Annotated in this window: 33 protein-coding genes and 1 tRNA gene; 11 read left to right on the top strand and 23 right to left on the bottom strand. The window is 74.1% G+C overall.

All coding sequences use genetic code 11. From position 1 onward, the window contains the following. The 5 genes from ABWU78_RS15260 to clpB form a co-directional block, all read right to left on the bottom strand. The coding region (locus tag ABWU78_RS15260) for a YqjF family protein (protein WP_439158874.1) at window positions 1-812 on the bottom strand (812 nt) is incomplete at its 3' end. Beyond that, window positions 809-1,537 (bottom strand): UdgX family uracil-DNA binding protein, encoded by a 729-nt coding sequence (locus ABWU78_RS15255; RefSeq protein WP_439158873.1) that lies wholly within the window; start codon window positions 1,535-1,537, stop codon window positions 809-811. The genes ABWU78_RS15260 and ABWU78_RS15255, both read right to left, overlap by 4 nt. Window positions 1,538-1,626: 89 nt before the next feature. Then, on the bottom strand, window positions 1,627-2,025 hold the full coding sequence (locus tag ABWU78_RS15250; RefSeq protein WP_439158872.1) for a hypothetical protein: 399 nt from the start codon (window positions 2,023-2,025) through the stop codon (window positions 1,627-1,629). A gap of 70 nt (window positions 2,026-2,095) precedes the next feature. Beyond that, window positions 2,096-3,076, bottom strand: coding sequence for a diacylglycerol/lipid kinase family protein (locus tag ABWU78_RS15245; RefSeq protein WP_439158871.1), 981 nt, complete (start codon window positions 3,074-3,076; stop codon window positions 2,096-2,098). 124 nt (window positions 3,077-3,200) lie between these two features. Next, window positions 3,201-5,822 carry an ATP-dependent chaperone ClpB gene (gene clpB, locus ABWU78_RS15240; RefSeq protein ID WP_439158870.1) on the bottom strand — a complete coding sequence of 874 codons (2,622 nt, stop codon included), beginning with the start codon at window positions 5,820-5,822 and terminating at the stop codon, window positions 3,201-3,203. A 205-nt stretch (window positions 5,823-6,027) separates the two neighbouring features. Between clpB and ABWU78_RS15235 the strand changes: the two genes are divergently transcribed. Both ABWU78_RS15235 and ABWU78_RS15230 read left to right on the top strand, forming a co-directional pair. After that, window positions 6,028-7,374 carry an LppM family (lipo)protein gene (locus tag ABWU78_RS15235; protein ID WP_439158869.1) on the top strand — a complete coding sequence of 449 codons (1,347 nt, stop codon included), beginning with the start codon at window positions 6,028-6,030 and terminating at the stop codon, window positions 7,372-7,374. A 291-nt stretch (window positions 7,375-7,665) separates the two neighbouring features. Beyond that, window positions 7,666-8,751, top strand: a complete 1,086-nt coding sequence (locus tag ABWU78_RS15230) for a ThuA domain-containing protein (RefSeq protein WP_253052410.1) — start codon at window positions 7,666-7,668, stop codon at window positions 8,749-8,751. 89 nt (window positions 8,752-8,840) lie between these two features. Here ABWU78_RS15230 and ABWU78_RS15225 read toward each other — a convergent pair whose 3' ends face one another. Further along, window positions 8,841-10,172, bottom strand: a complete 1,332-nt coding sequence (locus ABWU78_RS15225; protein ID WP_439158868.1) for an enoyl-CoA hydratase/isomerase family protein — start codon at window positions 10,170-10,172, stop codon at window positions 8,841-8,843. Window positions 10,173-10,341: 169 nt separating this feature from the next. Here ABWU78_RS15225 and ABWU78_RS15220 point away from each other — a divergent pair, with 169 nt between their 5' ends. From ABWU78_RS15220 to ABWU78_RS15210, 3 genes are all read left to right on the top strand, one after another. After that, window positions 10,342-11,373: an alpha/beta hydrolase gene (locus tag ABWU78_RS15220; protein ID WP_439158875.1), complete on the top strand. Its 1,032-nt coding sequence runs from the start codon at window positions 10,342-10,344 to the stop codon at window positions 11,371-11,373. Window positions 11,374-11,527: 154 nt separating this feature from the next. Beyond that, entirely contained in the window at window positions 11,528-13,138 is a 1,611-nt protein-coding gene (locus ABWU78_RS15215; RefSeq protein ID WP_439158867.1) for an AlkA N-terminal domain-containing protein, read from the top strand. Further along, complete coding sequence (locus ABWU78_RS15210) at window positions 13,135-13,701, top strand: methylated-DNA--[protein]-cysteine S-methyltransferase (RefSeq protein ID WP_439158866.1); 567 nt, start codon at window positions 13,135-13,137, stop codon at window positions 13,699-13,701. Before ABWU78_RS15215 ends, ABWU78_RS15210 begins: the two co-directional genes overlap by 4 nt. A gap of 81 nt (window positions 13,702-13,782) precedes the next feature. Here ABWU78_RS15210 and ABWU78_RS15205 read toward each other — a convergent pair whose 3' ends face one another. The 10 genes from ABWU78_RS15205 to ABWU78_RS15160 form a co-directional block, all read right to left on the bottom strand. After that, a complete protein-coding gene (locus ABWU78_RS15205; RefSeq protein WP_439158865.1) occupies window positions 13,783-14,775 on the bottom strand; it encodes a cation diffusion facilitator family transporter in 993 nt (330 codons plus the stop codon). 95 nt (window positions 14,776-14,870) lie between these two features. Then, window positions 14,871-15,299 carry a monovalent cation/H(+) antiporter subunit G gene (gene mnhG, locus ABWU78_RS15200; protein ID WP_253052402.1) on the bottom strand — a complete coding sequence of 143 codons (429 nt, stop codon included), beginning with the start codon at window positions 15,297-15,299 and terminating at the stop codon, window positions 14,871-14,873. Further along, on the bottom strand, window positions 15,299-15,706 hold the full coding sequence (locus ABWU78_RS15195) for a monovalent cation/H+ antiporter complex subunit F (RefSeq protein WP_087470905.1): 408 nt from the start codon (window positions 15,704-15,706) through the stop codon (window positions 15,299-15,301). The genes mnhG and ABWU78_RS15195 overlap by 1 nt, the downstream gene beginning before the upstream one ends. Beyond that, on the bottom strand, window positions 15,703-16,302 hold the full coding sequence (locus ABWU78_RS15190) for a Na+/H+ antiporter subunit E (protein WP_439158864.1): 600 nt from the start codon (window positions 16,300-16,302) through the stop codon (window positions 15,703-15,705). The genes ABWU78_RS15195 and ABWU78_RS15190 overlap by 4 nt, the downstream gene beginning before the upstream one ends. Next, window positions 16,299-17,897: a Na+/H+ antiporter subunit D gene (locus tag ABWU78_RS15185; protein WP_253052398.1), complete on the bottom strand. Its 1,599-nt coding sequence runs from the start codon at window positions 17,895-17,897 to the stop codon at window positions 16,299-16,301. The genes ABWU78_RS15190 and ABWU78_RS15185 overlap by 4 nt, the downstream gene beginning before the upstream one ends. After that, the gene (locus ABWU78_RS15180) at window positions 17,894-18,493 is read right to left on the bottom strand and encodes a Na(+)/H(+) antiporter subunit C (RefSeq protein ID WP_353707425.1); all 600 of its coding nucleotides are present in this window, start codon (window positions 18,491-18,493) and stop codon (window positions 17,894-17,896) included. The genes ABWU78_RS15185 and ABWU78_RS15180 overlap by 4 nt, the downstream gene beginning before the upstream one ends. Next, a complete protein-coding gene (locus tag ABWU78_RS15175) occupies window positions 18,490-21,519 on the bottom strand; it encodes a Na+/H+ antiporter subunit A (protein ID WP_439158863.1) in 3,030 nt (1,009 codons plus the stop codon). The genes ABWU78_RS15180 and ABWU78_RS15175 overlap by 4 nt, the downstream gene beginning before the upstream one ends. Before the next feature lie 234 nt (window positions 21,520-21,753). Continuing rightward, on the bottom strand, window positions 21,754-22,827 hold the full coding sequence (locus ABWU78_RS15170) for a hypothetical protein (protein ID WP_439158862.1): 1,074 nt from the start codon (window positions 22,825-22,827) through the stop codon (window positions 21,754-21,756). A 65-nt stretch (window positions 22,828-22,892) separates the two neighbouring features. Beyond that, window positions 22,893-23,468 (bottom strand): dCTP deaminase, encoded by a 576-nt coding sequence (gene dcd / locus ABWU78_RS15165; protein WP_141390646.1) that lies wholly within the window; start codon window positions 23,466-23,468, stop codon window positions 22,893-22,895. A 107-nt stretch (window positions 23,469-23,575) separates the two neighbouring features. After that, on the bottom strand, window positions 23,576-24,157 hold the full coding sequence (locus ABWU78_RS15160; protein ID WP_439158861.1) for an NINE protein: 582 nt from the start codon (window positions 24,155-24,157) through the stop codon (window positions 23,576-23,578). An 87-nt stretch (window positions 24,158-24,244) separates the two neighbouring features. On the opposite strand from ABWU78_RS15160, the gene ABWU78_RS15155 reads away from it, so the two are divergent. Continuing rightward, window positions 24,245-24,315: transfer RNA gene (locus tag ABWU78_RS15155), tRNA-Gly, on the top strand. 144 nt (window positions 24,316-24,459) lie between these two features. Here the strand turns inward: ABWU78_RS15155 and ABWU78_RS15150 are convergent. From ABWU78_RS15150 to ABWU78_RS15120, 7 genes are all read right to left on the bottom strand, one after another. Beyond that, on the bottom strand, window positions 24,460-25,755 hold the full coding sequence (locus tag ABWU78_RS15150; RefSeq protein ID WP_253052388.1) for an AGE family epimerase/isomerase: 1,296 nt from the start codon (window positions 25,753-25,755) through the stop codon (window positions 24,460-24,462). A 151-nt stretch (window positions 25,756-25,906) separates the two neighbouring features. Further along, window positions 25,907-31,324 (bottom strand): GH92 family glycosyl hydrolase, encoded by a 5,418-nt coding sequence (locus ABWU78_RS15145; protein ID WP_439158860.1) that lies wholly within the window; start codon window positions 31,322-31,324, stop codon window positions 25,907-25,909. A 205-nt stretch (window positions 31,325-31,529) separates the two neighbouring features. Further along, window positions 31,530-32,669, bottom strand: coding sequence for a LacI family DNA-binding transcriptional regulator (locus ABWU78_RS15140; protein WP_353707414.1), 1,140 nt, complete (start codon window positions 32,667-32,669; stop codon window positions 31,530-31,532). Next, window positions 32,669-33,883 carry a sugar ABC transporter permease gene (locus ABWU78_RS15135; RefSeq protein ID WP_253052382.1) on the bottom strand — a complete coding sequence of 405 codons (1,215 nt, stop codon included), beginning with the start codon at window positions 33,881-33,883 and terminating at the stop codon, window positions 32,669-32,671. Before ABWU78_RS15135 ends, ABWU78_RS15140 begins: the two co-directional genes overlap by 1 nt. Then, window positions 33,880-34,701 (bottom strand): ATP-binding cassette domain-containing protein, encoded by an 822-nt coding sequence (locus ABWU78_RS15130; RefSeq protein ID WP_353707412.1) that lies wholly within the window; start codon window positions 34,699-34,701, stop codon window positions 33,880-33,882. Before ABWU78_RS15130 ends, ABWU78_RS15135 begins: the two co-directional genes overlap by 4 nt. Beyond that, entirely contained in the window at window positions 34,698-35,831 is a 1,134-nt protein-coding gene (locus tag ABWU78_RS15125; RefSeq protein ID WP_253052378.1) for a substrate-binding domain-containing protein, read from the bottom strand. Before ABWU78_RS15125 ends, ABWU78_RS15130 begins: the two co-directional genes overlap by 4 nt. Next, window positions 35,828-36,946, bottom strand: a complete 1,119-nt coding sequence (locus tag ABWU78_RS15120; protein ID WP_253052376.1) for an ROK family transcriptional regulator — start codon at window positions 36,944-36,946, stop codon at window positions 35,828-35,830. Before ABWU78_RS15120 ends, ABWU78_RS15125 begins: the two co-directional genes overlap by 4 nt. 372 nt (window positions 36,947-37,318) lie before the next feature. Between ABWU78_RS15120 and ABWU78_RS15115 the strand changes: the two genes are divergently transcribed. The 5 genes from ABWU78_RS15115 to ABWU78_RS15095 all read left to right on the top strand — a co-directional run bounded on the left by ABWU78_RS15115 (window position 37,319) and on the right by ABWU78_RS15095 (window position 48,782). Beyond that, on the top strand, window positions 37,319-38,617 hold the full coding sequence (locus tag ABWU78_RS15115; RefSeq protein ID WP_253052374.1) for an ABC transporter substrate-binding protein: 1,299 nt from the start codon (window positions 37,319-37,321) through the stop codon (window positions 38,615-38,617). Window positions 38,618-38,757: 140 nt separating this feature from the next. Next, window positions 38,758-39,660 (top strand): carbohydrate ABC transporter permease, encoded by a 903-nt coding sequence (locus ABWU78_RS15110; RefSeq protein WP_237841486.1) that lies wholly within the window; start codon window positions 38,758-38,760, stop codon window positions 39,658-39,660. Further along, complete coding sequence (locus ABWU78_RS15105; protein WP_253052372.1) at window positions 39,657-40,559, top strand: carbohydrate ABC transporter permease; 903 nt, start codon at window positions 39,657-39,659, stop codon at window positions 40,557-40,559. The genes ABWU78_RS15110 and ABWU78_RS15105 overlap by 4 nt, the downstream gene beginning before the upstream one ends. 190 nt (window positions 40,560-40,749) lie before the next feature. Beyond that, window positions 40,750-44,472, top strand: coding sequence for a glycoside hydrolase family 97 catalytic domain-containing protein (locus ABWU78_RS15100; RefSeq protein ID WP_439158859.1), 3,723 nt, complete (start codon window positions 40,750-40,752; stop codon window positions 44,470-44,472). Between the two features lie 332 nt (window positions 44,473-44,804). Then, complete coding sequence (locus ABWU78_RS15095; RefSeq protein ID WP_439158858.1) at window positions 44,805-48,782, top strand: discoidin domain-containing protein; 3,978 nt, start codon at window positions 44,805-44,807, stop codon at window positions 48,780-48,782. The last annotated feature ends 51 nt before the right edge of the window (window positions 48,783-48,833 follow it).

Below are 48,833 nucleotides of genomic sequence, written 5' to 3'. Positions count from 1 at the left end.
CCGACGGGCCGCGGGAGCGCGAACCGGGCGTGCACGGGCGCGGCCACGTGCACGAGCCCCGGGTCGGCGGACGGCAGCCCGAGGCGGGCGAGCACGTCCGTGTCGAGCGCGTCGAGCGTGCCGTGCCGCAGGGACCACGGCTCGTGCACGACCGGGAACCGCCACAGCCGTCCGGCCCGCACGCCGTACGCGTTCCAGCGCGCCGTGAGCCACCGCACGAGGCCCGACGACGCGTCGACCTCCTCGTGCGCGCGCACCTCGGCGCGGAACGTGGCGTCGCGCAGCAGCCCCGGGTGCTCGTGCGGGACGCGCAGGGGACCTCGGCCGGTCGAGCGGAACCGGTAGCGCACCGCGGAGGGCGGCCCGTTGCGGTCGCCGCCCGCGTGCACCGCCGCGTTCACCGCGGCGCGCGCCGGGTGGTACGGGACGCCGGCCACGCGCGTCGCGGCGACGAACGCGGGCGACGTGGCCCACAGGCCGAGGAACCACACGCCCTCGGTGCCCGCGCGGTCGCGCACGTACACGCGGACGTTGAGCTCGGGGAACGTCGACCACGCGCCGAGAGCGGGCAGGGGCGGGACCCGGACGCCCGCCATGACGAACGGGACCACGCCGAGCCACGTCGTCCCGTCGACCTCCTGCACGGAGAGGCCGGGTGGGAGCCAGCCCTGCACGACGGCCGGGTCGACGCGCCAGTGGAGGAACGTGAGCGCGTCCCAGCGCTGCACGTTCACGACGACCCGCGAGGCACTGGGCCGCGGGACTCCCGGCGCCGCGGGGTCGGGTGCGGTCGGGAGCGGACGGTCGGTCACCGGGCGCCCGCCGTGTCGGACGCGAGGCGGAGGTCGTCGACGAACGCGGCGAACGCCGCCTCCCGCTCGGCCCGCTCACGCACGCGCAGCAGCGCGGACGGGTGCGTGGTGAGCACGACGCGCGGCGGGCGCTGCCGGGGCGGGCGGTCGCCGTCGGGCACACCCTGCGAGAGGGGCGACGCGGACTCGGCGCCCTCGACGTCGAGGTCGAGCACCCGGCCGCGCTCGGCGGTGACGCGCACCGGGCGCCCGAGCACGGCACGCCCCGCGGTCGCGCCCATCGCGACGACGACACGGGGCGCGACCGCGGCGACCTCGGCCGTGAGCCACGGGAGGCACGCCCGGACGTGCGCGACGTCCGGGCTCTTGTGCAGCCGGCGCTTCCCCCGCTCCTCGAACCGGAAGTGCTTCACGGCGTTCGTCAGGTAGACGGCGTCGGCGGACAGCCCGGCGGCGTCGAGCGCCTCGTCGAGGAGGCGCCCCGCCGGCCCGACGAACGGCTCGCCCTCGCGGTCCTCCCGGTCGCCCGGCTGCTCACCGACGAGCACCAGCCGGGCGCGCTCGGGTCCGCGCGAGAACACGACCTGCGTGGCGTCCGCCCACAGCTCGCACCCGTGGCAGTCCCGCGCTGCCCGGGCCAGGGCGTCGACGTCCCTCGCGGCACGCCCGCGCGGGAGCCACTCCTGCGCGCCCGGGCGCTCCGGAGCCGGTCGTCGGGGGCTCATGGGCCCACCGTGCAGCACCGCACGCCGACTCGCACCCGGCGCCCGCGGGACGCACGAGCCCGGCCCGGGACCAGGCCGGGCGGAGGTGGTCAGAGGACCTGGTAGAGCGCACCTTGGACGAGGCCGAGGACGACGCCCAGGAGCGCCGCCGCGCCGAGCGCCGTGCCGGCGGACGCGAGCGCCGTGCCGGGCAGCCGCCGCACGAGCGCGACCGCGCCGGTGACCGTCGCGGCCAGCGCGAGGACGCCCGTGCAGATGCCGTTGACGAGCTGGAGCACGCCGACCGACGACGGCGAGTAGCCCGACGACGAGAGCACGAACGGGAAGGCCAGCGTGACGACCGCACCCACCAGGACGGTCGCGACCCCCAGGACGAAGGCCACGACGGCGAGGGGCGAGCGTCGCGCGCCGGTGGCCGGTGCGGGCGAGCCGTAGGCGGACGGGGCGGGGGCGGACCAGGACTCGGGGCCGGGCCGGGGAGCGCTCATGCGCCCATCCTGCCGAACCTCGCGGTCCGGCGACGGGGACGTCCGCGGTCCGTGACCGCGGGCACCGGGATCACCGACGACCGGGGGCGCCCTGCGCGAGGTCCTCCGACTCCTCGGGCCGGTACACGCACACGTGCAGCGCCTGCGGTCGCACGCTGACGTCGAGCCGCTCCGCCGGCTCGATCACGTCGCCGTCGAGCTGGCGCGGCTGCGGCCGGTCGGAGACCACGGAGACCTCCCGGCCCCGCACGACCTCCCGGCTCGGCACCCGGCTCTTGCCCCGCACGACGCCCCACAGCAGCTGGACCCAGTGCTGGAGGTTGCGCGGCGCGATGATCGCGACCTCGAGCTGCCCGTTGTCCGGCTCCGCGTCCGGGAGCAGGTTGGTGCCGGCCTGGAGACGGCCCACGTTGCCGACGACGACCGTGCGCGCACGACGGCGCCGCGTCCGCCCGTCGACCGTCACCTCGACGTGCATCTCGTCGTCGGCGAGGTGCTTGAGCGCCGAGAAGACGTACGCGACCGACCCCGCCCGGGCCTTGAGCGCCGTCGGGGCGTCGCGCATCATCGCCGCGTCGAGCCCCATCCCCGCCATGATCGCGAACGTCTGCCCGTCCGCGACGCCGACGTCGATGGTCCGCCGGCCGCCCCGGAGGACGAGGCGCAGACCCTCCTCGGCGTCGGTGGGGACGCCGAGGTTCACCGCGAGGAGGTTCCCCGTGCCGCCCGGGAGGATCGCGAGCGCGGCGTCGGTCCCCGCCAGCCCCTCGACGACGGCCCGCACGGTCCCGTCCCCGCCGCTGACGAACACCACCTCCGCGCCGTCCTCGACGGCCTGGCGCGCCTGCCCCGTGCCCGGGTCCTCGGCCGTCGTCTCGAGCCACGCGGGCTCCGGCCACCCCGCCTCGGTGAGCCGCGCGACGATGAGGTCGCGCAGCGCGTCCAGGCCCTCCACACGGTTCGGGTTGACGATCACGGCCGAACGGCGCGGGGCGTCGTCGGGCTGCCGCGGGGAGGAGGGTGCGGGGCTGGTCGTCTCGTCGGTCGGCACGGACCGAGTATGTCCCGGCACCGCACCACCCGCCCGGCGTCGGACAGCGAAGCACCGGCCCCGGCACCGCGAGGGAGAACCCTGGTCGGGCTCTCCCTCGGCGGACCGCGGTTCTGCGTGATGCTCAGGCCGTGAGGATCTCCGTGCCGAGGGTCAGGCCCTCGGCCTCGGGGTCGCGGTCGACGCGCACCACGTCGCCGTCGCCGACGTCGCCCGAGAGCAGCAGCCGCGCGAGGCGGTCGCCGATCTCGCGCTGCACGAGGCGGCGCAGCGGGCGCGCCCCGTACGCGGGGTCGAAGCCCTCGAGCGCGAGCCACTCGCGCGCCGCCGTCGTGACGTCGAGCGTGATGCGCCGGTCGGCGAGGCGCTTCGCGAGGTGCGCGACGCTGATGTCGACGATCCGGCCGAGCTCGTCGAGCGTGAGCGGCTCGAACACGATCACGTCGTCGAGGCGGTTGAGGAACTCCGGCTTGAAGCTCGCCCGCACCGTGCTCATCACGGCCTCGCGCTTCGCGGCGTCGTCGAGCATCGGGTCGACGAGGAACTGCGAGCCGAGGTTCGACGTGAGCACGAGGATGACGTTGCGGAAGTCGACGGTGCGGCCCTGGCCGTCGGTGAGGCGGCCGTCGTCGAGCACCTGCAGCAGGATGTCGAAGACCTCCGGGTGCGCCTTCTCGACCTCGTCGAGCAGCACGACCGAGTAGGGGCGGCGCCGCACGGCCTCGGTGAGCTGGCCGCCCTCCTCGTACCCCACGTACCCCGGGGGCGCGCCGACGAGCCGGGCGACCGAGTGCTTCTCGGAGTACTCGGACATGTCGATGCGCACCATGGCGCGCTCGTCGTCGAAGAGGAAGTCGGCGAGCGACTTCGCGAGCTCCGTCTTGCCGACCCCCGTCGGGCCGAGGAAGAGGAACGAGCCCGTGGGGCGGTCCGGGTCGGCGACGCCCGCACGCGAGCGCCGGACGGCGTCGGACACCGAGCGGACGGCGGCCTGCTGGCCGATGAGGCGCTCCCCGATGACCTCCTCCATGTGCAGGAGCTTCTCGCTCTCGCCCTGGAGCATGCGGCCCGCGGGGATGCCCGTCCACGCGGACACGACCTCCGCGATCTCGTCCGCGCCGACCTTGTCGGCGATCATCGGGGCGGCCTCGGGCCCGGACGCCGCGAACGCGTCGTCCGCCTGCTCCTCGGCCTCGGCCGCGTCGAGCTCGCGCTGGAGCTGCGGGATCTCGCCGTACTGGAGCCGGCCCGCGGTCTCGAGGTCGCCCTCGCGGATCGCGCGCTCGACCTGGACGCGCAGCTCGTCGAGCTTGGCGCGCAGGTCGCCCACGCGGTTGTGGCCCGCCTTCTCGGCCTCCCAGCGCGCGGTGAGCGCGGCGAGCTCCTCGCGCCGGTCGGCGAGGTCGGCGCGCAGCTTCTCGAGCCGCTCGAGCGACGCGGGGTCGGTCGACTCGGACAGCACGACCTCCTCCATCTCCAGGCGCGTGACCGCGCGCTGCAGCTCGTCGATCTCGATCGGCGAGGAGTCGAGCTCCATGCGCAGGCGCGACGCCGCCTCGTCGACGAGGTCGATCGCCTTGTCCGGGAGCTGGCGCCCGGTGATGTACCGGTCGGAGAGCGACGCCGCGGCGACGAGCGCCGAGTCGGCGATCGTCACCTTGTGGTGCGCCTCGTACCGCTCCTTGAGGCCGCGCAGGATCGCGACGGTGTCCTCGACCGAGGGCTCGCCGACGAACACCTGCTGGAACCGGCGCTCCAGGGCCGGGTCCTTCTCGATGTACTCGCGGTACTCGTCGAGCGTGGTCGCGCCCACGAGGCGCAGCTCGCCGCGCGCGAGCATGGGCTTGAGCATGTTGCCCGCGTCCATGGCGCCCTCGCCGCCCGCGCCCGCCCCGACGACCGTGTGCAGCTCGTCGATGAACGTGACGACCTCGCCGTCGGAGGACCGGATCTCCTCCAGGACGGCCTTGAGCCGCTCCTCGAACTCGCCGCGGTACTTCGCGCCCGCGACCATGCTCGCGAGGTCGAGGGACACGAGGCGCTTGCCCTGGAGCGACGTCGGGACGTCACCCGCGACGATGCGCTGGGCGAGGCCCTCGACGACGGCGGTCTTGCCGACGCCGGGCTCGCCGATGAGCACCGGGTTGTTCTTGGTGCGGCGGCTGAGCACCTGCACGACGCGCCGGATCTCGGAGTCGCGCCCGATGACGGGGTCGAGCTTGCCCTCGGCGGCGGCGGCGGTGAGGTCGGTGCCGTACTGCTCCAGCGCCTTGTAGGTGCCCTCGGGGTTGGGGCTCGTCACGCGCGCGCTCCCGCGCACCGCGGGCAGCGCCGACCGCAGCGCGTCGGCGGTCGCGCCGGCCTGCTGCAGGATCGTCGCGGCCTGCGAGGATCCCGCGGCGATGCCGAGCAGCAGGTGCTCGGTGGAGACGTACTCGTCGCCGAGCGCCTGCGCCTCCTTCGCGGCGTTGTCGAGCGCGGTCGACGTGGCGCGCGACGGCGTCGGCTGCGCGACGGCGGACCCGCTCGCCGTGGGCAGCGCGACGAGCGCGGCCCGGACCTTCTGCCCGACGGCCTGCTTGTCCGCGCCGACGGCGTCCAGGAGCCCGACGGCGACCCCGCCCTCCTGCGCGAGCAGCGCGGCGAGGAGGTGCGTGGGCTCGAGCTGCGGGTTGCCGGCGGCCGACGCGGTCTGGATCGCCTCGCCGATCGCCTGCTGCGACATCGTGGTGAACTTCGTTTCCATAGGTGCTCCGGTGTGGTGCTCGAAAAGATGGTCTGACCAGTGGAACGACTCCAAAGTTGAGTGTATTCCGCTCAACTTCGATCGTCAGCCTCGCGCCCGACCTCCCGGTGGTCCGTCGTCCGACGTGGATGAACTCTCGGCCGCATTCCGTCTCAAATCGGCATCGTCCCTCGCCTCGGGCGACGATCCGCGACATGCTGGGCCGGTGAACTCCTCACCCTTGCGCAGACGACTCGGCCTCGGCGCCCTCTTCGCCACCCTCGCACTGTTCCTCGCGGGGTGCATGAGGATGGACATGGCCATCACCCTCAACGAGGACGACACGTTCGACGGCAGCGTCGTGATGGCGTTCTCCGACGAGATGGCCCAGTCCCTGGACATGGACCCGCAGGAGATGTGGGACCAGATGGGCTCCGAGATGGAGTCCGACCTGCCCGAGGGCGCGACGCAGGAGCCGTACGCGCAGGACGGCTACACCGGCACCAGGATCACGTACGCCGACCAGCCCATCTCCCAGCTCGACACCGGCGCCACCGACTCCATCTCCGTGACGCGCGAGGGCGACGAGTACGTCGTGAGCGGCTCGATGGACATGACGGGCGAGGAGTTCAACCCCGAGACCGGCGACGAGATGACGCGGCAGATGATGGACAGCCTCGACATCAAGGTCGCCATCACGTTCCCCGGCGAGGTCTCCGAGTCCAACGGCACCGTCGACGGCAACACCGTGACCTGGACGCCGGTCGTCGGCGAGGTCAACGAGATGACGGCGCGCGGCTCGGCCGTCGCGGGCGGCGCGGCCGGCACGGGCGACGAGGGCTCCGAGGAGGCCACCGACGACTCCGACGGCGCCACTGCGCCCGACGGCGGGGAGAGCGCGGGCGACTCCTCGGACTCGGGCTCCCTGGCCTGGCTGTGGTTCGTGATCGGCGGCGTCGTGCTGCTCGGCATCATCGGCCTGGTGCTCTGGCTGGTGCTCCGCTCCAAGCCGGGCACGCAGGACGGCCAGGCGGCCGGCTTCCAGCAGGGCGGCTACCCGGGTCAGCCGGGCGCGTACCCCGCGGCCGGTCAGCCCGGTCAGTACCCCGGCCAGCCCCAGGGCCAGTACCCGGGCCAGCAGGGCTACCCCGGCCAGCAGGGTCAGTACCCGGGACAGCAGCCGGGTGCCTACCCGGGCCAGGCGGGTCAGCAGCCGGGCGCCTACCCCGGGCAGCCGGGGGCACCGCAGGGCTACGGGGCGCAGCCCCCGGCCCCGGGCCCGTACGGCGCCCAGCCGCCGGCCCCGCCGCAGCCGCAGGGGGGCTACCCGGGCGCGGCTCCGTACGCCCCTCCCGGCGCGCCGCACCCGCAGTCGTCGCCGACGACGCCGCTCCCCGCCCAGCCGCCCGTCCCGCCGGGGGCGACGCAGCCGCTGCCGCCGTACCAGCAGCCCGCGCCGACCCAGCCCCTCCCGCCGCAGCCCGGTGCCCCGGGCCCGAACGGCCCGGCGAGCCCCGCCGGCCCGGACGACGAGATCGACGACGCGACGCGCCTGCGCCCGCCGCCCGAGTGACGGATGCGCGTCCGACGGCGCGTGGTCGGTGACCAGCCGTCGGTGACCAGCGGTTGCTGACCACCCGCTGGCCCCCGTCGCCGGTCCGCCCGCAGCACCACCCTTGACGGCCCGCCCCGAGACCGGGGCGGGCCGTCGTGCGTCCCCGAGCCTCGTCCCCACCACCCGACGGCATTTTGTTTATCGGTATTGCCTTTTAGGGACGGGGCGGGATACCGTCGCTCGAAGCCGCCGGGCACCTGGATGCCCGACGGTCGGGGGGCGTACCGGTTCACTCAACGAGGAGTCACCATGAAGCATCACGCCTGGCGTCTGGCCACCGGCCTCACCGCTGCAGCGAGCGCTCTCGCGGTCGGGGTCGCCGCGGTCCCGGCGAGCGCGGCCGACGACGAGTACAAGGTCCTCGTCGTCGGCGAGACTCTCGGCTTCCGTCACTCGCACATCGACGAGACGACCGAGGCGGTCATCGCCATCGGCGAGGAGCGCGGGTTCACGGTCGACGTGTGGGACTCGCGGCAGCCCGAGCTGACGCTCGACTCGACGCCGTTCACGAGCGCCGAGGACCTCTCGCAGTACGCGACGATCCTCTTCGCCTCGCCGGTCGACGGCACCAACAACCAGGACCCTGCTCGTCCCCGGCTGCTGAACGACTCGGAGCTCGCGGCCCTGCAGGGCTACATCCGCGACGGCGGCGGGTACGTCGGCCTGCACGCCGCGACCGACACCATGCACGCGGTGCCGTGGTACAGCGAGCTCAGCGGCGGGTCGGCGCGGTTCAAGAGCCACCCGGCCCAGCAGACGGCCACGATGCGGGTCGAGAGCCCCGGTCACCCGTCGACCGAGATGCTCCCCGCGGAGTGGACGAGGTTCGACGAGTGGTACAACTTCACCAGCAACCCGCGGGAGGACGTGCACGTCCTCATCACGCTGGACGAGTCGACCTACAACCCCGGCCGCGACGCCATGGGCGACGACCACCCCCTGGCCTGGTGCCAGAACTTCGAGGGCGGACGGTCCTGGTACGAGGGCGCCGGCCACGTCGACTCCTCCTACTCGGACCCGCTGTTCCTCGCGCACCTCGCCGGGGGCATCGAGTGGACTGCCGGCAAGGTGAGCGGCGGCGGTGACTGCGTCACCTTCAAGGAGGTCGACGGCATCGTGACGTCGCTCTCGACCGGCTCGAACCGCGCGGAGAAGCTCTCCGCCGGCGTGCGCGACTACCTCGACCGGGCCGAGGCGGCCGCCGACGCGGGCGCGCACGCGGACGCGATCCACATCCTCAAGCAGGCCCAGGGGAAGGCGCACGGTCTCCAGGACGAGACCCTCGTCGCGAAGATCGGCGACCTGATCGAGTGGCAGCAGACGCTCGTCTTCTGACCTCGGGAGCCCACCTCCGGCCGAAGCGGCCACGCCTTCCGGGCGTGGCCGCTTCGGCGTCTTCCGGCGAGCGCGTGCGTACCGGCGAGTCAGGACTCGACGGTGACCTCGACGACGTCGCCCACGGCGTCGAACCGCACCGCGGGCCAGTACCCGTCGAGGAAGTGCTCGCCGCACGAGTCCGCGAGGTGCACGACCGTGCCCCCGTCGTCGCGCCGCTGGACGAGATCGACCACGAGGTCGTCGGCTGCCTCCGCCAGCTCCTGGGCGGTCGGCTCGTCCTCGCTGAACCGGCGGACGACGGCCTCGACCGCGCGGCGTGCGAGGCGCGGGCTGAGCGCGTCGTCCCACAGGGGCTCGGCGGGGACGTAGGCGAGCGCCTCGGCGCCGACCCCGGGGTCGACCTCGGCGAGCGTCGCCGGGTTCCACGAGGGGTCGCGGTCCTTGTCGACGAGCTGCGCGCGGACGCCCTCGACGAGGTCGGGCTGCGTGTCGACGAACCAGGAGACGAGGCCGTACTCCTGCTCCAGCGCCGCGCGCAGGTCGGGGAGGTCGCGCGCGCTGCGCACGGCCGCGAGCGCCACGGTGACCGCGGTCGGGGAGAGCCGCTCGAGCTCGTCGGCCTCGGCGCCGGACTGCTCGTCCCCGTCCTGGGCTGCGGCGCGCAGGCGGGCCAGGATCTCGGGCACGGTGTCCGCCGAGTACGCGGCCTCGACCGCCGCCTGTCGGGTGACGAGTCGCGAGACCGGCGCCGGCAGGGCGTGGCGACGCACGACCTCCCGCACGTCCTCGACGTCGAGCGGGTCGACCCCCGCGCTCGCGAGCGCGGCGAGGTCGGCGGCGAGCACGGGCAGCCGCTCGCTCGGCACGTAGTGGTCGGCGAGCCCGACGAAGATCGCGTCGGCGGCGTCCATCGTCACGGCACCGAGCGCGAGCATCTCCCCCAGCCGCCCGGGCGCGCGCGCCAGGAGCCAGGACCCGCCGACGTCGGGCGTGAAGCCGATCCGCGTCTCCGGCATCGCGACGCGCGACCGCTCGGTGACGACGCGCACCGGGGCGTGCGCGCCGAGGCCGACCCCGCCGCCCATGGTGATGCCGTCCATGATCGTCACGACGGGCACGGGCAGCTCCGCGAGCGCCGCGTCCACCGCGTACTCGCGCCGGAAGTAGCGGCGTGCCTCGGCCTGCTTGCCGGCCACGATCGACGCGTGGAGCGCGCGGACGTCGCCGCCCGCGCACAGGCCGCGGTCGCCGGCGCCGTCGAGCAGCACGACGCGCACGGTCGGGTCGACACGCCACTCCTCGAGCACGTCGGCGATCTCGCCGAGCATCGCGTCGCCGAGCGCGTTGAGCGCGCGGGGCCGGTCCAGGGTGAGGTGCCCGACGCCGTCGTCGACGCGGGCGATGATCTCGCTCGTCACGCGCGCCACGCTACCTCGCACCGCGAGGCGTCGGCGCGCCGCGGGTCCCGGCGCCCCGGGGCCGCCGACGCGTCTCGCACCGTCCCGTGCCAGCGCTCGACGGGCCCGGGGAGCGGTGGGACGCTGACAGGTCGGACGAGCCGGTGACGAGGAGGAGACGGTGGACGAGATGGCCGGGACGGGGACGGGGTGGCGCACGGACGTGCTGGGCGAGGACTGGGTCGCGCGGGACCTCGACCTGCCGGACGGCGCGGTGGCGACGCTCGTCCGCAGGGCCGACGGCGCACGTCCGGCCGCCCCGTCCGCCGCGCCGGGCAGGGGGTCCGCCGCGGGCGAGGAGCCGCCGTCGGGCGCGGGTGAGCGTCCCGCGGTGCTGTACGTCCACGGGTTCATCGACTACTTCTTCCAGACGCACGTCGCCGAGGCGGTCGAGGCGCGCGGGTACCGGTTCTACGCGCTCGACCTGCGCGGCTACGGGCGCTCGATCGGGCGCGGCTCGGGCGCCCCGTCCCGGCCCGACGACGATCCCAACTTCGTCACGGACCTCGCCGTCTACGCCCGCGACCTGGACGCCGCCGCGCGCGCGATCCGCGCGGAGGGGCACGAGCGGCTCGTCGTGCTGGGCCACTCGACGGGCGGGCTCGTCGCGAGCCTGTGGGCCGACGCGCGCCCGGGCCGGCTCGCGGCGCTCGTGCTCAACAGCCCGTGGTTCGACCTCAACAAGCCGTGGGTGTTCCGGGGCCCGGTGACGTGGGTGGTCGACGCGGTCGGCCGGGTCGCGCCGCGGCTGGTGGTGGGCGGCCTGGACCCGCACTGGGCCGAGGCCCTGCACGCGAGCACGGGTGGCGAGTGGGACTTCGACCTGGCCTGGAAGCCGATCGAGGGCTTCCCGGTCCGTGCGGGGTTCCTGCGCGCGGTGCGGCGCGGGCACGCGCGCGTGGCGCGCGGTCTGCACGTCGACTGCCCCGTCCTCGTGCTGGCGTCCGCGCGCAGCGGCCCGGCGTCGGGCTGGCACGACGCCCTGCTCACGACCGACAGCGTGCTCGACGTCGGTCAGATCACGTCGCGCGCGGAGCGGCTGGGCGACGACGTCACGGTCGTCACGGTCGAGGGCGGCGCGCACGACCTCGCACTCTCCCCCGAGCCCGCGAGGTCGACCTACCTGCGCGAGGTGCTCGACTGGCTCGACGCCCGCGTCTGACGGGTCCCGCCGACGCCTCCGGCTGCCGAGCCCGGGCTGGCTCCCCACGACCCGACCCTCCTGAGGAGAGACCCCGGGTTCGCGCCGGAGGGGCGGCACCGTCGTGTCCGAATACCGCTAGCCAGGCGTGGGTTCGTCGGGTGAGGATCGAGGCATGACCACGACCCTCGCGACTCCCCGTGCGGCGGCGGACCCCGTGTTCGCGGAGCGCTACCGCGCCATCGCGTCGCGCGACCGCCGGTTCGACGGGCAGTTCATCACGGCGGTGAGCAGCACGGGCATCTACTGCCGGCCGTCGTGCCCGGCACGGACGCCCAAGCCGGAGAACGTCACGTTCTACCTCACGTCCGCGGCCGCGCACGAGGCCGGCTACCGCGCGTGCAAGCGGTGCCTGCCGGAGGCCGTCCCCGGCACGCCGAGCTGGGACCTCGGGCACGACCTCTCCGCCCGCGCGATGCGCCTCGTCGCCGACGGGGTCGTGGACCGCGAGGGGGTCGACGGCCTCGCCGCGCGGCTCGGGTACTCGGCCCGGCACGTGCACCGCGTGCTCGTCGCGGAGCTGGGCGCCGGTCCCGTCGCGCTCGCCCGCGCGCTGCGCGCCCAGACCGCGCGCGCCCTGCTCACGGGCACCGACCTCCGACTCGCCGACGTCGCGTTCGCCGCGGGCTTCGGCAGCGTCCGGCAGTTCAACGACACGATCACCGAGGTCTTCGACACCACGCCCAGCGAGCTGCGCCGTCGGGCCCGGCCCGGCCGCCCGACCCCTCCGCGCGGCGACGCGGGCGTGCGCGTCCCCGACGACGCTCGTGCCGTCCGGGACGACGGCGGCGCCACCGCGGTGCTCGACCTCACGCTCCCCCTGCGCGAGCCCTTCGACGCGCGCGGCGTGTTCGCGTTCCTGGCGGCGCGCGCCGTCGACGGCGTCGAGGTCGCGGACCTCACCGGACCCCTCCTGTCGTACGCGCGCACGCTCGCGCTGCCGCACGGGCCGGGCGCATTCCGCGCGACGTACGGCCCGCCGCCGGGGCGCACCCGCGGCGCGGCGCGGTTCCACGTCGAGCTCGAGCTCACGTCCGTGGCCGACCTGCCCGCGGCGATCGCCCGGGTCCGCCGCCTGTTCGACCTCGACGCCGACCCCGCGGCCGTGGACGCCGCCCTCGCCACCGACCCGGCGCTCGCCGCGTCGGTGCGCGCCGTGCCCGGCATCCGCGTCCCAGGCGCGGTGGACGCGACGGAGATCCTCGTCCGCGCGCTCGTGGGACAACAGATCTCCGTCGCCGCCGCGCGCACGCACCTGTCGCGGCTCGCCGTCGCGCTCGGCACGCCGTTCGCGTCCCGGTTCGGGCCGACCCGCCTCTTCCCGACGCCGGCGCAGCTCGCCGAAGGAGGAGCCGACCACGTGCGCGGGCCGGCGCGGCGCACGGCCGCGATCCTCGGCGTCGCCCGGGCCCTCGCGGACGGCGCGCTCGCGCTGTCCCCCGCCGACGACCCGGCGGCCCAGCGCGCGGCGCTCGAGGCGATGCCCGGCGTCGGCCCGTGGACGTCCGGGTACGTCGCGATGCGCGTCCTGCACGACCCCGACGTCCTGCTCGACGGCGACCTCGCCCTCCGCGCGGGCGCCGCGGCGCTCGGTCTGCCCGACGAGCGTCGCGCGCTCGCCGCGCACGCCGAGCGCTGGGCGCCGTGGCGCTCGTACGCCGCGATGCACCTGTGGCGCGCCGCGACCTCCCGACCCTCGTCCGACCCCACGAAGGAGACCCCGTGACCACCGCACCCACCGCCCCCGCGACCTCGGCGACCGCCGTGACGACGACCGTCGAGACGCCCGACGGCCCGTTCACCGTCGTCGTCGACCCCGACGGCACGGTCCTCGCCTCCGGCTGGACGGCCGAGCCCGCGGCGCTCGTCGCGCTCGTCCACCCCGACCTGCGCCCCGCGGACGTCTCGACCGTGCCCGACGACGCGCCCGCCGTCGTCCCGGCCGTCGCCGCGGTCCGCGCGTACTACGCGGGCGACGTGCACGCGATCGACGCCGTCCCCGTGCGCCAGGTCTCGGGCCCGTACCGTGCGCACGCGTGGGACGTGCTGCGCACGGTCGAGCCGGGCGACCCCGTCACCTACACCCGGTACGCGGAGCTGTCGGGGCGGCCCGCCGCCGTGCGCGCCGCCGCGGGCGCGTGCGCGATGAACGCCGCCGCGCTGTTCGTCCCGTGCCACCGCGTGCTCCGCACGGACGGCAGCCTCGGCGGGTTCCGCTACGGCCTCGAGGTCAAGCGCAGCCTGCTCGACCGCGAGGCCCGCGCGGCCGGGGCGCCGTCGCTCCTCTGAGCACCCCCTGAGCCGAACCCGGGGTCGCTCCCCAGCTCGGCGTCGAACTGGGGAGAAACCCCGGGTTCGGCACCGTCAGGGTCAGGTGATCGACGGCTCCTCGGGGGCCGAGACGGTGAAGACCGCGCCCGCGATGAGGGGCACGGACGTCACGCGGCGCTCGAGGTCGTCGAGGCGGCGCGCGACCGTCGTCTCGGTCTCGTCGCCACGGAGGTCGACGCTCGCCACGAGGTAGAGCGCGCGCGGGCCCACGTACTCGAGCCGCAGGTAGGTCACGCGCTCGACCTCCGGCAGGTCCCGGATGCCCTGCAGGACGGCGGCCCGCGTCGCGGGCAGCGCGGCCTCGCCGACGAGGAAGCGGCGGTTGCGGTCGATGAGCACGACCGACACCACCGCGAGCACGAGGCCGACGACGATCGACCCGATCGCGTCCGGGACGGGAGAGCCGGTGAGCTGGTGCGCGAGCACCCCGCCGAACGCGACGACGAGGCCGACCAGCGCGGCGGCGTCCTCCGCGTACACGGCCCGCAGCGTGGGGTCGGAGGTCACGAGCACGTGGTGCAACGTGTCCCGGTCGGCGGCCCGCGCCTCGTCGCGCGCCTGGCGCCGGGCGCGGAGGAACGACACGCCCTCCAGGACGAACGCGAGCGCCAGCACCGCGTAGGCGACGACGAAGTCGTCCGCGGGCTCGGGGTGCACGAGCTCCTGGATGCCGTGCGTGATCGAGACCCCCGCACCGACGGCGAACAGCCCGATCGCCGCGAACATCGACCACACGTACGCCTCGCGGCCGAACCCGAGCGGGTGCTCGGCGTCGGCGGGGCGCCGCGAGCGCTTGTCGGCGACGAGCAGGAAGACCTCGTTGCCGGTGTCCGCCCACGAGTGCACGGCCTCGGCGAGCATCGACGCCGACCCGGTGATCGTCGCGGCGACGGTCTTGGCGCCCGCGACGAGCGCGTTCGCGAGGAACGCGACGACGACGGTGACGGTGCTCTCTCCGCCGTCCTCCGGCCGGGCGACCCGCGGGTTGCGCGACTCCGGCTGCGGCGGGGCGGGCGTGGGGGCGTCGGCCATGCAGCCGGTCTACCAGCCGCGCCCGCGGCCCGCGCGCGGAGCAGCGGCCGACCGTCGAGCGCTCCGGCCGTCGGCCGCAGGTCCGGACGAGCGCGTCAGCGCTCCGAGGTGTCGGCCCCGGCAGCGGGCCCGACGTCCTCGTGCTCGCCCGAGTCCTCGCGCTCGGCCGCGTCCTGGTCGCGCGTGAGCTCGTCCACGACGAGCAGGTCCGTGCGCACCTTGCCGGTCCGGTACCCGGCGCGACCGACCATGTGCGCCGCGACCGGCGACGTGAGGAGCTGGAAGATCACGACGAGGAACAGCGTCGCGACGGCGCCCCACGAGCGCAGCCGCAGGCTCAGGCCCGCGAGCACGAGGATGAGCCCCAGGACCTGCGGCTTCGTCGCGGCGTGCATGCGCGCGAGCAGGTCGGGGAAGCGGACGACGCCGACCCCCGCGGCGAACGCGAGGAACGCGCCGCTCAGCAGGAAGACGGCCGAGACGACGTCGGCCAGGGTGTCCCAGAAGCTGGTCGCCGGGTCCATCAGCGCACCTCCCCCTCGGGCGCGCCGCCGTGGTGCTCGGGGTCCACGGCGGAGTCGCGGTCGGCCTCCTCGGCCTCGCGGCGCGCGGCGTCCTCCGCGGCGACCTCGTCGGCCGTGCGGATGCGGCCCTCGTCCTCGGGCTCGACGGACGCGAAGCGCGCGATCGTCACCGAGCCCACGAACCCGACGAGGGACAGCACGACGAGGATCGGGATGGTGTCCGTGCGCCGCGAGAACGCGGCCTCGAGCGCGATCGCGCCGACGAGAGTCGTCGTGAAGACGTCGAGCGCGATGGTGCGGTCGAGCATCGACGGGCCGCGCTCGGCGCGCACGATCGCGAGGCTCGCGCCGACCGCGAGGAGCGCGGCGGACGCGATCACGACGACGAGGTAGACGGTGTCGCTCATGCCTCGGCCACCTCTCGCTCCGACGGTTCGCTGTACAGGCCGGCGGCGCGCAGCTCGTCGTTGGACGCGAGCGCGTGCAGCACGCGGGCCTCCAGGGCGAGCGTGTCCTGGCGGACCTTCTCCACCCCGCCCGCCGTCTCGACGTCGAGCACGTGCAGGTAGAGCATCCCCGTGAGCCGGTGCGCCTCGACGACGATGGAGCCGGGCACGAGCGAGGAGAGCTCGGCCGTGATCGTCAGGTAGATGTCCGACGGGTTGCGCAGCCGCACGCCCACGACGGCGCCGCGGGGCGTGTGGCCGGGCGTGAGGGCGAGCAGGCTCACCTGGAACGAGGCGACGACGAGGTCGGCGACGAAGCGCCCGACGAGCACGGCGAACGGCCATGGCCGGAGCTTCCCGCGCGCCGCGATCGACGGCAGCGGGAAGAACGTGATGACGGCGAAGCCGAGGATCACGCCCGCGAGGACGTTGCCCCACGACAGGTCGCCCCAGAGCATGACCCAGACGAGCGTCAGCCACAGGATCGTGCGCCACTGCGTGGTGACGCGCGCGAACCAGCCGGAGGCGAGCGCGCGACGGCGGCGGTGCAGGCTCATCCGTCCCCACCCCCGGTCGTCGTGGCGGGCTCCGTGCCGTCCGACTCGCCCGTCGCGACCTCGTTCGACTCGCCCTGCCCGCGGTCGGAGTCGCCCGGGAACACCGCGTCGACGTACGTGTGGCCGTCGAGGAGCGTCGTGGCCGCGCGCTCGGTGTACGAGTAGAGCGGGCCGGCCACCACGGTGAGCGCGAGGCCGAACGCGACGAGCGCCGTCGCCGGCCCGACCATGCCGCGCGGGAGGCGCGCGTCCGCGGGGATCTCCACGGGCGCCGTCTGCCAGAACGCCTTGTTCCACGCCTTGACGATCGCGTACAGCGTGAGGAGCGACGTGACGACCGACCCGACGACGAGCGCCCACGTGAGCGGGGTGCCCTGCGCGACGCCCTCCTCCAGCAGGCCCACCTTGCCGAGGAAGCCGGACAGCGGCGGGATCCCGGCGAGGTTCATCGCGGGGATGAAGAACAGGATCGCGAGCCCCGGCGCGAGCTTGGCGAGGCCGCCGAGCCGGTCGAGCGAGGTCGACCCGCCGCGGCGTTCCACGAGGCCCACCACGAGGAACAGCGTCGTCTGGACGGTGATGTGGTGCACGACGTAGAAGATGGCGGCCGCCATGCCCGGCTCGGACGCGAGCGCGATGCCGAAGATCATGTAGCCGATGTGGCTCACGAGCGTGAACGACAGGAGTCGCTTGATGTCGTTCTGCGCGACGGCGCCGAGGATCCCGACGACCATCGTGAGCAGCGCGAGCCACATGAGCACGTCGTCGACCACGCTGTCCTCGGGGAACAGCAGCGTCTGCGTGCGGATGATCGCGTAGACGCCGACCTTGGTGAGCAGGCCGGCGAACACCGCCGTGACGGGCGCGGGCGCGGTCGGGTACGAGTCGGGCAGCCACGCGGACAGCGGGAAGATCGCCGCCTTGATGCCGAACGCGAGCAGCAGCAGGAGCTGGATCGTGAGCGCCATACCCGGGTCGATCTCCCCGTAGCGCTCGGAGAGCTGGGCGAGGTTCACGGTGCCCGTCGCCGCGTAGGTCAGCGCGATCGCGACGAGGAACACGATGGACGACAGCAGCGCCACGACGACGTAGATCGACCCGGCGCGGATGCGCTCGCCCGTGCCGCCGAGCGTCAGGAGCACGTAGCTCGCGGCGAGGAAGATCTCGAACCCGACGTAGAGGTTGAACAGGTCGCCCGAGAGGAACGCGTTGAACACCCCCGCGGCGAGCACCATGAACGTCGGGTGGTAGATCGCGACCGGCGCCTCCTCGTCGCCGTCCGCCACGCCCTGCGCGAGCGAGTACAGCAGGACGCACAGCATGACGAAGCTCGAGACCACGAGCATGAGCGACGAGAGCCGGTCCGCGACGAGGTCGATCCCGACCGGGGCGGCCCAGCCGCCGACGTCGACGACGATCGGTCCGGAGTCGGCCGCGACGAGCAGCCCCACCGACGCCGCGAGGACGAGCGCGAGCGCGGCGACCGTGATGAGCCGCTGGGCGCGCGGGTGGCGCCACAGCGCGAGCGCGGCGCCCGCCGCGACGAGCGGGAGGACGACGGGCAGCGGGACGAGCGCCGCGGCGGTGAGGCTCATCGCGGCTCCTTCCCGTCGTCGCTGCGGTCGTCAGGTCGTGGGTCGTCCGGGCGGTCGGGCCGGGCGGCGTCGTCGTCCGGCGCCACCGGGGACGACGGCGGTTCCTGCCCGTCGGTGATCCCGTCACCGTCGCCGTCGGTCTCGTCGCGGACCTCGGCGGCCTCGTCGTCCAGGCTCGCGCCGCTCTCCTCCGTGTCCGCGTCCTCGAACGCGGGGGCGTTGCGCGCGGCGTGCCGCGCGACGCGGCGGTCCTCGAGGTCGTCCTGCACCTCGTCGTGGCCGTGGAGCTGCCACGACCGGTACGCCATCGCGAGGACGAACGCCGTGATGCCGAGCGTGATGACGATCGCGGTGAGCACCATCGCCTGGACGAGCGGGTCGCTCATCTCGTCCTCGGGCGTCGTGCCGATGAGGGGCGCGCCCCCGGCGCGCCCGCCCGCGACGAGGAACAGCAGGTTCGCGCCGTTGCCCATGAGGATGAAGCCGAGCAGGACGCGCGTGAGGCTGCGCTCCAGCAGCAGGTAGACGCCCGCCGCGAAGAGCACGCCGATCGCGAGCACGAGGACGACGCTCGGGGTCATGTCGATGACGTTCATCGGCGGCCGCCCCCGATCGAGTCGGGCTCCATGGCCTCGAACGGCCCGGTGTCCTCGCCCGGCTCGCGCCCGGCGGCGGCGCGCTCGGCGTGCCGGTCGATCTCCGCCCCCAGGGTGCGCAGGATGTCGAGGACGAGGCCCACGACGACGAGGAACACGCCGACGTCGAAGAACAGCGACGTGACGAGGTGGATCTCCCCCACCAGCGGCAGCGCGATGTCGTACGCGTCGCTGCCGAGCACGTTGCCGGTGAGCAGGAACGCGACGAGCCCCACGCCCGCGGACAGGAACAGGCCCGTGCCGAGCAGCAGGCCCGGGTGGACCGGCGCCGCCTCGCCGAGCTCGTAGCGACCGCCCGCGAGGTAGCGCACGATGAGCGCGATCCCGACGACCAGCCCGGCCGCGAACCCGCCACCGGGCGCGTTGTGGCCGGAGAACAGCAGGAAGAGCGCGAAGACGATCATCGCGTGGAACAGCACGCGCGTGACGACCTCGAAGATCACCGAGCGTCTCTGGGGCGCGAGCGTGCGCCCCGCGCTGAGCCACACGAGCATGCGCGGCTGGTCCTTCTCGGTGACGCCGCGGCGGCGCAGCGCCGCGCCCGGGTCCGCGCTGCCCTCGCTCCAGACGCCCGAGCCGGACGCCGTCGTCGCGGGCTTCGCGCCCGAGGCGCGCAGGATCTCCCCGCTGCGCGTGCGCAGGAACACCAGCGACGCGACACCCGTGGCCGCGGCCAGCAGGACGGAGATCTCGCCCATCGTGTCCCACGCGCGGATGTCGACGAGCGTCACGTTGACGATGTTCTTGCCGTGCCCGAACTCGTACGCCTCGGCCGGGAAGTCGACGGAGATCGGCGTCGCGACCCGCGCGAGCGGCGCCACGACCGCGAAGCCCATCATGACGACGGCGACGGCCAGGCCGATGCCCAGGCGCACCCAGCGGCTCGCGGCGAGCGGCCGGTTGGAGAAGTACGCGGGCAGGCGGCGCAGCACGAGCACCATGACGACGAGCGTGATCGTCTCGACGAGGACCTGCGTGAGCGCGAGGTCGGGCGCGCCGTGCAGGAGGAAGAGGACGGCGTTGCCGTACCCCGCGATGCCGACGAGGATCACGGCCTTGAGGCGGCGGCGCGAGCGCGCCGCGAGCACCGACGCGACGCAGATCGCGGCGACCGCGACGAGCTGCGCGGGGCGGTCCCACGCCTTGAGCTGCTCGGGCCACGCCGTCTGCGCGACCATGACGACCCCCGGCCCCAGCACGAGGACCACGAGGATCGCGCCGAGGTAGAACGGCAGCGAGCCACGCTGGGTGACCGCGGTGACGTCCGCCGCGAGGTCGTCGAGCTTGCGCATGACCTTGCGGTACGTGACGTCGGCCTCCGGGCCGGTCCACAGCGACGCCTGGAAGCGCTCGACGCGCGCCCGCTGCCAGAACAGCACGACGCCGACCGCGAGGACGAGGACGGTGAGCGCGAGCGCGGGGGTGAAGCCCGCCCACAGGACGAGGTGCCCGGGCTCGCCCACGGGATACGTGTCCGCGTAGGGCGCGAGGAGGTCCTCACCGAAGTGGGGAACGAGCGCCGTCGCGAGGCCCAGGACGGCGAGCACGACGGCCGGGCTCACGAGCAGGAACGGCTGGCGATGGATCCGCGCGGGGTCGATCGGCGGCTCGTCCGCCGCGACGGCGGGGCCGCGCGCGGCGAGCGCGCGCAGGTTCACGTGCTCGTTGGCCCGCGCCGGGGGCGTGCCGAGGTGCGGCTTGGACGCGAACGCGCCCCACCAGAACCGGATCCCGTAGGCGACCGTGAACATCGACCCGACGACGACGGCCCACAGGACCACCGTGTCGACCCAGACGGGCCCCGAGCCGTGCAGGAGCGACTCGAGCGCCGCCTCCTTCGCGACGTAGCCCGCGAACGGCGGGAGCCCGATCATCGAGGCGGTCGCGAGCCCGCCCGCGACCGCCGTCCACGGGAGAGCCTTGCCCACGCCCGTGAGGCGACGCAGGTCGCGCGTCCCGGTCGCGGCGTCGACGACGCCGACCACGAGGAACAACGACGCCTTGAACATCGCGTGCGCACCGATCATCGCGAGACCGGCGAGCGCTGCCCCGCGCGTCCCGAGGCCGACGAGCAGGATGATGAGGCCGAGCTGGCTCACCGTGCCGAACGCGAGCACGAGCTTGAGGTCGTACTGGCGCAGCGCGCGGTAGCCGCCCACGAGCAGGGTGCCCGCGCCGAGCGCGATGACCATCGACCGCCACACGGTCGTGTCGGAGTAGGCGGGCGCGAACCGCGCGACGAGGTAGACGCCGGCCTTGACCATCGCGGCCGCGTGCAGGTAGGCGCTCACCGGGGTCGGCGCGGCCATCGCCGCGGGCAGCCAGAAGTGCAGGGGGATCAGCGCGGACTTGCTCGCCGCGCCCACCAGGAGGCACACGATCGCGGCCGTCACCGCGCCGCCCGTGGGCGGGTCGGCGATGATCTCCGACATCCGGAAGGTCCCGCCCTGGACCCCGAGGATCACGACGCCCACGAGCATCGCCAGACCGCCGGCCGTCGTCACGACGATCGCCTGCATCGCGGCGCGCCGGCTCGCCTTGCGATCGGCGTAGTGCCCGATGAGGAGGTAGGAGAAGACGGTCGTGAGCTCCCAGAAGACGAACAGGAGCAGCATGTCGTCCGCGGTGACGAGCCCGACCATGGCCCCGGCGAACGCCGTGAGGACGCCGCCGAACCGCCGCAGGCCCTGCGCGGTGGGCGAGAAGTAGGCCGAGCAGTAGACGAGGACGAGAGCGCCGACGCCGCCGACGAGCAGCAGCATGAGCCACGACAGCGTGTCCATGCGGAACGCGAGCTCGAGACCCAGGCCCGGCACCCACTCGACGACCTGGGTGGGGTGCTCCCCCGCCATCACGCGCTCGGTCCAGGCGAGCGCGTAGACGGCCGCCGACGCCGGCGCGAGCGCCATGACGAGGAACGCCCGACGGCCGAGGAACGAGACGAGTGCGGGCGCGCCCAGTGCCATCACGAGATGAGCAACGAGCACGTAGAGCACGGGCCGCTCCGTCCGGGTCGGGGGCGGGGTGGGCAGGCAGAACCGGGGGACTTGCTGGACTTGTCATCGTCGCACCCGCGGAAGGGAGTCGCAGGGCACGACAGTTCACGGCGACGGCGATGCCGTGCCGCGAATCATTTTACCGACTCCTCAGCCCTCCACCGGCCCCGCAGCCCGGACCGTGACCGATTCCTCAGTCTCCCGTCACAGATCCTCGGGGTCCACGAGGAACTCCGCCTCGTCCGCGATCTCGCCCCCCACGGCGTCGTGCAGCGTCCGGGCGACCTGCGCGACGACCTCCGCCGCGCGCTTGCGCGCGACCTGGTGGTCGAGCGACGGCTGCTCCTGCTGGGACTCGACGAGGTCGCGCGGCTCCCACCGCACCCGGTAGCTCACGGCGCCGTCGGCCGTCCACGGCAGGCCGCGCAGCAGGAGCGGCAGGGCTTCCTCGCCGCCGACCTCCACCGCGACGAGCCCGTCCATGCCGAGGTCGACGATGAGGCCGTACCCGTCGAGGACCGCGCCGGTCGTCAGCGCCTTGATGTCGACGTCGTCGGCGGCCGCGTGGATCGCGCGCCGCAGCGCGGGGTCCATCTTCTCGCCCGGGTAGAGCGGCAGCTCCGCGATGCCCTTCGGCGGCCCCTCGTACGACTTCCCCTCGGTCGCGAGCCGCGTGCGGGGGTTGAGCCGTGCGACGAGCGCGAGCGCGGCGTTCGGGTCCAGCCAGACGTCCGAGTACAGCGTCATGTCGACCGCGACGCCCGGGTCCGGCGTGAGCACGACGCCCGGGGCGGCCGGGTTCCCGACGTCGGTCCGCACCGACCCGCCGAGGCGGCGCGCCGCCGCGACGAGGAACGCCACGACCCGCTCCTCCTCCCGCACCGGCAGCCCGCCGGGGAACGCGCGCCCGACGCCGTCGCGGTCCCCGCCCCCCGGGTAGGGGACGTCGCCGCGCTCGCGCGGGCACACGACGTCGAACACGAGCGTCGTGCCCGGCGGCAGGCCGGAGCCGGGGCCCGCGTACGGGCCCGTGACCGTCGTGTGGCGCGACGTGCGCAGCACGCCCGGCGCCCCGGGGGCGGCCGTGCGGGCGGGCGGCACGAGCGGCTCGGTGCCCTCCGGCGCGACGTCCCAGCGCGCGCCCGCGAACCGCGAGAGCGCGAGCGTCTCGACCTCGTCCACGACGACGTCGGCCGGGAGCCCGAGCAGGTGCCGCGCCTGGTACGACTGCGCGGCGCCGGGCCCGTCGGGGTGCGGCAGCGGCGGGAGCGGGCTCATGCGGTGCGGTCCTCCGGTCCTCGGGTCCTGCGGGGTCGAACGGCGTCCGACGCGGCGTGCCGCGCTCAGACGTCGGTGCGGTGGAAGCTCTGCCACGAGCGGGAGGCCGTCGGGCCGCGCTGGCCCTGGTAGCGGGAGCCGTAGACGCTCGAGCCGTACGGGTTCTCGGCGGGCGACGACAGGCGGAAGAAGCAGAGCTGCCCGATCTTCATGCCCGGCCACAGCGTGATCGGCAGCGTCGCGACGTTGCTCAGCTCGAGCGTCACGTGCCCGGAGAAGCCCGGGTCGATGAAGCCGGCCGTGGAGTGCGTGAGGAGGCCGAGCCGACCGAGGCTCGACTTGCCCTCGAGGCGCGCGGCGACGTCGTCGGGCAGGGTCACCGTCTCGAACGTCGACCCGAGGACGAACTCCCCCGGGTGCAGCACGAACGGCTCCGCCGGGTCGACCTCGACCAGGCGCGTGAGGTCCGGCTGGTCCTGCGACGGGTCGATGAACGGGTACTTGTGGTTGTCGAACAGCCGGAAGAACCGGTCGAGTCGCACGTCGATGCTCGACGGCTGGAGCATCGACGGGTCGTACGGCTCGAGCTGGACGCGCCCGGCGTCGAGCTCGGCCCGGATGTCGCGGTCGGAGAGCAGCACGGCCCCACGCTAGCCGACGCCGGCGCCCGCCAGGACCGGTCGCCGAACCCTGGATCGCTCCCCGGGAACGCGTCGCCGTGGGGAACGGTCCAGGGTTCGGCGCGGCGTCAGGCGCGCAGCGGGCGGCCCGTCGAGTCGACCGAGTAGTAGCCCGTCTTCGAGGTCAGGTAGAGGATGCCCTCGACGAGGCCCCAGATCGCGATGACCGGCGCGGCGAAGCCGAACGACAGCACCGACACGAGCAGCATCGTCAGGCCGATGCCCGTGTAGCCGAGGTAGAACCGGTGGATGCCGAGGCTCCCGACGAGGATCCCGAGCAGGCCCGCGGCGAGCCGGGACTTGGCCTGGGGGTCGTACGCCGGGTCGAAGCCGGGCTGCCCGTACGGGCCGGGCTGCCCGTACCCCGGCTGCTGGCCGTAGCCCTGCTGGGGGTAGCCCTGCTGGGGCGCCGCACCGTAGGCCGCGCCCTGCGGCTGGCCGTACGCGTCGCCGTAGCCGGGCTGCTGGTCGTGGCCCGGCGCTGCGCCCGACGGCGTCGCCCCGCCCCCGTAGACCGGGTCGCCCGGGGCCGGGGTCCCCTGCGCGGGGTCGGGCTGCTGCTGGTACGGGTTCTCGGACAAGGCTGCTCCTCGGGCGGCGCGCGGCACGTCGGCGCGGTACTGGGTCGTGGTGCGGTCGGGTTCTGGCATCACCGGCGACGTCCGCTATGATCGGGGCGCGCGCTGGTTCGCCGAGGATCCTCCCAGAGGGCCCGGGGCGGACGCCACCGGCGCCGCGCGGGTGTAGTTCAATGGTAGAACTTCAGCTTCCCAAGCTGACAGCGCGGGTTCGATTCCCGTCACCCGCTCAGCGCTCGAGAGCCCCGCACCGGTCCGGTGCGGGGCTCTTGTCGTCGTTGTCCGGCAGAGGACGGCGCCGAGCCCGGGGTTGCTCCCCACGGCGACGGTGACGTGGGGAACGACCCCGGGCTCGGCGGTCTGGGGGTGGGCGATCAGCCCAGGATGCTGCCGGCGGCCTTGGCCGATGCGGCGAGCGAGCCCGTCAGGGGCAGGTCCGGGAGGATCACGGCCTGGGCGGCGTGGTAGACGTCGGGCTTGCCGACCCACGTGACGCCGTCGGGGCGGTTGGACGTGTCGAGCTCGTGGTGCCACGAGCCGCGCTCGGGGTCGACGAGGAACCTGTCGATCCACGCCCACCACCCCGCGGCGGCCTCGGCGAAGCGCGACTCCCCCGTGACCCGGCCGAGCACGTCGGCCGCGGCGACGGCCTCGGCCGCGACCCAGTGGTAGCGGCGCGGCTCGACGGGTACCCCGGACCAGTCGACGGTGTACACGAACCCGCCGCCGTGCTCGCCGTCCCAGCCGTCGGCGACGGCGCGGTCGAACAGCGCGACCGCGGCCTCGGTGCGCGCACCGGGCGTGCCGGCCGCGACGTCGACCTGCAGGACGAGGCGCGACCACTCGAGCCCGTGCCCCGGCGTCGACCCGTACGGCTTGAACGGGTCGCGCGGGCGGTCGGCGTTGTAGTCCGGCAGCGGGTTCCAGTCCGCGTCGAAGTGCTCGGGGATGCGCCACTCGTTCTCGCTCGCCCAGCCGATCACGCGGTCCGCGATCGACGCGGCGCGGCCGAGCCACTCGGCGTCGCCCGTCGCGTCGTGGGCCGCGAGCAGCGCCTCGACCGCGTGCATGTTGGCGTTGACCCCGCGGTACGCGTCGAGCGTGGTCCAGTCGCGCGACCACTCGTCCGCGTGCATCCGGGGCCCGGGCTCCCAGAACCGCTCGTCGAGCACGGCGAGCGCCGCGTCGAGCAGCTCGCGCGCGCCCTCGCGGCCCGCGATCGTCCCCGACGCCGCGGCGAGCACCACGAACGCGTGCGCGTACGCGCTCTTGGTGCCGTCGACCGCCCCCTCCTCCGTCGCGGCGAAGTCGCCGGGACGGGGGCCCGGACCGCGCGAGGACACCCAGCCGCCGTACTCCGCGTCGACGAGCACGCCCCGCAGACCCCGCAGCGCCTTGTCCGCGAGCTCGCCGGCGCCGGGCACGCCCAGCAAGGACGAGAAGGCGTAGACGTGCGCCATGCGCGACGTGATCCACGTGTGCACCGGCCGCGCGAGGTCGGGGACGTCGTCGTCGTCGAGCCACTGCGCGGCGCCGTCCGACCGCAGCGAGGCCGCGCCGAAGTACAGGAGGTCGGCGAGCTGGTCGCGCCGCCATGCCGTGAGGTCGGCCGTGGGGTCGACCCGGGGGGCCGCTGCGGGCGAGGGCTGCTCGGACGGGTGCTCGGTCATGTCTCGGTCCTTCTCGTGCTGGGAACGTGGTGCCGCACCGGGCGCGGTGCCGGTACGGCGCGGTGCCCCGGGACGATCATCCCGGGGCACCGCCGGTGGTGCATGCTCACCGTGCGCCCCGGAGACCGGGGCGCACGGTGGGCTCAGGGGCTCAGCCGCAGGTCACGGCCGCGTAGTCCGCCGTGATCGACGCCGTCACCCCCTGGTCTCCTCGGGTCGCCTCGACGGTGACCGTGCCGGCCTCGACCGACGTCACCCGCGTCGCGAACGACTGGTAGGCGTTGGCCCCCGGCGCGACGGCCGCGAACTCCTTGGTGCCGAACGGCGTGACGAGGCGGATCGCGACGGGCGCGTCCTCGCCGTTCTCGGCGCGGACCGCGACGTACGCCTTGCCGGCGAGGCAGCGCGTGCTCACGGTGACGTCGATCGCGAGCTGCGGCTGGCCCTCGGTCACGGTCACGGGGACCTCGACCACCTGGCTGGTCCAGCCGTCGTCGACCACGACGTACGCGGTGTACGTCCCGGCCGCCGCGTAGGCGTGCGCCCCGGAGACGGAGCCGTCCGCCACGGTGCCGGCCGCGACGTCGGAGCCGTCGCCCCACGTGACCGCCGCGCGGAGCTCGGCGCCCTCGCGGCCGCCGGTCACCTGGGCGAGCACGGCGTCCGCGGACTGCCCGACGGCGAGGGTCACGCCGTCCGCGGCCGTCACCTCGAGCGCGGGGTGCTCGGCGAACGTGCCGTCGTGCGCGACCGCGACCACGTGGATCCGGCCGTCGCGCGCGAGCTCGCCCGGCTGGTCCGGGAGCGTGAGGCTCACGGCCCGCTTGCCCTCGGGGAGCGTGATCGGCGCCGTCGCGAAGAACGCGGCAGGGGTGCCGGTCTGCGGGCTGCCGCCGCGCAGGCGGTTGTCCGTGACCGCGACGGGGATGTTGCCGAACACCGGGTTGCGCGCCGCGCCCGACCAGTCGCCGAAGCTCAGGTCGATGGGCTGCGACGAGCCGTCGTCGAAGGTCAGCACGCCCTGGGCCTGCTGGTTCTTCTCCGTGCCGGTGCCGATCACCGAGAGCTGCTCGGCGTCCGCGGGGACCTCGAGCTCGATGGTCTGGCCGTCGCCCGTCGCGTTGTCCGGCTGGCCGGCGGGGACCGCCGGGACGTCGAACGCGAGGTCCGTGCCGGGCACCGTCGAGCGCTGGCCCTGGACGAAGCCCTTCGCCGCGAGCTGGGCCCGGTCGAAGAAGACGCCCTGGCCGTCGCACGACCCGACGGTCGTGCCGAGGTCGCCGATGCAGACGTTGTCGTACGCCGCGAGCAGCGAGCCCTCGCGCAGGAGGGAGACGGAGACGTACGAGGTGGTCGAGACGGGCTCGATCCCCTCGCCCGAGACCGTGACGGTCACGGGGTAGACGCCCGGGGCGGTCCACGAGTGCGCGGCGTTCACCGCGTACCCGCCGAACGCACCGGCCTGGAGCGAGCCCGCGACGGGCTCGGAGCCGTCGCCGAACGCGACCTGCACGTCGAGCGCCGACGCGTCGCCCTCGACCCCGGTGAGGGTCGCGAACGAGCCCGAGACCTCGCGCCCGGTGACCGTGTCGCGGTCGGGCGCGGCCGAGAGCGTCAGCTCCTCGGCCCCGGAGGCCTTCGGATCGGCGAGGAGCTCGACCTCGGCGAGCGACAGCGCGCCCGAGCCCGAGGCCGCGGTGACGGTCACGCGGTACTGCGCGAACGCCGTCGGCTCCGCGACCGTGAACGGCCGCGTCTGCAGCGCCCAGCGGAACTGCTCGCCGGAGCGCTCGTCGAGGGTCGTCCAGGTCTCGCCGTCGTCGGAGCCCTCGAGGGTCCACGCGGACGGCGCCGCCGTCCCGCTCGCCCCGGAGGTCAGCGTGTACGACTCGACCGTCGGCCGGATGCCGTTGCCCGCCCACGTGATCGACGGGGTGGTCGTGGCGAACGTCGTGCGCGTGCCGGACGTGTTGTCCGTCAGGGCCGCGGCGCTCGTCGCCGCGTCGCCGTCCGCGACGGTCGTCGTGCCGAGGCCCGACGTCGTCGCGTCCTGGACCGGCGCCGGGGGCTCGTCGCCCTCGGTGAGCGACGGCGGCGCGTCGTCCTCGCCCGTGCCCCAGTCGGACGGCTCCGGACCCATGACGAAGTCCAGCGTCGCGCCGCCCGAGAGGTCGGCCTGGGAGAGCGACGTCGAGGTGCGGGCCTCGCCGTCCACCGCGAGGGACTGCACGTAGACGTTGTCCACCGAGTTGTTCTCGGCGTTGACCACGAGGTCGCCGTCCGGCAGGTGCACGGTGGCCTTGTCGAAGAGCGGCGAGCCGACCGCGTACTCGTCGGAGCCGACCTGGAGCGGGTAGAAGCCGAGCGAGGCGAAGATCCACCACGACGACATCTCGCCGTTGTCCTCGTCGCCCGGGTAGCCCTGGCCGATCTCGCTGCCCACGAACAGGCGGCGGGTGACCTCACGGACCTTCTCCTGGGCCTTCGAGGGCGCGCCCGCGGCGTCGTACAGCCACGGGATGTGGTGCGACACCTGGTTGCTCATGCCCCACATGCCCATGCGCACGTCGCGCGCCTCGCGCTGCTCGTGGATGCCGCCGTTGCCGGCGCCCTTCTCCGGGGTGGAGAAGAACAGGTCGAGCTTGTCCTCCAGGCCCTGCTTGCCGCCGTAGAGGTTGGCGAGACCCTGCGGGTCCTGCGGCGCGTGGAACGCGAAGTTCCAGCCGCTCGTCTCGGTGTACCCGCCGCCCCAGGCCTCAGGGTTGTAGGTCTCCGGGTCGACGGCCCACGTGCCGTCCGCGTGCCGCGGCACGAAGAAGTCCACCTCGGGGTCGAACAGCTCGACGTAGTGCGTGGCGCGCTCGAGGAAGTACGAGGACTCCTCGCGCAGCGTCTCGCGACGCTCGTCCGGCGTGGCCGGGTCCTCCGCGAGGGCGGCGGCCATGTTGCCGATGCCGAAGTCGTTGATCAGGCCCTCCAGGCCCCACGACACGGACTCGTGCGTGGACTCCGGCGTGAACCCGAGGAACGGCGACGTCTGGAGGCCCTTGCGGCCCACGGCGTTGTTCGGCGGCGCGACGGACGCGTTGCGCAGCGCGGCGTCGTACGCCTCGAGCGCGGTGGCCGTCGGGAGCGAGCCCTTGAGGTACGCGTCCGCGAACGCGACGTCGGAGCTCGTGCCCGTCATGAGGTCGGCGTAGCCCGGCGAGGACCAGCGCGCGACCCAGCCGCCGTCGCGGTACTGCTGGACGAACCCGTCGACCAGCTCGCCCGCGAGCTCCGGGTAGAGGAGCGAGTACGCCGGCCAGGCCGTGCGGTACGTGTCCCAGAACCCGTTGTTCACGTAGATCTTGCCGTCGACGATCTTCGCGTTCGTCTGCGTGTCCGTCGCGGAGCCCGTGGTCGCGGAGACCGGGCTCGCGTACTTGTACACCGGCGCCTGCGCCGTGCCCGTGTTCTCGAACTGCGAGTTCGGGTACAGGTTGAGGCGGTAGAGGTTGGAGTACAGCGTGACGAGCTGGTCCTCGCTCGCGCCCTCGACCTCGATGACGCCCAGGCGGTCGTTCCACGCCTGCGCGGCGGCGGCCTTGACCTCCGTGAAGGTCTTGCCCGTCACCTCCAGGTCGAGGTTCTTGCGCGCCTGGTCGAGGCTGATGAAGGAGGTCGCGACGCGCAGCTCGACCGTCTTGTCGGACGACGTGTCGAACGTCGCGAAGCGCGCGTCCGCACGGTTGCCCGCCGCCGTCCCGACCGCCGTCGGACTACGGTCGAAGGTGCCGGCGACGAACATGCGCGTACGGCCCACGGACAGGCCCGAGCCGTTCTCGACCCACCCGGAGAGCGTCCCCGTGGCCTGGTCGTACGTGAGCTTGGACGAGCCGTCCACCTTGTCCACGAGCACGTGGCCCGTGGCGCCGGGGTAGCTGAACCGGAGCACCGCGCCGTGGTCGGTGGGCGTCGCCTCGATGGCGGACCCGTTGGTGAACGTGACCCCGTAGTAGTCCGGACGCGCCAGCTCGTCGGCGTGGTCGAACTCGAGACCGCGCGTCGAGAGCGTGGCGTCGGGCGTCCCGGACGCCGTCGACGGGAGGAACGTGAGCTGGTTGCGGTCGCCCATCCACGGGCTCGGCTCGTGCGAGACGCCGAATCCCTGGAGCACGGGCTTGTTGTTGGCGTTGTTGGCCTTGTGGTACTCGTACAGCCAGCTCTGCGAGGAGGCGTTGGTGTAGGGCACCCAGAAGTTGAAGCCGTTGGGCGTCGCCGTCGCCGGGATGTTGTTCCCGCGCGAGAAGCTGCCCGACGCGAGCGTGCCGCGACGGGTGTCGACGTAGTTGGCGAGGCTCGAGCCGTCGATGGTCGCCGGGTTCGCGGTGATCGCGACGTCGTCGAGCCAGCCCGCGAACTTGGTGCCCGCGTGGCCGCCCGGGTTGTCGTAGCCGAGCAGCACCTGGTCGACGGTCTTGCCCGCGGCGACGTCGCCGAGGTCGATCCGCACGGAGTTCCACTGGTCGGCGTAGAGGATCTTGCCCTCGCCCTGGGCCTGCGCCGTCGCGACCGTCTCGTGCGCGTCGCGCGCGCCGAGGTCGGACAGGTAGGTGCCGTCGGTGAACAGCACGTCCACCGCCGCGTACGTGGACGGGTACTGCAGGTCGTCGAGCAGCTCGGGGAAGATCGTGTAGCTCAGGCGCGTGTCCTCGCCCACGACGACGTCGACGTCGTCGTAGAGCACGTTGGTCGCGTAGGTCTCGCCGTCGGCGAGGTGCGAGCCGTCGTACCGCAGCGAGTGCAGGCCCGAGAACCCGACGCCCGCCTTGTTGGTGAAGCTCACGCGGGGCCCGGTGCCGACCTTGGTGTTCATGGGCGCGGCGGAGGGGCCCGCGCTCAGGTCGTCCGAGAGGTCCCACCCGGCGAGCTGGACGATGGAGTCGCCCGAGTTCGCGGTCACGTTGAGGCGCAGGTAGGTGTACGCCTCGGTGGGCTCGTCGAGCTCGAAGCTGCGCGTCTGCTGCCGGTTCGGGAAGTCCTCGTCGGTGCGCTGGTCGAGGGGGGTCCACGTGGAGCCGTCGTTCGAGCCCTCGATCGTCCAGGTCTTCGGGTCGCGGCCCGCGGCGTCGTCGCCCGAGGTCATCGAGTAGGCGACGAACGAGACCGGCTCCGTGAACTCGTACCGGACCCAGCCGGTCGAGGCGAACGCGAGCCACTTGGTGCCGGAGCTGCCGTCCGCGAGGTTCGCGGCGCCCTCGTTCGGCAGGTTCTGGGCGCTCGCCGTGACGGCCTTGAGCTTCCCGAGCACGCTGCCGGGGAGGCCGCTCGTGAACGACCCGACGTTCGCCTGCCAGGGCGCGCCGTCGCGCTCGGCCACCGCGGAGGCGAGCGCTGCGGGGTCTCCCGACTCGAAGGACGACGAGAAGTCCCCGGGCTCGGCGGCGGCGGGGGCCGCCGTGAGGACGCCGACGGGGACTGCGAGAGGGACGGTGAGGGCCGCGGCGAGCGCGAGGCCGAGGGGCCTCGCGCGGCCGCTCCTGGAGCGCGCGGCGTCCGCGCGTCCGGGCGGGAGGGGTCTGGTCATGCTCGCGATCTCCTTCGATCATCTGACAGCGCTGTCAGGCTGCAGGGGTGCCCCTGACAACGCGCAGGGGGGAAGCGTTGTCAGGGGCAGCCCGAACTTATGCGCGGGCGACGGTCTTTGTCAACGCGGCCGAGGCCGCCGGGACCGGACGGGACGCTGCCGTCGTGCCCGGCGCCGCGGGCCCGGGCTCCCGGGCGCCGCGGGCCTAGGCACCCGGGCCGGAGACCTCGCCCGTGCCCCGCACGACGAGGCGCGTGGGCACCACGACGAGGCGCGGGGCCAGCTCCGGGTTCTCGGCCCGTGACACCGCGAGCGACGCAGCCTGGCGCCCCATCTCGACGACGTCGTACCCCACGACCGTCACGTTCAGCAGGTCCGCGAGCTCGAAGTCGTCGAAGCCGACGAGCGCGACGTCCGCCGCGCCGCCCGCGGACACGCGGTCCCGCAGCGCGTGGAGCGCACCGACCGTGATCTTGTTGTTCGCCGTGACGAACGCCGTCGGGGGCTCCGGGAGGGCCAGGAGCTCCGCGACGAACGCGCGCGCGAGATCGGCGTCGTGGGCACCGTCCCGCACGTACCGCGACGGGTCCTCGACGCCCGCGCCGCGCAGCGTCGCGACGAACTCGTCGCGACGCTCCTGGAACGTCCACAGGCGGGAGACGTCTCCCACGAGGGCGATCCGCCGGTGCCCGTGCGCGAGCAGGTGCGTGACGGCGTCGCGCACCCCGCCGCGGTTGTCGATGACGACGGTGTCCGCGTCGACGCCCTGCGCGGGCCGGTCGATGAAGACGACGGGCAGGCCGTCGTCGAGCTCGCGGCGCAGCGACGAGTGGTCCGTCGACGTGGGCGTCACGACGAGCGCGCCGACGCGGCGCTCGACGAGCGCCTCCGTGAGCGAGCGCTCGCGCTCGGGCTCCTCGTCGGAGCTCGTCGTGATGAGCTGGAGCCCGTGGTGACGCAGCTCGCGCTCGATCCCGCTCGCGAGCGCGGAGTAGAACGGGTTCGCGAGGTCGCCGGTGACGAAGCCGACGAGCCGCGAGGAGCCACCGCGCGCCAGGTCGGCCGCCACCGCGTTGCGGCGGAAACCGAGCCGCTGCGCGGCCTCCTGCACCTTGGCCCGCGTCTGCGGCGCCACGTTGGGCTCGTCGTTGAGGACGCGCGACGCCGTCTTGAGGCTCACGCCGGCGACCTCCGCGACGGCCGCGAGGGTCGGCCGTCGGCCTCCGCGCCCTGCGTGCGGGCGTGCCGCCGTCTCCGTCGGGGTGCCCGTCACGGCACCCCGCGCCGTCGCCGCGCTCCCGCCCGGCGGGAGCGCGCCCGTGCTCTCCCCCTGCATCACCATCATCAGACCTCCCGTCGACCGCGGATGAGCATGTCGACGACGATAGCGAGCAGGAGCACCGCTCCGGTCACGATGTATCGCGTCGCCGTGTCGAGGTTGAGCAGCGTCAGACCGTTGGCGATCGACTGGATGACCAGCACGCCGAGCAGCGCGGACCATGCGCTCCCGCGTCCGCCGAACAGGCTCGTCCCGCCGATGACCGCCGCGGCGATCGCCGTGAGGTAGGTGTCGGCGGCGCCGGTGCCCTGGTTCGCGGCGGCGAGACGCCCGGCCGCGAGGATGCCGCCCAGTGCGGCGAACGTGGAGCAGGCGACGAAGCACGAGACGACGGTCCGCCGCACCGCGACGCCCGCGAGGAGCGCGGAGCGTCGGTTCCCACCGACGGCGCGCACCGACCGTCCCCAGCGCGTGCGGCGGAGCAGGACGTCCACCACCACGACGAGCGCGACGAACAGCACGACCGTGTAGCCGATCCCGCGCGCGGTCCCCAGGTACGCGACCGAGCCGACGAGGACCGCGGCGAGCACGGCGGTGCGGACCGCGATCCGGCCCAGGCCCGGGCTCGGCAGCTCCGCGCGCACGCGACGCAGGTGGTCGACGACGCGCAGCGCGGCGTATCCGACCACCACCACGACCACGAGGACCCAGGCGGCGGCCGGCGCGAGGAAGCCCTGCTGCACGGTGCGCACGAGCCAGGACTCGAACGGGATGTTGATCGAGCCCGAGGGACCGAGCACCCGCAGCTGCACGCCCGCGAGGACGAGCAGCCCGGCCAGGGTGAAGACGAACGACGCGAGCCCGAGGCGCGTGGACAGCATCCCGTACCCCAGGCCGACCACGACGCCCACGGCGAGCGCCGCGAGGATCGCGAGCCCGACGGGCCAGTCCAGGTTCACGGTCCCGACCGCCAGCACCGCCGCGGCGAGCCCGCTCACGGAGCCGACGGACAGGTCGATCTGACCGACCAGCAGCACGAGCACGACCCCGAGCGCGATGATCCCCGTGGGCGCGCTCTGGAGCGTGAGGTTGACGAGGTTCTCCGCCGAGAGGAACGCCGGGTTGATCGCGCCGAGCACGACCCAGATGAGCAGGAGCGCGCCGACGATCGGGAGCATGCCGAGGTGGGCGCCGCGCAGCTGCCGGACGACGCTCCCGGACAGCGCGCCGGTCGACGAGCGGTCGAGCGCCGCGCCCGAGGTGCGGCCGGGGACGCTCATCGGTGCACCGCCCCGGTGCCGCCGGAGCGCCGCTCGCGCGGCTCGCGCCCGGGGCCGGTCGGGGGCCGGGTGGCGCCCCCCGACCGCGCGGGCCGGACGGCGCCCGTCATCGCGGCGAGCAGGTCCTCGTAGGACGTGTCGCCCGCGAACTCGCCGTGCACGCGCCCGAGCCGCAGCACGACGATGCGGTCGGCGACGGCCTGCAGGTCGCCCGCCTGGTGGCTGATGAGCACGACGGCGTGGCCGCGCTCGCGCAGCTTCTCGATGAGGTTGAGCACCTCGGCCGTCTGCCGGACGCCGAGGGCCGCCGTCGGCTCGTCGAGGACGAGCACGCGCGGTGCGCCCAGCAGCGCCCGCGCGACGGCCACGACCTGCCGCTGCCCGCCGGACAGCGTGCGCACGGGCTGCCGCACGGACGGGACGGTCGCGGCGAGCTGGTCGAGCAGGCCCCAGGCCTCGCGCTCCATGGCGATCTCGTCGAGGAACGGGCCGCGCAGCGTCTCCTGCCCGAGGAACACGTTCTCGACGACGTCGAGGTCGTCGACGAGGGCGAGCTGCTGGAACACCGCCGCGATGCCGTGCGCGCGCGCCGCCGCGGGCGAGTCGAGGACGACGGGCGCGCCGTCGAGCAGGACCTCTCCCGCGTCGGGCCGGAACGCGCCCGCGACGACGCCCGCGAGGGTCGACTTGCCGGCGCCGTTGTCGCCCACGACGGCGAGCACCTCGTGCTCGTGCACGTCGACGTCCACGTCGACGAGCGCGCGGACGCCGCCGAAGTTCTTGGAGACGCCGCGCAGCGACAGGACGGGGGCGCTCACGGGGCGACCTCCAGGAGCCCCGCCTCGACGCACGCGTCGACGTAGTACGAGGTGCAGATCTCGTCGACGGTGTAGACCCCGCCGTCGACGATGACGCGCTGCACGTCGTCGATCCCGACCGCGCGCGGCGCGAGGAGGAGGCTCGGGACGCCGTCGATGACGGCGGTCGCGCGGGGGTCCTCGCCGCGGAGCACGCGCACGGCGAGCTCGGCCGCCGTGCGCGCCTGCTGGGCGGTCGCCTTGTACACGGTCATGTACTGGTCGCCGGACACGACGCGCTGGACCGCCGCGAGCTCGCCGTCCTGTCCCGTGGTCGGCGGGACGGGGTCGAGGCCGGCGGCCTTCATCGCCGCGATCGCGCCGCCCGCGATGCCGTCGCTCGCCGCGAACACGCCGTCGACGCGGCCGCTGTACTGCGTGAGCTGCCCCTCGACCCACTCGGTCGCCTTGTCGGGGCTCCAGTCGGGGGTGTCGTACTCGGCGAGCACGTCGATGTCCTCTCCCTCGAGCGCGCGGTGGGCGCCGGCGGCGAGCTCCGCGGCGTTCGGGTCGGTCGGCGAGCCCTGCACGAGCAGGACGCCCGGCCGCCGGCCCTGCGCCGGCGGGTCCTGCTCGGCGCGGTCGAGGACCGCGCCCACGAGCGCCTCCCCCATGAGGTACCCGATGAGCTCGTTGTCGAACGAGACGTAGTAGTTCGCACCCTCGACGAAGCGATCGTAGGCGATGACCGGCACCCCGAGCCGCTGTGCCTCCGCGACGATGCTCACCGCGGCGACCGCGTCGACCGCGTCGAGGACCAGCACGTCGGCACCGCGCGCGAGCATGGACTCGGCCTGCTGCTGCTGGTTCGCGGCGTCCTGGGCGGCGTTGGCGTACAGGACCTCGCACGTGGGGCAGCGGCGCTCGACGACGCCGACGAAGGTCGGGCGGTCGGTGGTCTCGTAGCGCGCGGTCTTCGCCTCGGGCAGCAGGAGCCCGATGGTCCCCTCCGACGGCCCGGTCGGCTCCTCGGGCGCGGCGCAGCCGGCGAGCGCGAGCAGTGCGACGACGACGGCCGCCAGGGCGCCGGTCACGGCGGTCCGGGCCCGACGGCGGGTCGGCCCCGTGCGCGCGGCGGTCGCCCCGGTCATGCGCTCACCCCCAGCGACCCGCTGACGCGTGCGAGGTCGAGCGCGACGGCGAGCGCCCCGCGCACCTCGGCGGCGGACCCGAGCTCGGACGCGACCACCTCGACGGGGCCGGCGGTGCTCGGCACGGTCCGCTGCTCGAGCGCCGTGCGCAGCGGCCCGAGCAGGGCCTCCCCCGCGTCGGCGAGCTGTCCCCCGACGACGACGATCTCGGGGTCGACCAGGTTGCACAGGTTGGCGGCCGCGACGCCGAGGTGCTGGCCGGCGTCGAACAGGACGCGGCGGCACCCGGGGTCGCCCTCCTGGGCGCGCGCGATGACGTCGCGCAGGGTGAGGGGGCCGCGGCTCTCGGAGAGCATGGACAGCAGCACCCCGGCACCGACGTACATCTCGAGACAGCCCCGGTTGCCGCACCGGCACACCGGGCCGTTCTCGTCGATGGTGACGTGGCCGATCTCGCCCGCGACGCCCGCGCGCCCGTGCACGACCCGCCCCCCGAGCACCAGCCCTCCGCCCACGCCGTGGGAGACCCGCAGGTACGCGACGGCGTCGTGCCCGACGGCGGCCCCGAACCGGGTCTCGGCGAGCGCGCCGAGGTTGGCGTCGTTGTCCACGGTCACGGGCGCGCCGAGCTCGGCCTCCAGCACCTCGGGCACCACGACGCCGTCCCAGCCGCGCATCATGCCGACCGTCGCGATGCGCCCCGCGCGCACGTCGACGGGCGCGGGCACGCCGACGCCGACGGCGAGGAGCTCGTCAGGTGCGGCGTCGACGGACGCGACCATCTCCTCGACGAGCAGGGCGGCGCGCTGCAGCCCGGTGTCCGCGCGGTGGTCGGGGGCCAGGGGCATGCGCTGGTCCGCGAGGACGCGCATGGACGCGTCGGCGAGCGCGACGCGCATGGACCGGGTGCCGAAGTGGACGCCGGCGACGAGCCCGAGGTTGCGCGCGAGCGTGACCTGGAGCGCGCGGCGGCCGCTGCGCGTGGACGGCGAGGTGTGCAGGACGCCCGCGCCGGTGAGCTCCTTGACGATGTTGGAGACGGTGGCCGGGGACAGGCCGGTGACGCCGGCCAGCTCGATCTGCGTGAGGGAGCCACGCTGCTGGACGGCGCTCACGATCCGAGCTCGGTTGGCCTCACGCAGTGAAGTCTGCGAGCCCGGGGTCACCCGGTCAGCGCGCACGCAGGTCAGAATACCGCCGGGGCACTCCCGTCCAGGTGGGACAGGCCGGGCGTGGACGCTGAGCCGATCTTCTGAACGAACTGGACAGCGCTGTCATCCTAGGCCAGACTCGACAGAACCGCTGGTTGCGTGCAGGACCTGACGCGAAGATCACGATTCGGCGACACTTGCGTTCATTTCTTGACATCAAGCCACACCGGGTCGTTGTATGGGCAGCGGGTTCGAGGGCGCGCCGGTGCGCCCGGCCGATGAGACGTGGTCGTCTCGCCGGTCCCCCACGACCGAAGAAGGCGTAGGGAAATCACGATGCGAATCGATCGCAGGACGAGCGCGACGGTGGCGACGGCCGCCCTCGTGGGTCTCGCACTCGCCGCGTGCAGCGGCGGTGGTTCCGGTGACGGGGGCACCGGGGACGGAGGCGCTTCGGGGGGCGGCGACGAGGTCGAGGTGTTCACCTGGTGGGCCGCGGGCTCCGAGAAGGCGGGTCTCGACGCGCTGGTCGGCGTGTTCAACGAGCAGCACCCCGACGTGGAGTTCATCAACGGCGCGGTCGCCGGCGGCGCCGGCTCGGCCGCGAAGGACCTCCTCCAGTCCCGCCTGCAGGCGCAGGACCCGCCGGACACGTTCCAGGCGCACGCCGGTGCCGAGCTGCAGGACTACATCGACGCCGCGCAGATCGAGGACGTCTCGTCGCTGTACGACGAGTTCGGCCTCAACGACGTCTTCCCGGCCGACCTCGTCGACCGCCTCAAGTCCGACGACGGCGCGATCTACTCGATCCCGTCGAACATCCACCGCGCGAACGTCGTGTGGGCCAACCCGACGGTCCTCGAGGCCAACGGCGTCGACCCGGCGGCGACCTACGCGGACCTGGACGCCTGGATGGCGGACCTCGACAAGCTCAAGGCCGCGGGCGTCACGCCGCTGTCGGTCGCGACGACCTGGACCCAGGTCAACCTGCTCGAGACCGTGCTCCTCGCGGACCTCGGCGCCGAGGGCTACAACGGCCTGTGGGACGGCTCGACCGACTGGGAGGGCGCCGAGGTCACGGCCGCCCTCGAGGACTTCGAGAAGCTCATGAGCTACACCAACACCGACCGCGACGGGCTCGACTGGCCCGAGGCGACCCAGATGGTGATCGACGGCAACGCCGCGTTCAACGTCATGGGCGACTGGGCCGTCGCGGCGTTCGAGGAGCAGGGCAAGACGCTCGGCACCGACTTCACCGCGTTCCCGGTCCCGGGCACGGACGGCGTGTTCGACTTCCTCGCCGACTCGTTCACCCTCCCGGTGGGTGCGCCGCACCCCGACGGCGCCAAGGCGTGGCTCGAGACCGTCGGCTCGCTCGAGGGCCAGGTCGCGTTCAACAAGGCCAAGGGCTCCATCCCGGCCCGCACCGACGCCGACCCGTCGGAGTTCTCGGAGTACCAGCAGACGGCGATCGAGTCGTTCGGCAACGACACGATCGTGTCCTCGCTGGCGCACGGCGCCGCCGCGCCGGTCGCGACGCTCAACGCGATCTCCGACGCGACGAGCAAGTTCACGTCCGGTGGGTCCGACCTCGCGACCTACCAGTCCGAGCTCGCTGCCGCCGCACAGGGCTGACACCGCTCCACCGGAGCCGCCGCGCGTCGTCGGGAACCTCCCGTCGGCGCGCGGCGGACCCGCGCGACCGGAACGCGTCCCCGGGACACCGGGCGCCCCCCCTGCGCCGCGTCCCACACCCACGACCGGGAAGACCCACCATGCTCAAGTCACTGCGACGAGCCGGCCCCGCGCTGCTGATGCTCGCCCCCTCGCTGATCCTCGTCGGCGTGTTCGTGTACGGACTCATCGGCGCGAACTTCCAGACCTCGATCACGGACAACCACACCGCTGCGCAGGCCACGGGACAGAAGCCGTCCGTGGTGGTCTGGTTCGAGAACTACGTCGACCTGCTCGGCAGCGAGGCGTTCCAGCACTCGCTGAAGAACCTCGTCCTCTACACGGTGGTGTTCCTCGCCGGCACGCTCGTCATGGGCTTCCTCTGGGCGTGGATGATGGACAAGCCCGTCAAGGGCGAGGGCCTGTTCCGCTCGGTCTACCTGTTCCCCTTCGCCGTGTCGTTCGTCGCCTCCGGCGTCGTGTGGCGCTGGCTCCTCAACTCGAACCAGGACGCGCAGGCGAGCGGGCTCAACCGGCTGTTCCAGATCATCGGGCTCGACTTCCTCCAGAACAACTGGTGGAACAACGTCACCTGGGGCATCACGGCCATCGCGATCCCGGCGATCTGGCAGCTCTCCGGCTACGTCATGGCGCTCTTCCTCGCCGGGTTCCGCGGCATCCCCGACGAGCTGCGCGAGGCCGCCCGCATGGACGGCGCCAGCGAGTGGAAGCTCTACCGCCACGTGCTCTTCCCGCAGCTCTCGCCGGTGGCGCTCTCCGCGCTCATCATCATCGGCCACATGTCGCTCAAGTCGTTCGACCTCATCATGTCGATCTCGAAGCCGGCGAACTACCAGACCAAGGTGCCGGCCGTCGACATGTACGTGTTCAAGTCGAGCTTCGACTACGCGAACGCCGCGGCGGTCGGCTCGATCCTGCTGATCATCGTGGCCGTCGTCATCGTGCCCTACCTGGTCCGCACCAACCGTCAGGAGAAGCGATGACCGACGTCGTAGCCACCTCGGTGCCGGCACCGGACACCGCCGGGCGCCCGATCGACCTGCACCGCACGGTGCCCAAGAACCGTTTCTCCGTGGGTCGCACCCTCAAGTACGCCGCGCTGATCTTCTTCGTGATCATCGTGCTCATCCCGGTCTACGTGCTCCTCGTGACGAGCTTCAAGGGCACCGGCGACGCGTCGCCCGCTCGCGCGTGGTCGCTGCCGCAGGTGTGGACCCTCGAGAACTGGCAGACGGCATGGACCGCGCTGTCCCCCGCGATCCTGCGCACGCTGCAGATGGTCGTGCCGTCGGCGATCATCGCGGCCTTCCTCGGCTCGCTCAACGGGTTCGTGCTCTCGCGCTGGTCCTTCAAGGGCTCGAACCTGGTCTTCACCCTGATCCTGTTCGGGATGTTCATCCCCTACCAGGCCGTGATGATCCCGCTCAACCAGCTCGTGCTGGACCTGGGCATCCCCAGCGGCGTGCCGTCGCTGATCCTGCTGCACGTCGTGTACGGCATCCCGATCACGACGCTCATCTTCCGCAACTACTACATGACCGTGCCGCACGAGCTCATCGAGGCCGCGCGCGTCGACGGCGCCGGGATGTTCCGGACGTACTGGTCGATCATCCTGCCGATCTCGATCCCCAGCTTCGTGGTCGTGCTCATCTGGCAGTTCACCTCGTCGTGGAACGACTTCCTCTTCGCGGTGTTCTTCTCCTCGAGCCAGAACGGCCCCGTCACGCTCGCGCTGAACAACCTCGCGAACGGCGCGCTGCTGCAGAACTACGGCGTGTCCATGGCCGGTGCGCTCTTCGCGTCCCTGCCGACACTGCTGGTCTACATCATCCTCGGCAAGTACTTCATCGGCGGACTCATGTCCGGCTCGGTGAAGGGCTGACCTCCGGTCGAGCCGAGCACGCGGGGGGCGGGCGGGACCTGGTCGTACCGGGTCCGGCCCGCCCCTCCGTCGTACCACCACCCACCGCACGACGACGGGCGCGCACCCCGCGACCGCCGCGCCGCGCGGCACCCGCGCACGACCGCAGGCTGCCGTCGGCCCCCAGGACGACGACGTCTCAAGGAGCCTCGTGTACCACCACATGCCGCACCATCCCACCCCGCCCCCGCCGACCGCACGACGCCGCCGCGCCCGTCTGCTCTCCGGCGCCGCCCTCACGCTCGCGCTCGTCGCGCCCGTCGGCGCCGCGGCTCCCGCGCTCGCCGCACCGGAGGCGTCCGCCTCCTCGTCGGCCGTCGAGCCGCTCGACGGGCACGAGGTCTCGTCGCCCGACGGCAGCCTCGACCTCACGGTCGGCGTCGTCGACGGGCGCCTCACCTACGACGTCGTGCGGGACGGCACGACGACGGTCGTCGGCTCCTCCGGTCTCGGCCTCGTGCTGCGCTCTCCCGACGTCGACCTCACCTCCGGGATGACCGTCGAGTCGGTCGAGCGCGACGAGATCGACGAGACGTGGACACCCGCGTGGGGCACGAGCTCGTCGGTGCGCAACCACGCGAACGAGCTCACCGTGCACGCGCGCCACTCCTCCGGCCTGGCGCTGGACGTCGTGGTCCGCGTGTTCGACGACGGCGTCGGGTTCCGCTACGTCCTGCCTCACCAGGACGCGCTCGCGAGCGGCCCGTTCGTCGTGACGGCCGAGCGGACCGAGTTCGCGCTCCCGGCGGACCTCACCGCGTACTTCATCCGCGCCGGCACGGACTGGAACGCGGACGAGAAGCACTACAGGACCGCGCCTGTCGGCGACGTGCCCGACGCGCAGACGCCGCTCACGCTCTCCCGCGGCGACGACCTGTTCCTCGCCGTCCACGAGGCCGACCTCACGGACTACGCGAGCATGACGCTCGTCCGCGGCGCGACCCCCGGGACCCTGGTGAGCGAGCTCGTCGCGCTCCCGGACGGCACCAAGGCGGTGCTCGACGCGCGCGAGAAGAACGTCGTGACGCCCTGGCGTACGGTGCAGGTGGGCCGCGCGGCGGGCGACCTCGCCGAGTCGCACCTGGTCCAGAACCTCAACCCGCCGTGCGCCGTGTGCGACGTCGACTCGGACGGCGACGGCACCGCCGACACGACCGACTGGATCGAGGCGGGGACGTACACCGGCGTGTGGTGGGAGCTCCAGCGCCGCGACACGACGTGGACCGCAGGTGCCAAGCACGGCGCCACGACCGCGCGGATCAAGGACTACATCGACCTCGCGGCCGACGCGGGGGCCCGGTACGTGCTCGCCGAGGGCTGGAACACCAACGCCGGGGGCTCCTGGACCAACCAGGACTTCACGACGCCGATGCCCGACGTCGACCTCGACGAGGTGCTGCGCTACGGCGCCGAGAAGGGCGTCGGGTTCGTCGCGCACAACGAGACGCGCGGCTACGTCGACTACTACGACCAGAACCTCGAGCGCATCTTCTCCCAGTACGAGGAGTGGGGGATCCACGCGATCAAGACCGGCTACGCGACCCGCTTCCAGCTCGGCGGCGTCAACCGCAGCCACTACGACCAGGAGGCCGTGAAGCACTACCAGCGCGTCGTCGAGGCGGCGGCGCGGCACGGCATCTCCGTCAACGCGCACGAGGCGATCAAGCCCACGGGCAAGGACCGCACCTGGCCCAACATGATGACGGGCGAGGGCGTCGCGGGCATGGAGCAGCAGAACTACATGGGCGCGAACGGCAACCCGCCGGAGCAGGCGACCATCCTGCCGTTCACGCGCTGGATCGGCGGCCCGGCCGACTACACGCCGGGCGTGCTCGACGTGCTGTGGGACCCGGCGAAGCTCAACACGCGGGTGCAGACGACCACCACCACCCAGCTCGCGCTCTACACGACCTTCTACAGCCCGCTCCAGATGCTCGCGGACACGCCCGAGAACTACGCGAAGCACCCCGAGGCGTTCGAGTACCTGCGCGGGATGCCGGCGACGTGGGACGAGTCGCGCGTGGACGCGCAGATCGGCGACCACGTGACGACCGCCCGCCGCAGCGGCGACACCTGGTACGTGGGCGTCGTGACCGACGAGGTCGACCGCACGCTCGACGTCCCGCTGGACATGCTCGACGACGGCGTCACGTACGTCGCGGAGGTCTGGGCCGACGCCCAGGACGCGAGCTGGAAGGGCAACCCCACGGCGGTCGAGGTCACGCGGTCCCTCGTGACCTCCGACGACGTCCTCAGCGCGTCGCTCGTCGGGGCGGGCGGGCAGGCGGTCCGGCTCCGGCCCGCCACCGCGGAGGACCTCGCGGAGCTCACGCCGTACGAGCGCGCCCGTCTGGACCTCGTGGGGACGCCGACCGCGACGTTCGACCCGGCGACCGGGTCGGTCCACGTCACGGCCCAGGTCGCGAACGCGGGCACCACGGTCGCGGAGGCGCACCTGGTCCTCGACGGCGAGACGGTCGCGGGCACGACCGCGCGGGTCGGCGGCGGACAGACGCGCGAGCTCGCGTTCACCCTCGACGCGGCCGACGTGTCCTACACGGAGCACAACGAGCTCGCCGTCGCCGGGGCGGACGGCGCGCCGGGCGAGCCCGCCCGGGCGGCGCTCCTGCCGTACCCGGACGGCGCCGCCCTGGAGGCCCTGGTGGCCGCCGCTCGCACGGACGGCGACCTCGACCCCGCGACGGCGGCGCTGCTGACGACGCGGGTCGGTGCGCTCGTCGCGGCGGCGGCCGACGCCGACCTGGGCGCCGCCCAGGTCGCCGCGCAGAGCGTGCGGACGGTCCTGCTCACGCGCTCGACCGAGCAGGTCGGGGGAGGCGCGCTCGCGACGCTCGACACCGCGGTGGCGCCGTGGCTCGGCGAGCGGGTCGGGCTGCCGCGCGTGCTCGCCGACCTGCACGCGGCCGAGGAGGCGGGAGAGCTCACCGCGGGCGACGCCGCCGCCGCGAGGGCACCGCTGGCCGCCGCGGTCCGTGCCGCGACGCGCGACGACGACGCCGCCGTGGGCAGGGCCCTCGACCGGGCGGCCGCCGCGCTCGCCGCCCTGCCCGCCGGTCCCGCGGCCGAGGCCCTGGGCGGTCTCGTCGCGGCCCAGCGCGAGGAGCTCGTGCTCGAGGCCGAGGCCGGGACGCTGAGCGGGGGCGCGATCACGACGACCGAGCACCCCGGCTACACGGGCACGGGCTTCGTCCGCACCCTCAGCCGCGAGGGGGCGGCCTTCGCCGTGGACGTCGCGGGCGTCGCGCCGGGGACCACCTACGAGGTGAGCTTCCGCTACGCCAACGGCATGGTCGTCGCCCCCCTCGACCGCCAGCTCTCGCTCACGGTCGACGGCGTCTCGTCCGGCCCCGTCCCGTTCCCGAACCTCGGGCAGGACGCCGAACGGTGGCGTCGCTGGGGCTTCACGGAGCCGGTGCGCGTGACCGTGGGCGAGGGGACGACGCGCGTCGGCCTGCGCTACGAACGCAGCGACACGGGCAACGTGAACGTCGACCACGTGCGGCTCGTCCCCGACCGTGGCGTCGTCGTCGGGTCGTCCGGCGGCGTCGTCGGCACCGCCGCCGACGTGCGCGTCGAGGCGCAGGCGCGGTGCCTGGCCGGCAAGGCCTACGTGGCCCTGCGCGCGCTCAACGGCGAGGACGTCCCGGTCGGGCTCACGCTCGGCCTGGCGACCGCGTTCGGCGAGCGCACGGTCGCCGACGTCGTGCCCGGCGCGTCCGGCTACCAGTCGTTCGCGACGCGGGCGCGGGCCGTCGAGGCGACGACCGCGGTGGTCACCGCGCACGGCGAGCTCGGCGGAGAGCCCGTGGACGCGCAGGTGTCGGTCGACGTGCCCGCCGTCGACTGCGGCTGAGCGGACCGCCCGGTCGGCCGTCACGGCGGCCGACCGGGCGAAGTCCGCGGCGCTCCCTTCACTCCCGGGAGAACCCCGCCTATACTCGCTGTCGACAGCGCTGTCAGGTGGCCTCGCGTCACCGCGTGCGACGTCGCACCACCCGAGAGGAACGCACCGCGTGAGCATCCCCCGCCCCGCCTGAGCAGCTCCCCCGACCCGCGCGGGGGCGCCGGTCGTCCGACCCTGGACCGGCGCTCCCCGCGCGCACCGCACCACCTCCCACCCGCCCGCACCCGTACCACCCGCCCGAGCACCAGCACCGTTGCCGCTCGACGACGCCCGGAGGCCCCATGACCCGCCCGCCCGCCCCACCGCCCGGACGGCGCGCACGCCGCCGCGCCACCGCCGCCGTCTCGCTCGCGACCGCCGGGGCCCTGCTGCTCACCCCCGCGGTCGCGCAGGGAGCGCCCTCGGCCGCCTCCCCCGCAGCCGTGACGGCAGAGGTCGACCCCACGCCCGCGTTCGGCGCGCCCGACGCGACCGCGGCCGACTACTACGGCGCGCTGCTGCGCCACACCCGCTGGGTCGAGACCGTCTGGGACGAGTCCGCCGGGGTGTACCAGCTCAAGGACTTCAACTTCGCCGTCGTGCTGGGCAACGCCGTGCTCCTGACCCACGGCGAGTACGACGCCGAGCTCGCGGGCATCTCCGAGGAGACGCTCCGCGCGCACACGCTCGCCACGATCCGGCACTACGCCGCGAGCAACCGGTTCGTCGACCCGGCGGGCACGTGGGGCAAGAAGCTGTTCTGGGACTCGACGTTCCAGTCCTACTTCCTCGCGGCCGGGACGCTGCTGTGGGACGAGCTCGACGCGACGACGCAGGCCAACCTCACGACGATCGCGACCGGCCAGTCCACGTACACCGCCGACCTCGACTTCGGCAAGGACCCCCTCTCCGGGTCGTGGACCGCCGACTGGCCGACGGGCAAGTTCGAGGGCGACACGGCGCAGGAGGAGGTCGGCGTCTACACGCAGGCGCTCGCCCCCGGCCTCGCCTGGGCCCCCGACGACCCCGACGCGGCGCGCTGGGCCGAGCAGCTCGGCGACTGGGGCCGCAACGCGGCGGGGCAGCCGACCGCCGACCGCAACAACCCGGCCGTCGTCGCGGGCAAGCCCGTGTCGACGAACACCATGCAGACCATCCACGACACGTACCTCGTGGAGAACCACGGGTCGTTCGGCCCGCACTACCAGTCCGACATCTGGCGGTCCGGCGGGCGCAACGCGATCCACTTCCTCCTGCGTGACGAGCCGCTGCCGGAGATCCTCACGCACCAGCCCAACTCGGCGGAGCTGTGGGAGTCGATCAAGCTCGTCATGTCCGACGCGGGCGAGCCGTTCATGCCGATGGTCGCCGACCGCGAGTACCTCTACGGCCGCGACGCCATCCCGATGGCGTTCCTCGGCCAGGTGCTGCGCGACCCCGACGCCGCGCGCGCCGAGGCGAACCTCGCGGCCGCGCTCGCGGACTACCAGTCCTACGCCCCGGTCTACCGCCTCGCGAAGTTCTCCGGCGAGCCCAAGTACGAGCCGGAGGCGCGCGCCGAGATCGCCATCTCCTACCTGCTGCACGTCGAGGCCGCCGAGTCCCCCGAGGGCCCGGTCGAGCCGACGCCGCAGGACGCGTTCTTCGAGCGCCTCGCCGGGGTGCGCGACTTCGGCGCCGGCCCCGGGCTGACGGTCCAGCAGTCCGCGGACGCCTGGGCCGCGGCGTCGAGCCGCAAGGGCTTCGTGAAGTTCCCCTGGGTCCCGTCGCACGACTCGTGGCTCTTCCACGTCTCGGGCTCGACCCCCTACCTCTACCCCAGCACCGGCGCGGCCGTCGACGAGCGGCACGTGACGACGTACACCGGGCCGCGAGACGGCTTCGAGGGCACGTCGTCGGTGTTCCGGATCGGGACGGGGTACGCCGGCCAGGTCACGCTCCCGACCGGGGCCGCGGTCTACGCGTCGACCGGCGCGGGCACCGAGGACGCGAGCCTGTCCGTCCGCAACCTCGACATGAACGGGTACTCCGGCCTCGACGGGTCGCGCACCTACACGACCGCCGAGGGCGAGACCACCGCGACGCTCCCGGTGACGCGCCCCGCCGACCCCGCGGACGCCAAGGCCGCGCGCGTGGACGACCTCACCTTCGTGCCCGTCACCGCGCGGTACGTGCGGCTCCTCGGACAGCAGGGCCACCCGCAGTACGGCTACTCGATGTTCGCGTTCCACGCGTACGGCGCGGACGAGGGGTCGGCGACCGACCTCGCGGCCGGCAAGGTCGCGACCGCGTCCAGCGAGGACGCCGCGAACGGCCGTACCGCGGCCCGCGTGACCGACGGCAACGCGTCGACCCGCTGGGCCGTCGCGGTCGGCGAGCGCACCCGCCCCGACTCGTGGATCCAGGTGGACCTCGGCGAGGAGACGACCGTGGGCGGCGTGCGGTTCGCGTGGGAGGCGAGCGCGGGAGCGCGGTACCTCGTCCAGACGTCGACCGACGGCCAGACCTGGACGACGGCCACGGCCTACGGCAAGGCCCCGGCGGACGTGAACGTCGCGCGCCTCGACACCGTCGACCTCACCCCGGAGGGCGCGGACGAGCCCGCGCCGGTCACGACGCGCTACGTCCGCATGCAGGGCGTGCGCGGGGACGCGGCGTACGGCTACTCGCTCTACCACCTGCGCGCGTTCTCCCCGACCGGCACGGACGTCGCGGCGGGCAAGCCGGCCACGGCGTCGAGCGCCAACGGCTCCAACCCCGCGAGCGCCGTCACCGACGGCTCGGCCACGACCCGCTGGGCCGTCGCGGTCGCGGACCGCACGAAGCCCGACTCATGGATCCAGGTCGACCTCGGCGCCCCGGCCGAGGTCAGCCAGGTCCAGCTCGGCTGGGAGGTCGCCGCGGGCCAGGAGTACCGCGTGCAGACGTCGCTCGACGGCCGGACCTGGCACGACGCCGCGTCGTTCCGGTACACCGGCGACCAGGTGCTCAGCAGCGACGGCGACTGGCTCAACGTCGAGGGCGAGGCCGGGTTCGTCGTGCGCGGCTCCGACGCGCCGGTGACGGTGTCGCGCGCGACCGACACGCGGCACGTCGTCCGGCTCACGGACGGCGCGACCGGCCCCCGGCTCGTGGAGATGGTCCCGGGCGACGCCGCGGCGACCGCCGCGCAGGCCGGGGCCCGCGTGCCCACGGCCGCCGACCCGGCGGTGCTCGTGAGCGCCGTCGACGGCTACGTCGTGGCGTTCAACCTCACGGGCGCGGACGTCGCCACGACGCTCACCGTCCCGCACGACGGCGGGGCCGTCCCCGTCTACGCGGGCACGCAGACGGTCGGCGCGGACGCCTCGACGCTCGACGTCACCGTCCCCGCGGGCGACGCGGTCGTCCTCGCACCCCGCGCGACGGTCGCCGCGCACGGCGGAGCGACCCCGGCCGGGGTCACCGTCGCCGTCGACGACGCCCGGTCGTTCCGCGTGAGCGGCGACGGGACGCCGGTCGAGCTCCGCCACGCCGAGACGGGAGCGACCCGCACGGTCGGGGCGACGCCGTCCGGCACGCGCGTCACCTTCCGGGACGCGACCCCGTTCCCGGTCGCCGACCACGCGCTGAGCACCCTCACGTTCCCCGCGTCGGTGCTGCCCGACGGCATGACGTCGCCGTCGCTCGCCGTCGACGGCGACGCCACCACGGCGTGGGTCCCCGGTCCGGACGGCCGCATGGTCACCGACCTGGGCGCACCGCGCGAGATCGGCACCGTCGTCGCCGCCTGGGAGCGGGGCGGGGCGCCGGAGTCGGTCGTGTCCGTGAGCGACGACGGCCTGACGTTCACCGACGTCGGCACCCTCGGCGCAGGGGACGTCCGCGGCACGCTCGCCGTCGACCGCACGGCGCGGTACGTCGCGCTGAGCACGTCGTGGCAGGACGGCGACCCGGGGCTCACCGCGCTGCGGGTGCTCGCGCCCGGCGCGGCGGACCCGACGTCTCCGGCAGCAGTCGCCGTCACCGCGACGGCCGAGGTCCGGTGCCTCGGCGGCAAGCCGTACGTCGCCGTGCGGGTCGTGAACGACGACGACGCGCGCCTCGACGTCGAGGTCGCCACGCCGTGGGGCTCGAAGAGCTTCCCCTCGGTGGCCCCCGGCAAGAACGCGTACCAGTCGTTCGCCGTCCGCGGCGACGCCACGGACGGTCCCGTGAGCGTCACGGCCGCGCCGTCGGACGACGCCGACGAGCGCGAGACCGTCGCGACGCCGGAGCACGGCCGACCGACCTGCGGCTGACCCCCGGCCGCCCGCGGCCGACCCCGGCCGACCTCGGCCGACCCACCCCGA

Source organism: Cellulosimicrobium sp. CpK407 (assembly GCF_051844275.1).
In the GTDB taxonomy this organism is placed as follows: domain Bacteria; phylum Actinomycetota; class Actinomycetes; order Actinomycetales; family Cellulomonadaceae; genus Cellulosimicrobium; species Cellulosimicrobium cellulans_G.
The sequence above is the reverse complement of the archived record's forward strand: the minus strand, read 5'-3'. Positions and strand labels throughout refer to the sequence as shown.

What these genes read in the sequence shown, in the direction of transcription:
- ABWU78_RS15255 (WP_439158873.1), bottom strand. Translation starts at nt 1,537, where the DNA reads ATGAGCCCCCGACGACCGGCTCCGGAGCGCCCGGGCGCGCAGGAGTGG.
- ABWU78_RS15250 (WP_439158872.1), bottom strand. Translation starts at nt 2,025, where the DNA reads ATGAGCGCTCCCCGGCCCGGCCCCGAGTCCTGGTCCGCCCCCGCCCCG.
- clpB (WP_439158870.1), bottom strand. Translation starts at nt 5,822, where the DNA reads ATGGAAACGAAGTTCACCACGATGTCGCAGCAGGCGATCGGCGAGGCG.
- ABWU78_RS15230 (WP_253052410.1), top strand. Translation starts at nt 7,666, where the DNA reads ATGAAGCATCACGCCTGGCGTCTGGCCACCGGCCTCACCGCTGCAGCG.
- ABWU78_RS15220 (WP_439158875.1), top strand. Translation starts at nt 10,342, where the DNA reads ATGGCCGGGACGGGGACGGGGTGGCGCACGGACGTGCTGGGCGAGGAC.
- ABWU78_RS15215 (WP_439158867.1), top strand. Translation starts at nt 11,528, where the DNA reads ATGACCACGACCCTCGCGACTCCCCGTGCGGCGGCGGACCCCGTGTTC.
- ABWU78_RS15205 (WP_439158865.1), bottom strand. Translation starts at nt 14,775, where the DNA reads ATGGCCGACGCCCCCACGCCCGCCCCGCCGCAGCCGGAGTCGCGCAAC.
- mnhG (WP_253052402.1), bottom strand. Translation starts at nt 15,299, where the DNA reads ATGGACCCGGCGACCAGCTTCTGGGACACCCTGGCCGACGTCGTCTCG.
- ABWU78_RS15195 (WP_087470905.1), bottom strand. Translation starts at nt 15,706, where the DNA reads ATGAGCGACACCGTCTACCTCGTCGTCGTGATCGCGTCCGCCGCGCTC.
- ABWU78_RS15190 (WP_439158864.1), bottom strand. Translation starts at nt 16,302, where the DNA reads ATGAGCCTGCACCGCCGCCGTCGCGCGCTCGCCTCCGGCTGGTTCGCG.
- ABWU78_RS15185 (WP_253052398.1), bottom strand. Translation starts at nt 17,897, where the DNA reads ATGAGCCTCACCGCCGCGGCGCTCGTCCCGCTGCCCGTCGTCCTCCCG.
- ABWU78_RS15180 (WP_353707425.1), bottom strand. Translation starts at nt 18,493, where the DNA reads ATGAACGTCATCGACATGACCCCGAGCGTCGTCCTCGTGCTCGCGATC.
- ABWU78_RS15175 (WP_439158863.1), bottom strand. Translation starts at nt 21,519, where the DNA reads ATGGCACTGGGCGCGCCCGCACTCGTCTCGTTCCTCGGCCGTCGGGCG.
- ABWU78_RS15170 (WP_439158862.1), bottom strand. Translation starts at nt 22,827, where the DNA reads ATGAGCCCGCTCCCGCCGCTGCCGCACCCCGACGGGCCCGGCGCCGCG.
- ABWU78_RS15160 (WP_439158861.1), bottom strand. Translation starts at nt 24,157, where the DNA reads ATGCCAGAACCCGACCGCACCACGACCCAGTACCGCGCCGACGTGCCG.
- ABWU78_RS15150 (WP_253052388.1), bottom strand. Translation starts at nt 25,755, where the DNA reads ATGACCGAGCACCCGTCCGAGCAGCCCTCGCCCGCAGCGGCCCCCCGG.
- ABWU78_RS15145 (WP_439158860.1), bottom strand. Translation starts at nt 31,324, where the DNA reads ATGACCAGACCCCTCCCGCCCGGACGCGCGGACGCCGCGCGCTCCAGG.
- ABWU78_RS15140 (WP_353707414.1), bottom strand. Translation starts at nt 32,669, where the DNA reads ATGATGGTGATGCAGGGGGAGAGCACGGGCGCGCTCCCGCCGGGCGGG.
- ABWU78_RS15135 (WP_253052382.1), bottom strand. Translation starts at nt 33,883, where the DNA reads ATGAGCGTCCCCGGCCGCACCTCGGGCGCGGCGCTCGACCGCTCGTCG.
- ABWU78_RS15125 (WP_253052378.1), bottom strand. Translation starts at nt 35,831, where the DNA reads ATGACCGGGGCGACCGCCGCGCGCACGGGGCCGACCCGCCGTCGGGCC.
- ABWU78_RS15115 (WP_253052374.1), top strand. Translation starts at nt 37,319, where the DNA reads ATGCGAATCGATCGCAGGACGAGCGCGACGGTGGCGACGGCCGCCCTC.
- ABWU78_RS15110 (WP_237841486.1), top strand. Translation starts at nt 38,758, where the DNA reads ATGCTCAAGTCACTGCGACGAGCCGGCCCCGCGCTGCTGATGCTCGCC.
- ABWU78_RS15105 (WP_253052372.1), top strand. Translation starts at nt 39,657, where the DNA reads ATGACCGACGTCGTAGCCACCTCGGTGCCGGCACCGGACACCGCCGGG.
- ABWU78_RS15095 (WP_439158858.1), top strand. Translation starts at nt 44,805, where the DNA reads ATGACCCGCCCGCCCGCCCCACCGCCCGGACGGCGCGCACGCCGCCGC.